The organism is Simplicispira sp. GW247-4R2A, from assembly GCF_059424465.1.
On record NZ_JBWKZM010000002.1, the window covers coordinates 55,713 to 113,052 of the forward strand.

The 57,340-nt window shown below is 61.4% G+C and carries 50 protein-coding genes (1 of these 50 running past the window's edge); 34 read left to right on the top strand and 16 right to left on the bottom strand.

Translation table 11 applies throughout. From position 1 onward, the window contains the following. Positions 1-29: 29 nt before the first annotated feature. The gene (locus AC07ZH_RS01790) at positions 30-1,466 is read right to left on the bottom strand and encodes a hypothetical protein (RefSeq protein WP_495198300.1); all 1,437 of its coding nucleotides are present in this window, start codon (positions 1,464-1,466) and stop codon (positions 30-32) included. 557 nt (positions 1,467-2,023) lie between these two features. Next, positions 2,024-2,845, bottom strand: coding sequence for a posphoenolpyruvate synthetase regulatory kinase/phosphorylase PpsR (gene ppsR, locus AC07ZH_RS01795; RefSeq protein WP_495198301.1), 822 nt, complete (start codon positions 2,843-2,845; stop codon positions 2,024-2,026). A gap of 183 nt (positions 2,846-3,028) precedes the next feature. On the opposite strand from ppsR, the gene ppsA reads away from it, so the two are divergent. The 3 genes from ppsA to AC07ZH_RS01810 are packed head-to-tail and all read left to right on the top strand — an operon-like array spanning position 3,029 to position 7,854. Then, the gene (ppsA, locus tag AC07ZH_RS01800) at positions 3,029-5,434 is read left to right on the top strand and encodes a phosphoenolpyruvate synthase (protein ID WP_495198302.1); all 2,406 of its coding nucleotides are present in this window, start codon (positions 3,029-3,031) and stop codon (positions 5,432-5,434) included. Positions 5,435-5,438: 4 nt separating this feature from the next. Beyond that, entirely contained in the window at positions 5,439-5,762 is a 324-nt protein-coding gene (locus AC07ZH_RS01805; RefSeq protein ID WP_119107989.1) for a DUF4212 domain-containing protein, read from the top strand. Next, positions 5,740-7,854, top strand: coding sequence for a VC_2705 family sodium/solute symporter (locus tag AC07ZH_RS01810; RefSeq protein ID WP_495198478.1), 2,115 nt, complete (start codon positions 5,740-5,742; stop codon positions 7,852-7,854). Before AC07ZH_RS01805 ends, AC07ZH_RS01810 begins: the two co-directional genes overlap by 23 nt. Positions 7,855-7,965: 111 nt before the next feature. On the opposite strand, the gene AC07ZH_RS01815 is transcribed toward AC07ZH_RS01810, so the two are convergent. Further along, positions 7,966-8,325, bottom strand: a complete 360-nt coding sequence (locus AC07ZH_RS01815; protein WP_119107987.1) for an FKBP-type peptidyl-prolyl cis-trans isomerase — start codon at positions 8,323-8,325, stop codon at positions 7,966-7,968. Between the two features lie 111 nt (positions 8,326-8,436). Further along, on the bottom strand, positions 8,437-8,742 hold the full coding sequence (locus tag AC07ZH_RS01820; protein WP_119107986.1) for a winged helix-turn-helix transcriptional regulator: 306 nt from the start codon (positions 8,740-8,742) through the stop codon (positions 8,437-8,439). A gap of 233 nt (positions 8,743-8,975) precedes the next feature. Between AC07ZH_RS01820 and AC07ZH_RS01825 the strand changes: the two genes are divergently transcribed. Beyond that, on the top strand, positions 8,976-10,247 hold the full coding sequence (locus tag AC07ZH_RS01825) for a CaiB/BaiF CoA transferase family protein (protein ID WP_495198303.1): 1,272 nt from the start codon (positions 8,976-8,978) through the stop codon (positions 10,245-10,247). A 161-nt stretch (positions 10,248-10,408) separates the two neighbouring features. On the opposite strand, the gene rpoD is transcribed toward AC07ZH_RS01825, so the two are convergent. Beyond that, positions 10,409-12,760 (bottom strand): RNA polymerase sigma factor RpoD, encoded by a 2,352-nt coding sequence (rpoD, locus tag AC07ZH_RS01830; protein WP_495198304.1) that lies wholly within the window; start codon positions 12,758-12,760, stop codon positions 10,409-10,411. A 246-nt stretch (positions 12,761-13,006) separates the two neighbouring features. Then, positions 13,007-14,869: a DNA primase gene (dnaG, locus tag AC07ZH_RS01835; protein WP_495198305.1), complete on the bottom strand. Its 1,863-nt coding sequence runs from the start codon at positions 14,867-14,869 to the stop codon at positions 13,007-13,009. 137 nt (positions 14,870-15,006) lie between these two features. Between dnaG and AC07ZH_RS01840 the strand changes: the two genes are divergently transcribed. From AC07ZH_RS01840 to AC07ZH_RS01850, 3 genes are all read left to right on the top strand, one after another. Next, positions 15,007-15,999, top strand: coding sequence for an ABC transporter substrate-binding protein (locus AC07ZH_RS01840; RefSeq protein ID WP_495198306.1), 993 nt, complete (start codon positions 15,007-15,009; stop codon positions 15,997-15,999). Positions 16,000-16,001: 2 nt separating this feature from the next. Then, positions 16,002-17,687, top strand: a complete 1,686-nt coding sequence (locus tag AC07ZH_RS01845; RefSeq protein ID WP_495198307.1) for a diguanylate cyclase domain-containing protein — start codon at positions 16,002-16,004, stop codon at positions 17,685-17,687. Positions 17,688-17,766: 79 nt separating this feature from the next. Then, positions 17,767-19,413 (top strand): acyl-CoA synthetase, encoded by a 1,647-nt coding sequence (locus AC07ZH_RS01850; RefSeq protein ID WP_495198308.1) that lies wholly within the window; start codon positions 17,767-17,769, stop codon positions 19,411-19,413. A 116-nt stretch (positions 19,414-19,529) separates the two neighbouring features. Here AC07ZH_RS01850 and AC07ZH_RS01855 read toward each other — a convergent pair whose 3' ends face one another. The 3 genes from AC07ZH_RS01855 to AC07ZH_RS01865 form a co-directional block, all read right to left on the bottom strand. Next, positions 19,530-21,101 carry an alkaline phosphatase D family protein gene (locus tag AC07ZH_RS01855; RefSeq protein WP_495198309.1) on the bottom strand — a complete coding sequence of 524 codons (1,572 nt, stop codon included), beginning with the start codon at positions 21,099-21,101 and terminating at the stop codon, positions 19,530-19,532. Then, positions 21,098-22,624 carry a GGDEF domain-containing protein gene (locus AC07ZH_RS01860; protein ID WP_495198310.1) on the bottom strand — a complete coding sequence of 509 codons (1,527 nt, stop codon included), beginning with the start codon at positions 22,622-22,624 and terminating at the stop codon, positions 21,098-21,100. Before AC07ZH_RS01860 ends, AC07ZH_RS01855 begins: the two co-directional genes overlap by 4 nt. Positions 22,625-22,698: 74 nt before the next feature. Then, the gene (locus AC07ZH_RS01865; RefSeq protein ID WP_495198311.1) at positions 22,699-23,673 is read right to left on the bottom strand and encodes an NADPH:quinone oxidoreductase family protein; all 975 of its coding nucleotides are present in this window, start codon (positions 23,671-23,673) and stop codon (positions 22,699-22,701) included. Positions 23,674-23,808: 135 nt separating this feature from the next. On the opposite strand from AC07ZH_RS01865, the gene surE reads away from it, so the two are divergent. From surE to AC07ZH_RS01975, 22 genes are all read left to right on the top strand, one after another. Beyond that, entirely contained in the window at positions 23,809-24,600 is a 792-nt protein-coding gene (gene surE, locus AC07ZH_RS01870) for a 5'/3'-nucleotidase SurE (RefSeq protein ID WP_495198312.1), read from the top strand. Beyond that, positions 24,597-25,385 carry a protein-L-isoaspartate(D-aspartate) O-methyltransferase gene (locus AC07ZH_RS01875; RefSeq protein WP_495198313.1) on the top strand — a complete coding sequence of 263 codons (789 nt, stop codon included), beginning with the start codon at positions 24,597-24,599 and terminating at the stop codon, positions 25,383-25,385. The genes surE and AC07ZH_RS01875 overlap by 4 nt, the downstream gene beginning before the upstream one ends. 12 nt (positions 25,386-25,397) lie before the next feature. Next, complete coding sequence (locus AC07ZH_RS01880; protein ID WP_495198314.1) at positions 25,398-26,273, top strand: peptidoglycan DD-metalloendopeptidase family protein; 876 nt, start codon at positions 25,398-25,400, stop codon at positions 26,271-26,273. Between the two features lie 4 nt (positions 26,274-26,277). Next, positions 26,278-27,288: an RluA family pseudouridine synthase gene (locus tag AC07ZH_RS01885; RefSeq protein WP_495198315.1), complete on the top strand. Its 1,011-nt coding sequence runs from the start codon at positions 26,278-26,280 to the stop codon at positions 27,286-27,288. Between the two features lie 189 nt (positions 27,289-27,477). Then, on the top strand, positions 27,478-28,092 hold the full coding sequence (scpB, locus tag AC07ZH_RS01890) for an SMC-Scp complex subunit ScpB (protein ID WP_495198479.1): 615 nt from the start codon (positions 27,478-27,480) through the stop codon (positions 28,090-28,092). A gap of 27 nt (positions 28,093-28,119) precedes the next feature. Next, on the top strand, positions 28,120-29,400 hold the full coding sequence (locus AC07ZH_RS01895; protein ID WP_495198316.1) for a pseudouridine synthase: 1,281 nt from the start codon (positions 28,120-28,122) through the stop codon (positions 29,398-29,400). A gap of 115 nt (positions 29,401-29,515) precedes the next feature. Beyond that, positions 29,516-29,941, top strand: a complete 426-nt coding sequence (ndk, locus tag AC07ZH_RS01900; protein ID WP_495198317.1) for a nucleoside-diphosphate kinase — start codon at positions 29,516-29,518, stop codon at positions 29,939-29,941. Positions 29,942-29,999: 58 nt separating this feature from the next. Beyond that, entirely contained in the window at positions 30,000-31,157 is a 1,158-nt protein-coding gene (gene rlmN, locus AC07ZH_RS01905) for a dual-specificity RNA methyltransferase RlmN (RefSeq protein ID WP_495198318.1), read from the top strand. Then, a complete protein-coding gene (pilW, locus tag AC07ZH_RS01910) occupies positions 31,150-31,983 on the top strand; it encodes a type IV pilus biogenesis/stability protein PilW (RefSeq protein WP_495198319.1) in 834 nt (277 codons plus the stop codon). Before rlmN ends, pilW begins: the two co-directional genes overlap by 8 nt. After that, entirely contained in the window at positions 31,976-32,887 is a 912-nt protein-coding gene (locus tag AC07ZH_RS01915) for a helix-turn-helix domain-containing protein (protein ID WP_495198320.1), read from the top strand. Before pilW ends, AC07ZH_RS01915 begins: the two co-directional genes overlap by 8 nt. Before the next feature lie 8 nt (positions 32,888-32,895). Beyond that, on the top strand, positions 32,896-34,161 hold the full coding sequence (ispG, locus tag AC07ZH_RS01920) for a flavodoxin-dependent (E)-4-hydroxy-3-methylbut-2-enyl-diphosphate synthase (protein WP_495198480.1): 1,266 nt from the start codon (positions 32,896-32,898) through the stop codon (positions 34,159-34,161). A 42-nt stretch (positions 34,162-34,203) separates the two neighbouring features. Beyond that, on the top strand, positions 34,204-35,520 hold the full coding sequence (gene hisS, locus AC07ZH_RS01925; protein WP_495198321.1) for a histidine--tRNA ligase: 1,317 nt from the start codon (positions 34,204-34,206) through the stop codon (positions 35,518-35,520). A 9-nt stretch (positions 35,521-35,529) separates the two neighbouring features. Then, positions 35,530-36,210 carry a YfgM family protein gene (locus AC07ZH_RS01930; RefSeq protein ID WP_495198322.1) on the top strand — a complete coding sequence of 227 codons (681 nt, stop codon included), beginning with the start codon at positions 35,530-35,532 and terminating at the stop codon, positions 36,208-36,210. After that, entirely contained in the window at positions 36,207-37,361 is a 1,155-nt protein-coding gene (bamB, locus tag AC07ZH_RS01935) for an outer membrane protein assembly factor BamB (RefSeq protein ID WP_495198323.1), read from the top strand. The genes AC07ZH_RS01930 and bamB overlap by 4 nt, the downstream gene beginning before the upstream one ends. A gap of 15 nt (positions 37,362-37,376) precedes the next feature. Continuing rightward, the gene (gene der, locus AC07ZH_RS01940; protein WP_495198324.1) at positions 37,377-38,717 is read left to right on the top strand and encodes a ribosome biogenesis GTPase Der; all 1,341 of its coding nucleotides are present in this window, start codon (positions 37,377-37,379) and stop codon (positions 38,715-38,717) included. Between the two features lie 179 nt (positions 38,718-38,896). Next, complete coding sequence (hfq, locus tag AC07ZH_RS01945; RefSeq protein WP_119107965.1) at positions 38,897-39,160, top strand: RNA chaperone Hfq; 264 nt, start codon at positions 38,897-38,899, stop codon at positions 39,158-39,160. A gap of 52 nt (positions 39,161-39,212) precedes the next feature. Beyond that, positions 39,213-40,370: a GTPase HflX gene (hflX, locus tag AC07ZH_RS01950; protein ID WP_495198325.1), complete on the top strand. Its 1,158-nt coding sequence runs from the start codon at positions 39,213-39,215 to the stop codon at positions 40,368-40,370. 66 nt (positions 40,371-40,436) lie between these two features. Next, positions 40,437-41,777: an FtsH protease activity modulator HflK gene (hflK, locus tag AC07ZH_RS01955; RefSeq protein WP_119107963.1), complete on the top strand. Its 1,341-nt coding sequence runs from the start codon at positions 40,437-40,439 to the stop codon at positions 41,775-41,777. A 9-nt stretch (positions 41,778-41,786) separates the two neighbouring features. After that, positions 41,787-42,701, top strand: a complete 915-nt coding sequence (hflC, locus tag AC07ZH_RS01960; RefSeq protein WP_495198326.1) for a protease modulator HflC — start codon at positions 41,787-41,789, stop codon at positions 42,699-42,701. Positions 42,702-42,830: 129 nt separating this feature from the next. Next, positions 42,831-43,979 (top strand): ATP phosphoribosyltransferase regulatory subunit, encoded by a 1,149-nt coding sequence (locus AC07ZH_RS01965; RefSeq protein ID WP_495198327.1) that lies wholly within the window; start codon positions 42,831-42,833, stop codon positions 43,977-43,979. Positions 43,980-44,010: 31 nt separating this feature from the next. Next, positions 44,011-45,342 carry an adenylosuccinate synthase gene (locus AC07ZH_RS01970; RefSeq protein ID WP_495198328.1) on the top strand — a complete coding sequence of 444 codons (1,332 nt, stop codon included), beginning with the start codon at positions 44,011-44,013 and terminating at the stop codon, positions 45,340-45,342. A 58-nt stretch (positions 45,343-45,400) separates the two neighbouring features. Beyond that, positions 45,401-45,925, top strand: a complete 525-nt coding sequence (locus tag AC07ZH_RS01975) for a phosphoribosyltransferase (RefSeq protein ID WP_495198329.1) — start codon at positions 45,401-45,403, stop codon at positions 45,923-45,925. A gap of 16 nt (positions 45,926-45,941) precedes the next feature. Here the strand turns inward: AC07ZH_RS01975 and AC07ZH_RS01980 are convergent, their stop codons facing one another. Continuing rightward, positions 45,942-46,574: a YitT family protein gene (locus tag AC07ZH_RS01980; protein ID WP_495198481.1), complete on the bottom strand. Its 633-nt coding sequence runs from the start codon at positions 46,572-46,574 to the stop codon at positions 45,942-45,944. A gap of 144 nt (positions 46,575-46,718) precedes the next feature. Between AC07ZH_RS01980 and AC07ZH_RS01985 the strand changes: the two genes are divergently transcribed. The 3 genes from AC07ZH_RS01985 to AC07ZH_RS01995 are packed head-to-tail and all read left to right on the top strand — an operon-like array spanning position 46,719 to position 49,208. After that, the gene (locus AC07ZH_RS01985) at positions 46,719-47,516 is read left to right on the top strand and encodes an MlaE family ABC transporter permease (protein WP_495198330.1); all 798 of its coding nucleotides are present in this window, start codon (positions 46,719-46,721) and stop codon (positions 47,514-47,516) included. A gap of 13 nt (positions 47,517-47,529) precedes the next feature. After that, complete coding sequence (locus AC07ZH_RS01990; protein WP_495198331.1) at positions 47,530-48,522, top strand: MlaD family protein; 993 nt, start codon at positions 47,530-47,532, stop codon at positions 48,520-48,522. Continuing rightward, a complete protein-coding gene (locus AC07ZH_RS01995; RefSeq protein ID WP_495198332.1) occupies positions 48,519-49,208 on the top strand; it encodes a hypothetical protein in 690 nt (229 codons plus the stop codon). The genes AC07ZH_RS01990 and AC07ZH_RS01995 overlap by 4 nt, the downstream gene beginning before the upstream one ends. Positions 49,209-49,224: 16 nt before the next feature. Here AC07ZH_RS01995 and AC07ZH_RS02000 read toward each other — a convergent pair whose 3' ends face one another. Beyond that, positions 49,225-49,413 (bottom strand): hypothetical protein, encoded by a 189-nt coding sequence (locus tag AC07ZH_RS02000; protein ID WP_495198333.1) that lies wholly within the window; start codon positions 49,411-49,413, stop codon positions 49,225-49,227. A 155-nt stretch (positions 49,414-49,568) separates the two neighbouring features. Here AC07ZH_RS02000 and AC07ZH_RS02005 point away from each other — a divergent pair, with 155 nt between their 5' ends. Together AC07ZH_RS02005 and AC07ZH_RS02010 are read left to right on the top strand one after the other, a co-directional pair. Next, on the top strand, positions 49,569-50,993 hold the full coding sequence (locus AC07ZH_RS02005; protein WP_495198334.1) for a DUF2868 domain-containing protein: 1,425 nt from the start codon (positions 49,569-49,571) through the stop codon (positions 50,991-50,993). Continuing rightward, positions 50,990-52,387 carry a GTPase/DUF3482 domain-containing protein gene (locus tag AC07ZH_RS02010; protein ID WP_495198335.1) on the top strand — a complete coding sequence of 466 codons (1,398 nt, stop codon included), beginning with the start codon at positions 50,990-50,992 and terminating at the stop codon, positions 52,385-52,387. Before AC07ZH_RS02005 ends, AC07ZH_RS02010 begins: the two co-directional genes overlap by 4 nt. 13 nt (positions 52,388-52,400) lie before the next feature. Here AC07ZH_RS02010 and hemH read toward each other — a convergent pair whose 3' ends face one another. The 5 genes from hemH to AC07ZH_RS02035 all read right to left on the bottom strand — a co-directional run. Next, positions 52,401-53,492 (bottom strand): ferrochelatase, encoded by a 1,092-nt coding sequence (hemH, locus tag AC07ZH_RS02015; RefSeq protein WP_495198336.1) that lies wholly within the window; start codon positions 53,490-53,492, stop codon positions 52,401-52,403. Between the two features lie 38 nt (positions 53,493-53,530). Then, complete coding sequence (locus AC07ZH_RS02020; RefSeq protein ID WP_495198337.1) at positions 53,531-54,115, bottom strand: Lcl C-terminal domain-containing protein; 585 nt, start codon at positions 54,113-54,115, stop codon at positions 53,531-53,533. A 39-nt stretch (positions 54,116-54,154) separates the two neighbouring features. After that, positions 54,155-54,514 carry a TraR/DksA family transcriptional regulator gene (locus AC07ZH_RS02025; protein ID WP_495198338.1) on the bottom strand — a complete coding sequence of 120 codons (360 nt, stop codon included), beginning with the start codon at positions 54,512-54,514 and terminating at the stop codon, positions 54,155-54,157. Positions 54,515-54,716: 202 nt separating this feature from the next. Then, complete coding sequence (locus AC07ZH_RS02030; protein WP_495198339.1) at positions 54,717-56,975, bottom strand: TonB-dependent receptor; 2,259 nt, start codon at positions 56,973-56,975, stop codon at positions 54,717-54,719. Between the two features lie 92 nt (positions 56,976-57,067). Then, on the bottom strand, positions 57,068-57,340 hold the 3' portion of the coding sequence (locus AC07ZH_RS02035; RefSeq protein WP_495198340.1) for a DUF2946 family protein. The gene runs 123 nt beyond the window's last position; only the last 273 of its 396 coding nucleotides appear in the window; its start codon lies off the right edge, out of view; it ends in the stop codon at positions 57,068-57,070.

The window sequence follows — 57,340 nt, forward strand, 5'->3', positions numbered from 1 at the left end:
GCGGAAAATTGATCGTAGTGAACCGATTGTTAGGCGTGATTTCGTTGCGAATCCCCATTGGCCACACGCACTAGCCGCTGCATGAGAAGCAGGCGCGCCATCCACCGAAGGCTATCCAAAAACTTGTCATGACCTCCAGCTTCTGCGATCTCGTTAACTCCGAACTGAGCCCAACTCCGCACGGCGGCTCGTGAAAGGCGGTGAAATTCCGAAAATGCACCGTAATGAGCGACTGCACTCCTGAAGGCGAACCACACGTTGACATCCTTCCATGTTTGCTCTGTTGAGCCAAGTCCGGCCTCCCTAAGAAGTCGGAATACTGTGTGGACAGAACCTTTGCTGAGCCGAGGACTTCCGTTCTCTTCCTCCATCACAGTTCCCTCATAGGTTGTAAGAGGCTCGTTTGGATCGAACACCTCCTGATCAGCCAATAGTTCGAGTAACTGCCACAGGCGAATGTACTGATACCTCGGATCACGCTCGCGACGCGCCTCTTTGTACAACTCAGCTAGGAAAGCGCCCATCGGGTCTATCGATATACCCGCAACATATGTCTTTAAAGATTCCGCCGATTCGCCTGCTAGTTGACCAGTTAGGAGATTGCCAACATATGCGGGAGGGATAGTGAACTTGGTGGCTCGGCGTGAGTTGTGATCGAAGAGAACAACATCGAAAATCGAACCTCCGGCATCTCTAGAAAGTGCAAGCGCGAGTAAGACGGAATTCGTTTTCGCGACGCAATAATCTCTTGCACCATCTAGCGAGTTCGATTGAATTGCTGGGAAATGCACAACGCAAACAGGGCTCGCGCTTCGCGATTCCGATTCAAGCTGTCCTCCGTACTGAAAAATGATACCGGTGGATGTCCTTTGCCGAAGAAAAGTGTTTACAAATTGGTGTGAATCATGGGCGCCAATCCCGTCATTTGTTGGCACTAGCTCCAATCGTTCTAATCGAATTCGCGTTCCAACGAGGACATCTTTTATAAAGACAAATGCTGTATATAGCGAGCCAGGTAGAGATAGATCAGTCTGTACATTGAACGGCTCAAGAAAATGCCATTCAATCTCTTTTTCAAGTTTTTCTACCTGCTCCCGAATAACATCCAGAGGCCTTACATCCTCAGCCGATTCGACGACCTCAAAGAACGTGCGCGCGTAGTCCTTTATTGCCAATAGATCGAGATGAGGTTTCTGATTTTCTTCACCGCCGTTGTGGAGCCTTACTAATCGGACCTCATAAATACCAACTGCTAAGTGCCGCGTATCAATATCGACCGCCAACTCCTTCTCTGCTGTTCTCTTCGGTGTAGTACCAAAGCCTAGCTTAGAGGAGGGATTGAGGACGCCGCAGTCGTATACCTCAACTTGTAGCTGCGCGTATTCAGATCCTCGTTCATGCTGCAGCCTCAACTCAATTGATTGACCCTTGATAGCTGACGAAGTTGAGAGTTCGATAATCGGCATTCGTAATGCACTTAACTTTGATGTGGTTCGTGTTTTACTAGATACCCACGGTAGGCACGAGATAGTATGGCGCGACAAATCTGAAAATTGCGTCTGCATTCATGGTCATACGTGGGCGCACCGGGGCATGAGCAGGGAAAACCAATCTGACGAAGTGCGTGCATGTGTTGCAGCGTCGCGGCAACACAAATGTTCGCTGAACCCGGTTCGCGAAGGCGTTCAATATTTGCACTATAGCTCGCAGATCAAGAAGCCGTGTCGGTATTAGGCTCATGGGGGCGATGGGCTGCAGTGGGTCGAATCCAGCCCCAAGACCCGATTGACGGACAGGTCTCGCTCACCGCCAGATTTCTGGATGACACCGCTTCAGGATGCCGCATTGGAATCTCCAAATTACTCCTCTATTAATAGCTTCCCGTGCAGAATGGATAAGCGCCAGAGGCTATTTTTATCTAAAACTTTCCAGGGAATTACCTGGGGCCGCTGCACACCCGCAGCGCGCGCCTCGCGTCCGTTGCCCCTCGACATCGTCTGCGCCCCTCCCGCGCGCTGCCGCTTCAATACACCAGCCGCTCCGGCTGCAGCTCCTGCAAGATAGTGGTGGCAATCTCCTCAATCGACTTGGTGGTGGTCGAGAGCCAGCGGATGCCCGAGCGGCGCATCATGGATTCGGCCTCGTGCACTTCCATGCGGCAGTTTTCCAGGCTGGCATAGCGTGAGTCAGGGCGGCGCTCGCTGCGGATTTCCGACAGGCGCTCGGGGCTGATGGTCAGGCCAAAGATTTTCTTGCGGTAAGGCATCAGCGCGGGCGGCAGTTGGTGGCGCTCGAAATCTTCGGGAATCAGCGGGTAGTTGGCGGCTTTGAGGCCGTGCTGCATGGCCAGGTAGAGCGTGGTGGGGGTTTTGCCGCTGCGGCTCACGCCCACCAGGATGACGTCGGCGCCGGCCAGGTCGCGGTGGCTCTGGCCGTCGTCGTGCGCCAGGCTGAAGTTGATGGCCTCGATGCGGTCGGTGTATTCCTTGCTGCGGCTGATGTCCGAGAAGCGCCCGACACGGTGGTGCGACTTCAGGGCCAGCTCCTGCTCCAGCGGATGCACAAAGGTGCCAAACATATCCAGCAGCATGCCTTTGCAGCCTTCTTGCAGCACTTTCAACACCTCCATGTTGACCAGCGTGGTGAAGACGATGGGCTTGCTGCCCTCCAGCTCTGCCGTGTGGTTGATTTGCCGCACCACCTGGTGCGCTTTGTCCACGGTGTCGGTAAAGGGGGCGCGCAGGCGCCGGGGCGTCAGCTCGAATTGCGCGAGGATGGCGTTGCCAAAGGTTTCGGCGGTGATGCCGGTTCCGTCGGAGACGAAGTAGACGGTGCGTGTGTGCATGGGAAGCCAGACAGGAGGGTGACAGGAGGGCGGACCTACAATGTCGCCGATTATCCGAATTCATCCCATGCCTTCCTGCCGCCCACAAGCACAAATACAGCGCACGCAGCATCGCATGGTCGCCCGTCCGACCGCGCAGGTCGACGCGTGCACTGAGCCGCTTTTAACTTCTGGAGCCCTCCCATGTCTGCACGCTTTGACGCGACCGCCTTGGTCGTACCGTTTGAAAACCTGAGGATGAGCGACGTCGAGGTCGTTGGCGGCAAGAACGCCAGCCTCGGCGAGATGATTTCGCAATTGCCGCACGGGGTGCGCGTGCCCACCGGCTTTGCTACGACGGCGCACGCCTTCCGCCAGTTTCTGGCGCACGATGGCCTGTCCGACAAGATCAGCAAGCGCCTGGCGGCGCTGGACACCGAAGACGTGCGCGCCCTGGCGGTTGCGGGCGCCGAGATTCGCGCCATGGTGGAGGCCCAGCCTTTCCCGGCCGATCTGCAAAAGGCCATTACCGACGCGTTTGCCACGCTCTCCGCTGGCAACGCCGGTGCCACCTTTGCGGTGCGCTCGTCGGCGACGGCGGAAGACCTGCCCGACGCCTCTTTTGCTGGCCAGCAAGAGACTTTCTTGAATGTGCATGGCATTGACGAGGTGCTACACAAGATGAAAGAGGTGTTTGCCAGCCTCTACAACGACCGGGCGATTTCCTACCGCGTGCACAAGGGTTTTGCGCACGACGTGGTGGCGCTGTCGGCCGGGGTGCAGCGCATGGTGCGCTCGGACCTGGGCGCGGCAGGGGTCATGTTCACCATCGACACCGAATCGGGCTTCGACCAGGTGGTGTTCATCACCAGCAGCTACGGTCTGGGCGAAACGGTGGTGCAGGGGGCTGTCAACCCCGATGAGTTCTATGTGCACAAGCCCATGCTGCGCGCCGGCAACAAGGCCGTGATTCGCCGCAACCTGGGCTCCAAGCTGGTTCAGATGGTGTTCACCACAGCGGAAGAAAAGGCCGAAGGCGCGCTCAAGGGCAAGCTCATCAAGACCGTCGACGTGCCTGCAGAACAACGCAACCGCTATTCGCTGACCGACGCCGACGTCGAGCAGCTCGCGCAGTACGCCTTGGTGATCGAGCAGCACTACGGCCGCCCCATGGACATCGAGTGGGGCAAGGATGGCCAGGACGGCCTGCTCTACATCCTGCAGGCCCGGCCTGAGACGGTGAAGAGCCAGGCGGGCAATCAGGCCGAGATGCGCTACAAGCTCAAGGGCAGGGGGGCCGTGCTGGCCGAAGGCCGTGCCATTGGGCAAAAGATCGGCACCGGCCCGGTGCGCCTGGTGCACAGCATCAGCGAGATGGACAAGGTACAGCCCGGCGACATACTGGTCACCGACATGACCGACCCGAACTGGGAGCCGGTGATGAAGCGTGCCTCGGCCATCGTCACCAACCGTGGTGGGCGTACCTGCCACGCCGCCATCATTGCGCGCGAGCTGGGCATTCCGGCCGTGGTGGGCTGCGGGGATGCCACCGAGCGGCTCAAGGACGGCACCCTGGTGACCGTGAGTTGCGCCGAGGGCGATACCGGCCACATCTACGACGGCCTGCTGGAAACCGAAGTCACCGAGGTGCAGCGCGGCGAGATGCCCGAGATTGCCACCAAGATCATGATGAACGTGGGCAACCCGCAGCTTGCCTTTGACTTCTGCCAACTGCCCAACCAGGGTGTGGGCCTGGCGCGGCTCGAATTCATCATCAACAACAACATCGGCGTGCACCCCAAGGCCATCCTCGACTACCCGAACATCGATTCCGACCTGAAGAAGGCTGTCGAATCCGTGGCGCGCGGCCATGCCAGCCCGAGGGCTTTCTATGTCGACAAGGTGGCCGAGGGCGTGGCCACCATTGCCGCTGCTTTCTGGCCCAAGCCGGTCATCGTGCGGCTGTCCGACTTCAAGAGCAACGAGTACCGCAAGCTGATCGGCGGCAGCCGTTACGAGCCCGAGGAAGAAAACCCGATGCTGGGTTTCCGCGGTGCCGCGCGCTATGTGAGCGACGAGTTTGGCGAAGCCTTCGCCATGGAATGCGAGGCGATCAAGCGCGTGCGCAACGACATGGGCCTGACCAACGTGCAGGTGATGGTGCCCTTTGTGCGCACGCTGGGCCAGGCCGAGCGCGTCACGCAGTTGCTGGCGCAGCACGGACTGCAGCGTGGCAAGGATGGGCTCAAGCTCATCATGATGTGTGAGATACCCAGCAACGCCTTGCTTGCCGAGCAGTTCCTCGCCTTCTTCGATGGCTTCTCGATTGGCTCCAACGACCTGACGCAGCTCACCCTGGGTCTGGACCGCGATTCGGGCCTGGAACTGCTGGCCAAGGATTTCGACGAGCGCGACAAGGCCGTCGAGGCGCTGATCCACATGGCCATCAAGGCCTGCCGGGCGCAGGGCAAGTACATCGGTATTTGTGGCCAGGGGCCCAGCGACCATCCAGATTTCGCGCAGTGGCTGGCCGATGAAGGTATTTCGTCGATCTCGCTGAACCCAGACAGCGTGGTCGCCACCTGGCAGCAACTGGCCGCAGCGCACTGAGGCCATGCTGCCGCCACGCGGGGCACCCGACCCAGGAGAAGAGGGCGCCCCGCATGCCTTTCCGCCCGATCTTCACGATGTGCGGCACCTTCGGCTGAAGGCGGCGCTCCTCGTTGTGTGGGCGCTTACCTCGTTTGGCGTCTGTTTTTTTGCGCGCGACCTGCTGTTTTCCGTGGGCGACTGGCCGGTCGGTTTCTGGATGGCGTCGCAAGGGGCGGTGTTCGTGTTCATTGCCATCGTCGTGGTCTATGCCTGGGCCATGAGCCGGTTTGAACGCGAAGATGCGCGCGCGGCCCAGGCGCTGGATGGGGAGCGAGAGCTTGGCTGAGCCACTGACCCCGCAGGCGGCCGACGAGCGCGGCTATGCGCGGCGCTTGCACCGAATTCTTGCGCTCTACGTGGCCGGCGTGCTCGCTTTTCTCGCCCTGATGACCTGGGCGGAGCAGCATGGCCTCTCGCGCTACTGGATCGGACCGATTTTTTTGTTTCTCTCGGTCATGGTGTATGCCGCAATTGGGGTGTACAGCCGCACCACCGATCCTCTTGAGTACTACGTGGCGGGGCGGCGCATTCCGCCCATGTACAACGGCATGGCGGCCGCGGCCGACTGGATGAGCGCTGCGTCGTTCATCAGTCTTTCAGGCGCGCTGTATTTGCAAGGCTACTCGGGCACGCCAGGCCAGGCGGGAGGCTTGGCCTACCTGCTGGGCTGGACAGGGGGGTTTTGCCTGGTGGCCATCCTGGTGGCACCCCATTTGCGCGCCATGGGCCTGTACACGGTGCCCGATTTCTTCCATGTACGCTTTGGTGGGCGCTGGCCGCGCGTGATTGCGGCATTGTCGGCCGTGGTGTGTTCGTCCACCTATGTGGTGGCGCAGATCTATGGTATCGGCCTGATTGCCTCGCGCCTGACCGGCGTTCAGTTCGAAATCGGCATCATGCTCGGCCTGGGAGGCGTGCTGCTGTGCTCGTTCCTGGGCGGCATGCGCGCCATCACCTGGACGCAAGTGGCGCAGTACGTGATGCTGCTGCTGGCATTCCTGATCCCGGTGTCCTGGCTGGCGTACAAGCAGCTTGGCAATCCGATCGCGCTGGTGGTGTACGGCAAGCAGATTGGCAAGATTGCCGATCTGGAGGCCGAGCTGCTCGCTTCGCCCCTGGAGCAGCAAGTGGTGCAAGCGTATCTGCACCGCGCCCAGGAATACGAAGCGCGCCTGGGCAATGTGGACAAGGCGTTGGAGGATGAACGCACAGACCTGCAGGAGCGGATACACCGCCTGCGTGCGCAAAATGCCGATGTCGGCCTCATCGTTGCGGCCAGCCGGGAACTGGCCGCCCTGCCGCGCGATGCTGCGGCGGCCCGTCTGCTGTGGGAGCGGCAGATGCGGGAAAACTATGCCCGCGCACTGCCGCTGGGCGGTCTGCCGCCACATGCCCAGCCCTATGCCGGAGACCCGAACGGTTCGCCGCAAATGCAGGCGGCCTTCACCAATTCGCGGCGCAATTTTCTGGCGCTGATGTTCTGCTTGATGGTCGGAACGGCCGGCCTGCCGCATCTGCTCACGCGCTACTACACCTCGCCCACGGTGGCCGGAGCACGCAGCTCTGTCGCCTGGACGCTGTTTTTTGTGTCACTCCTGTACCTCAGCGCGCCCGCACTGGCCGTGCTGGTGAAATTCGAGGTCATGAACAATTTGGTGGGCAGCCATTTCGATGCGCTGCCCAACTGGATGGCGCAATGGACGCGGGTAGACGCTTCGCTGCTGTCGGTCGAGGACATGAACGGCGACGGTATTGTCCAGTTTGGTGAGATTCGGCTGGGTGCCGATCTGATCATGTTGGCAACGCCCGAGCTCGGGGGCCTGCCGTATGTGGTGTCGGGCCTGGTGGCCGCAGGCGGTCTCGCGGCGGCGCTCTCCACGGCGGACGGTTTGCTGCTGACCATCAGCAATGCTTTGGTGCGCGACCTGTACTTCCGCGAGCGGCCGAACAAGTCCTCGCCCGAGCAGCGCGTGATTCTCAGCAAGTTCGCGTTGCTGGCCGTGGCGCTGACGGCGGCCTTCATCGCTGCGCTCAAGCCGGCAGACATTCTGCCGCTGGTCTCGGCCTCGTTTTCCCTGGCAGCCTCGGCCTTTGTGCCCGTGATGGTGCTGGGTATTTTTTGGCGCGGCACCACACGCCAGGGTGCCGTTGCAGGCATGCTCAGCGGCTTGGGCATTGCCGCGTACTACCTGCTGTCCCACGTGCCGGTCCTTCAGGTGAACTTGCCCGCCTGGTTGCTGGCCGATGGTCTATGGTGGGGCATTCAGCCGGTATCGGCTGGCGTATTCGGGGTGCCGGCCGGGTTGATAGCGGCCATCGTCGTGAGCTGGATGACCCGGCCGGCGCCGTTGCGCCCGCAGCCCAAAACAGAAATGTGAACTGTTGATTCGGTTTCTCAATCAATCGAGTACGCGAAGGCGAAGCGCAGACAGTACAGGCGTACTGGCGAAGCGAAGCCGACAAAGTAATCGTTTGATTGAGAAATGGAATCAGTGGCCGACCTTGAGCAGCTCAACGTCGAACTTGAGCGTGGCGTTGGGCGGAATCACGCCACCGGCGCCGCGTGCGCCATAGCCCAGGCTGGCCGGAATAATGAGTGTGCGCTGGCCGCCCACCTTCATGCCCTGCACGCCTTCGTCCCAGCCCTTGATGACCATGCCGCCGCCCAGATTGAAGGCGAAGGGGGCGTTGCGGTCACGGCTGGAATCAAACTTTGCGCCCTGGACGCCATCGTTGTAGAGCCAACCCGTGTAGTGGACCGATACCGGCGTTCCGCTCGTAGCTTCGGCGCCTTCGCCCAGGGTGGTGTCTTCGTACTGCAAGCCGGAGCTGGTGGTGGTGAGTGCCATAAAATTTCTCGAAAATACTTCTAAAATAATAGCTTACAACGCTTATGTATCAAGCGTTAACCGCTATTTTCATCTAATATCTTGTAAAGCCAGGCGTCACGCCATGGCGCGTCACTTCTTGTTGCGCCCAGCCACCCAGCGGTTGGCAAAGGCCTGCACGTCGGAGAGGCGCTTGAGCAAGTCGGCGCCCGACGGCGTGACAATATAGCCGTCGCTGCCGTGGTCCAGAAAACCCGCTTCGCGCATTTCCTTGATGCGGGTGTTCAGGGTATTGGGCGTGATGCCGCCTACGCTGTCCTGCAGCAGGCGGAAGGTTTGCGGGTGGCCGTCGCGCAGTGCCCAGAGTACGCGCAGGGCGTAACGGCATTCAAGCCGTTCGAACAACTGGTTGATGGCAACGTTTTCCTTTGAGCTCATGCGGCTTTCTCCTCGCGGTGGTTAGGGCCTTGGTTCGGTGCCGGGTCAGCGCCTGCCGGGCGGATAGGCCAATATAGCGCTGAACCGAATTTGCTACAAGTTTAATAGCTCCAAAACCAGACCCTTCATGCGAGGATGGCAAGAAACGCGTTTTGCGCCGATTTGTTGCAAGTGCACCACGAAATGCTCTGGCATCATGCTGCGCGCCCCACCTCGCCTTCCCAATCTGACCGATGCCCGCCAAAACCACCCCAGAATCCATCGTTTCGCCTGCTGCCGAAGGCCCGAAGCTGCCGCTGGCGGGCCTGCGGGTCGTCGAGTTTTCCCACATGGTCATGGGCCCGACATGCGGCCTGGTGCTGGCGGATCTGGGGGCCGAGGTGATCAAGGTGGAGCCGGTGGATGGCGACAGAACCCGCCATTTGCTAGGCGCCGGCGCTGGTTTTTTCCCGCTGTTCAACCGCAACAAGAAGAGCGTGGCACTCGATTTGCGCCACCCGCGCGGGCTGGAAGCGGCCCTGCGGTTGGCAGGCTCGGCCGACGTGGTGGTACAAAACTTCAAACCCGGCTCGCTGGCCAAGCTCGGGCTGGACTACGCCACGCTGCGCCAGACCAACCCCGGCCTGATTTACGTGAACCACACCGGCTTCTTGCCCGGGCCGTATGAGCACCGCAGTGCACTCGATGAAGTGGTGCAGATGATGGGCGGCCTGGCCTACATGACGGGCCGCTCGGGCGATCCGCTGCGGGCCGGTGCGAGCGTCAACGACATCATGGGCGGCATGTTTGGCGCCATTGGGGCGCTTGCGGCGCTGATGCAGCGCAACCAGACGGGGCAGGGCCAGGAAATTGATTCGGCGCTGTTCGAGAACAACGTGTTCCTGGTCGCGCAGCACATGATGCAATTTGCCGTCACCGGCCAGCCCGCCGCGCCCATGCCGGAGCGCATTCACTCCTGGGGCGTGTACGACATCTTCACCTCTGGCGATGGTGAACAGGTGTTTCTTGCGGCCGTGAGCGATCCGCAATGGGTGCGGCTGTGCACCGTCTTCGGGTTCGATGATTTGCTGCAGGACGAAGGCCTGCGCAGCAACAACGACCGCGTGCGAGCCCGGGAGCGGATGATTCCGCTGTTGCGCGAACGCTTCGGACAACTGGACGCGGCAGTGCTCGCTGCTCGCTTCGAGGCAGAAGGTTTGCCGTTTGCCCGCATCGAAAAACCGGAGAACCTGCTGCACGATCCGCACCTCCTGGCCTCTGGTGGCCTGCAGAGCATGAAGCTGCCCGATGGCGAGCGCGCAGGCGAAGATGCCCTGGTCGCGCTGCTGCCGCTGCGCATGGGTGGCGAGCGTCTGGGGGTGCGGGCCGATGCGCCGCGCTTTGCCGCAGATACTGTGCAAGTGCTGGGAGGTTTGGGGTACGCCATGGCAGAGATTAAGGCGCTGGAGGGGGAGGGCGCGGTCGCTACAGCCGGGGAAAGTGCAAGAAAAGACGAAGCCACCTGAGCGCTTAGCCTCCAGGTGGCCGGATTGTGTCCGGGTGCCGGCAATCTCCCGCCTGGCTTGTCTGTTGCCGTCCCGAGATGTTTCCGACCCCCATGCAGCGCGCCCAGCAAAAAGCCCCGGCCTGCTGATGCGGGCCGGGGCTTTGCGAGAGGAGAAACGACTCAGAGCGAATCGATGAAGCTGCGCAGTTTGTCGCTGCGGCTGGGATGCTTCAATTTGCGCAGCGCCTTGGCTTCGATCTGGCGGATGCGTTCGCGCGTGACATCGAACTGTTTGCCCACTTCTTCCAGCGTGTGGTCGCTGGTCATTTCGATGCCAAAGCGCATGCGCAGCACCTTGGCTTCGCGCGGGGTCAGGCCATCGAGAATGTCCTTGACCACGTCGCGCAGGCCTGCCTGCATGGCCGCTTCGAGCGGAGCCGTGTTGGCGCCGTCTTCAATGAAATCGCCCAGATGGCTGTCGTCGTCGTCGCCGATGGGTGTTTCCATGGAGATCGGCTCCTTGGCGATCTTCATGATCTTGCGGATCTTGTCTTCCGGGATCTCCATCTTCTCGGCCAGCACGGACGCATCGGGCTCGAAGCCGAACTCCTGCAGGTGCTGGCGCGAGATGCGGTTCATCTTGTTGATGGTCTCGATCATGTGCACCGGAATGCGGATGGTGCGTGCCTGGTCGGCAATCGAGCGCGTGATGGCCTGGCGAATCCACCAGGTGGCGTAGGTCGAAAACTTGTACCCGCGGCGGTATTCGAACTTGTCCACCGCCTTCATCAGGCCGATGTTGCCTTCCTGGATCAAATCGAGGAACTGCAGGCCGCGGTTGGTGTATTTCTTGGCAATCGAAATGACCAGGCGCAGGTTGGCCTCGATCATTTCCTTCTTGGCGTCGCGCGAACTGGCTTCACCTTCGTTCATGCGGCGGTTGATAAGTTTGAGCTCAGAGAGCGGTACCACCACACGTGACTGCAGGTCCATCAGCTTTTGCTGCAAATCCTGCACGGGCGGGATGTTGCGTGCCATCACCGCGCTCCAGGGCTTACCCGCCTGCGCCTGCTTCTCGACCCAGTCCAGGTTGAGCAGGTGGGTCGGAAATTCCTTGATGAAGGCTTCCTGCGGCATGCCGCACTTGTCCACGATGATGCGGCGCAGTTCGCGTTCTTTCTTGCGCACGTCGTCTACCTGGCTGCGCACCATGTCGCACAGCTTTTCAATGGTCTTGGCGGTGAAGCGGATGGTCATCAGCTCGGCCGACAGGGCGTGCTGTGCCTTGACGTACGCAGGTGTGCCGTAGCCATCGCGGTCGTAGATCTTGTGCACCTTCTCGAACAGCTCGCGCATTTTGTCGAAGCGGCGCAGCGCCTCGTTCTTGAGTTCTTCGAGCTTCTTGGTCAAAGCCTTGCTGCCGCCCTTGCCGTCGTCGTCGTCGTCCTCGTCGAATTCGTCGAAGTCTTCCTCGGCCACATAGTCGTCGGCCTCGTTGGGGTTGGAGAAACCATCCACAATGGTCGAGATGACAACCTTGCCTTCGCGGATGTCCTCGCCCATGTTGAGGATTTCGGCAATCGTCGCCGGCGAGGCACTGATGGCCTCCATCATGGCCATCAGGCCACCTTCGATGCGCTTGGCGATTTCGATTTCGCCTTCGCGCGTGAGCAGCTCCACCGTGCCCATTTCGCGCATGTACATGCGCACCGGGTCGGTGGTGCGGCCAAATTCGCTGTCCACGGTGGAGAGCGCTGCTTCGGCGGCTTCTTCGGCTTCTTCCTCGGTCGCTGCCGTCTGGGCCGTGTTGGTGACCAGCAATTGCTCGGCGTCGGGTGTCTGCTCGTAGACGGCCACGCCCAGGTCATTGAGCATGGAGATCACGACGTCCAGCGTTTCCTGATCGACCAGCTTGTCGGGCAGGTGGTCGTTGATTTCACCGTGCGTGAGGTAGCCGCGTGTCTTGCCCAGCTTGATCAGGGTCTTGAGGCGCGAGCGGCGCTTGGCCAGGTCTTCTTCGGAGAGTACGGTTTCGTCCAGGCCGAATTCTTTCATCAAGGCGCGTTCTTTGGCCTTGCTGATCTTCATCCGAAGGGGTTTGACCTTTTCAACGGGGGTCTCAGCTGTGGTTGCCTCGCTCGTTTCCTCGACCTCGCCTTCCAGATCCGATTCAATGTCCGACAGGTCGGCATCGTCGCTGTCGGCGTCGGCCTTGCCCTTCTTGCTGCGAGCAGCTGCCTTGGGTGCCTTGTCGGCTTTGGCGGAGCTTGCGCCCTTGGTCGCGCGGGCCGCAGGCTTCTTGGTCACTTCCGGCTCTTCGGTCTCAGGGCCGCCGGCCTTTGCGCGGGCAGTGGTTTTCTTTTTTTCGGGAGCAGAGGTCTTGGCGGCAGTCATGGGCACGGAAGGAGCTTTCTTGGCGGTCGGCGTCTCGGCTGCCTTGGCGGCAGCCTTGGTAGCGGGTTTCTTGGCAGAAACGGGCGAGGTCTTGGCGGGAGTGGACTTGGGCAACTTCGCTGGCTTTTGAGCGGGCATGGACAACCTCGGGTCAAGAAGAAACAAAGACAACACAAGCGCCTGAGATCCCGGCGCGGGTGGCAGGGAAAAGCTGGGCTTTACCCTTGGAGCCGTGGGGCTCCGAGGCAAGATGTCTGGGCGATCATTTGGTGTGCAGTCCTTGCGGTAAGGGGGCGGTCGTGCGCGTTTGTCACGGTTGCCCGGCCCGGAGGTGTTGCTGTCGCTCTTGCCAGTGAACCTTACATTATACCGATATTGCGTTTTTCAAGACGATGATGGAGCCAGGCGCTCCAGTGCAAGACGTCTGGCCTGCAGTGCGCGGTAGCGTTGCAGGGCTTGTGGGTCGCTGGCCGCATCGGCGATGGCGGCACTTTCCTGCAGCTTGATCTGGTCTACCAGCATGCGGTTGAGCAGGCCGCGCAGTTCCTGCTGCAGTTCATGGGTGTCTCCCTCGGTCTGCGCATGGGCTCCGGTCATTACGCGCGCGGCGAGGGACTCGCAGGCATGGCCGCGCAAGGATTCGCGCAGCACTGCCCAGGGCAAGGCGCCGTGCTCGTGAAACTGCATTTCGATCCAGGCAAACAGGGGGCCGTGGGGCGCGGCCTGGGCACACAGCAAGGCATTGTCTTCATGCGAGAGCGAGTCGATGAAATCCATATGCGAGAGCAGCAGGCGCGCCGCATGGTCGCTGCGGCTGGCCGGCGCCCCGCGCCCGCGCCTTGTGCTGAGGGAGGGGGCGAAGGCCATGTCAGGGGCCTCACGCCCTTTGCTGCGCGAAGCGCCAGCGCCCGCGCGCTGCGCCGCTGGTGCAGGGGGCCGTGTGCGAGCGGCAGCCTGCTGCCATACCTCCTGCAAATCCAGCGGATCAAGCTGGGCGAGGCTTGCCAGTTCGCCCAGCAGCTGGCGTTTGAGAGCACCGTCCGGCAAGGGCTCCCAGAGGGCGCGCGCATTGCTGGCCATGTGGGCTCGGCCTTCCGATGTGCCGAGATCGCACTGATCGCTGGCGGCTTCGATCAAAAAGCGGCTCAGGGGCAGGGCGTCGGCAATGTGGCGCGAAAACGCACTGGCACCATGCGCACGCACAAAACTATCGGGGTCGTGTTCACTCGGCAGGAACAGAAACTTGATGCTGCGGGTGTCGCTTGCGTGCGCGATGGCTGCGTCGAGGGCTTTGCGCGCTGCGCGGCGGCCGGCGGCATCGCCGTCGAAGCTGAACACCACGCCGTCGGTAAAGCGCAGCAGTTTGGCAATGTGCTCGGCGGTGCTGGCCGTGCCCAGCGTTGCCACCGCATTTTCAAAACCCAGCTGGGCCAGCGCCACCACGTCCATGTAGCCTTCGGTGACGAGCGCAAAACCGGCTTCGCGAATGGCGGTACGTGCTTCAAACAGGCCGTAGAGCTCGTTGCCTTTGTGAAATATCGGGGTTTCGGGCGAATTGAGGTATTTTGGTTTGTCGTCGCCCAGCACCCGGCCGCCGAAGCCGATGCATTCGCCCTTGACGCTGCGAATCGGGAACATCACGCGGTCGCGAAACCGGTCGTAACGTTTGCCATCTTCTTCGCCCACGATCACCAGGCCGCTTTCGGCAAGCAAGGGCTCGTCGTACTGTGGAAAAACGCTGGCCAGGTGCCGCCAGCCTTCCGGCGCATAGCCCAGGCCGTAGCGCTGAGCCACTTCTCCTGAAACGCCCCGACCCTTGAGGTACTCAATTGCTTTGGACGACTGGCGCAATTGCTTGCGGTAGTCCTGGGCCGCTTTTTCCAGCACTTCGCTCAGTGTGGCCTGGTGTTGGCGCGCCACTGCTGCGCGCTCTTTGTCTGCCGCAGTGGCATGGTCATCCGGCACCGAGAGGCCGACCTGGCGCGCAAGGTCTTCCACAGCGTCCACAAAACCCATGCCCGCATGTTCCATCAGAAAACCGATGGCGTTGCCGCTTTTGCCGCAGCCAAAGCAGTGAAAGAACTGCTTCGATGGGCTTACGCTGAAGGAAGGCGACTTTTCCCCGTGAAACGGGCAAAGACCCATGAAATTGGCGCCCGCTTTGCGCAGCGGAACGTAGCGGCCCACCACCTCAACGACGTCGATACGCGAGAGGAGTTCCTGGATAAAAGTTTGGGGGATGCTCACGGCGCCATTGTCCCGCGTAAACTGTTTGTTACGTTTTAGGGAAAGGGCAATGCGTGGTGGCAATGGGTGGTCGAATGGCTCTATGGAGCCTGCTTGCCAAGTTCCGATGGGTATTGATCTGTTGGCTGGCAACATACGTGTTTGCAGTGTCGGCGCAGGCCGCACCGCTGCTGCGTGTGCTGGCCTGGCCGGGGTATGCAGACGCGGATGTGGTGGCGCAATTCGAAAAGCGCCATGGCGTACGCGTCGAAGTGACTATCGTCAGCTCGGACGAAGCCCTGCGCAGCCAGATGGCGAGCGCCCGGCCGGCGTTTGACGTGGTGGCCGCCAATACGGTGGAGATCGCGCGTCTGGTGGCCGCGAAGAAGCTGGAGCCGCTCAATCTGCAGGCAATTCCCAATCTTGCCCACCAATTGCCGAGGTTTCATCCGCTCGCGTTGATTGCTGGAATCTCGGACGCCGAGCGCGTCTATGCCGTTCCCTATACCTGGTCAGAAATGGGCTTGATCTATGACCGCACGCAATGGGCGGCTCCGCCCGATTCGTGGGCAGCGCTGTGGGACCCGAAATGGCGCGGCCGGGTACTGGAGTTTGACAGTGCAAATCATGGCTTCTCTCTTGCTGCGCTGCACCGTGGACTGCCACCGTTTCATATCCCTCCCGAAAACATGCGTGGCCTGGCGCTCGATCTGGTGGAGCTGCGCCGCAATCTGCTGGCGTTCTACAACTTGCCTGAAGAAGCCGTGCGATTGTTTCGGGACCACAAGGCCGCACTGCTGTTTGCCAATTACGGGCAGCAGCAATTGAAGCTCCTGCGCGATGCGGGAATTGATGTTGGCTACGTGATTCCCCGTGAGGGAGCACTTGCCTGGCTCGATTGCTGGGCAGTGCCTGCAGGGGCACGTGAACCATTACTGGCCCACCAATGGATCAACTACATGCTGGAGGCGTCGGTCAGCCAGACGTTGACGCTGCGCCAGGGTTTGGCCAACACCTTGGAGCCAGCGCCAGGCCTTGAGGCAGGCGCAGCCAGCCCAAAAATTCTGTGGCTGGAACCGCTGGAAGATGAATCCCTGCGCTCACGGCTATGGCGACGCATCGTTTCGGGCGAGCGGCCGGAGCGCTTCTGACCATGCGCACTGGCATTGCCTTTCGCCTGGGCATATTGCTTGCCAGCTTCAGCGTGCTTGCGGCGTCGTTGGCTGCCTACTACACCTTTGATGCCGGACGCAGCCTGCTGCAGGCACGTGCAGAGAGTGCATTGCTTGGCACCACACGCTTGCTGGTGCGTTACCTCCAGACGGGACTCGGGTCGGTTACGCGTGATGCTCAGATGCTGACAACGGCGGCGTCTTCACTGGCGCGCGGCGCAGAACCGCTCGACGCGCGGCAGCGCGCCGCGGTGGCCGATGTGCTCAAGGCTACCTTGGGGGCCAGGCCGGCCTATCGCCAGATCCGGCTCATCGGCGTTGCCGACCATGGGCTTGAACTGGTGCGGGTGCGCCGCCAGGGCGAATCCGTCGTGCAGGTCAAGCAGGCCGAACTCCATGAGCAGGCCTACCGACCTTTCTTTTTCGAGGCCTTGAATTTACCGGCCGACACCAGCTACGTAACGGAGCTAAGTCTGGCGATGTCATTCGACGAGGCAGTCACCTCGTCCGAAGCAGTTTTTCATGTGTCGATGCCCGTCACCAGCGCTGGGCACTTGTTCGGCGTACTGGTGGTGGATGTGAGCGCGCCCGCATTTCTTGCCATTTTCCGTGCCAATCTGCCCAAAGGGTTGGATTTTTATCTCAGCAACCAATGGGGTGATTTTCTTGACCACCCCGATGCCGCACAGGTGTTCGGCGCCGAGCACCAGGGCGAGCGCATCCTGATCCAGGAGCGCTTTGCCTCGGTGCGAGCGCTGTTGGAGGGCAAGCAGAACGAGCAGGTATTCAGTCAGAACGACGGTGGGACCGTGCGCCAGGCCTATGCCTTCGCCCGCTTGCCATACGGCGAACAGGAAGACGGGCGCTTCATGATCGTCGGCCTCTCACAGCCGCTGAACGTGGTGCAGGACGAGGTTCTGAATTTTGGGCGGCGCATCTTGTGGGTGCTGGCAGTGCTCAGTGCGGCAGCCGCGCTGCTGGCGGCGCTGATCTCGCGCGTGGTCACTGGCCCGATCAAGGTCATGGTGCGCGCAACGCAGGCTTTTGCGGCAGGCCGCAGTCACGGCGCGCTGCCGGTGCATCGGCATGACGAACTGGGTGAACTTGCGCGCAGCCTGAGTCAGATGGAGCAGCAGATTGGACAGCAACTCGATGAACTGAGCGCGCGCCACCACGACATGGCGCATCTGGCGTATCACGATACTCTGACGGGCCTACCCAATCGCCGCATGTTCGAGCAGCGACTTGCCCAGGCGCTCGCCATGGCGAAACGCACCGGACACCTGTGTGCGTTGCTGTTTGTGGATCTGGATGACTTCAAGGCGATCAACGACGCTTTGGGGCACGCTGCCGGCGACACAGTGCTCAAGGCCGTGGCGTGGACGACAACGCAGACTGTTCGCGAGAGCGATACGGTGGCACGGCTTGCAGGAGATGAATTTACCGTGCTCTGCGAGAACCTCGACGCACCAGAGCAGGCTGCCCAGATTGCAGCGAAACTGGAACAGGCCCTGGCGCAGCCGCTTGACTTCAATGGGCAGGTGCAGCCCATACGCGCGAGTGTGGGTTTTGCGCTCTTTCCGCGCGATGCGGCGGATGCCGGCGGCCTGATGGCGGCCGCCGATGCCGCCATGTACCGCGCCAAGCAGCGCAACCGAGGCGCGTGACAGCACGGCGCAAGCCGGGTATGCTGTGATTGAGCCTTATGCGCTTGGCACTTTTTCACCAACTTTCACCGGGGGTTCCATGACATCCGTATTCGACCAGCATTTGCCGCGCACCCCTGCCAATTTCGCTCCGCTCTCGCCACTCGGCTTTCTGGAACGAAGTGCCGAGGTCTACCCAGACCGGCTTGCCATCGTGCACGGTAGCCTGCGCCAGACTTGGGCACAGACCTACGCGCGCTGCCGCCAGTTTGCCAGCAGCCTGCAAAGGCTGGGTATTGGCAAGAACGACACGGTGGCGGTGCTGCTGCCCAATACGCCGCCGATGGTGGAAGCGCATTTCGGTGTGCCCATGGCCGGGGCCGTGCTCAACGCGCTCAACACGCGGCTCGATCCGGAGACCATCGCCTTCATGCTGGACCACGGCGAAGCCAAGGCGGTAATCGTGGATCCGGAATTCACGGGCGTACTCGCCAAGGCGCTGGCGCTGCGCAGCTCAAAGCAGCCGCTCATCCTGATCGAGGTGCAGGACGCGCTGTACGGACCGGCTGCGCACCCGCTGGGCGGAACCGACTACGAGAGTTTCCTTGCCGCAGGCGACCCACATTTCGCCTGGGAACTGCCGGGCGACGAATGGGACGCCATTGCGCTGAACTACACCAGCGGCACCACGGGCAACCCCAAGGGCGTCGTCTACCACCACCGCGGCGCGGCGGCCAATGCCATCAGCAACGTGCTGGAGTGGGACATGCCCAAGCATGCGGTCTACCTGTGGACGCTGCCCATGTTCCATTGCAACGGCTGGTGCTTTCCGTGGACGGTGGCGGCGCGTGCCGGCGTGAATGTCTGCCTGCGCCGCGTGGATGCGCAGGCCATTTTTGATGCCATGCGCGAGCACGGCGTCACGCACTATTGCGGCGCCCCCATCGTGCACGGCCTGCTGGTCAACGCTTCCGCCGCCATGAAGGCGGGCGTACCTGCGGGCATCAAGGCCATGGTGGCGGGGGCGGCGCCGCCGGCCTCGATGATCGAAGGCATGGAAAAGATGGGCTTTGACCTGACGCACGTCTATGGCCTGACGGAGGTGTACGGCCCCGCGACGGTATGCGCCAAGCATGCAGCTTGGGACGGGCTCGACATCGGCGAGCGCGCCCGCCTCAACGCCCGCCAGGGCGTGCGCTACCACCTCGAGCGTGATGTGCGCGTGCTCAACCCCGAAACCATGCAGCCCGTGCCGCAGGACGGCGAAACCATGGGCGAGATCATGTTCAAGGGCAACATCGCCATGAAGGGGTATCTCAAGAACCCCGAGGCCACCGAAGAAGCCTTTGCCGGCGGCTGGTTCCACAGCGGTGACCTGGCGGTGCAGTACCCCGACGGCTACATCAAGATCAAGGACCGCAGCAAGGACATCATCATCTCGGGCGGCGAGAACATCTCGTCCATCGAGGTGGAAGACGTGCTCTACCGCCACCCCGACGTGCTCGCTGCCGCCGTGGTGGCCCGGCCAGACCCGAAATGGGGCGAGACGCCGTGCGCCTTCGTGGAGCTCAAGGCCGGTGCCCAGACCACGCAGGAGGACATCGTCGCGCACTGCAAGCAACATCTGGCCGGGTTCAAGGTGCCACGGGCGGTGGTGTTTGGCGAACTGCCCAAAACGAGCACCGGAAAAATCCAGAAGTTCGAGCTGCGCAAGCAAGCTGGGTCGGCGGTGGCCATTGACGTGTGACGTCTCGACCTGTTGGTTCGTGCAGAGCAGAGAGACAATAATACAAGTGTTTTTGGCCTTTAGCGCTTATGTAGTAAGCGTTAGTAGCTATCATTTCAATAGTTCATTGGCGTGATCTATGCCTCTCGAATGGGCCCGGGATGGCCTGGTTCGACCACAAAACGCGCCAGTGTGTGGACGGCGCTGTCCATCCGCATCGGGTCCTGCACCACCTGCAGGTGGGTGGTCCAGAGCGTGGGCGTGATGTCGGCCAGGCCGTAACCGCGCTCACCGCAGCGCGCCAGCAAGACATGCGGGTTGCGCCGCACGATGGCATCGAGCTTGGCCTGTGTGGTGCCGGAGCGCGAAGAGATCGAGGTGCCGCAAAACTCGCTCGCTACCGCCGGCCCATCCAACGCTTGCGCCTTCTTGGGCACCTGGCAGACATAGTTCTGGTGAATGTCTCCCCCCAGCACCACCGTGCGTGTCGGCGTGTGCCGCGCAATGCTGGCCGTCAGGCGCTCGCGTGCTGCGGGGTAGCCGTCCCAGGTGTCGGTGGACTGCATGCCAGAAGGGTAGTGGCGCGGCGAGAACAGGGTCTGCTGAGCGAGCACGCTCCAGCGCGCGCCGTGCTCAGCATCCTGCGCCAAGCCCGCATCCAGCCAGCGCTCCTGTGTGCGGCCCAGAAAACTGCGCGTGGCCTGTTCAAGCTCTGCGCATTGCCCTGCCCGCACAGCGCCAGCGCCGGATGTGTCGGCACGGCGGCAGGCCTGTCGGTCGCGGTATTGGCGCCCATCGAGGACATGCAATTGGGCGAGTTGGCCCCAGGCAAGGCGTCTGTAGAGCTGCAGCGCGGCAAAGCCCGGCACCGCGAGCCGGGCGGCGCCCAGCGGCATGTGTTCATAAAACGCTTGAAAGCCCGCGTTGCGCAAATCTGCAAAGCCAGCGCGGTCCCAACGGCCGGTGGTTCCCGCCCAGTCGTTTTGTACCTCGTGGTCGTCCCAGGTGGCGACCCATGGGCACGCAGCGTGCGCAGCCTGCAATTGCGGGTCGCTCTTGTGCAGTGCGTACCGGTCGCGAAAATCGGCCAGGGTGCTGGCGTGGCGCAGGCCATGGACACGGGCCAGACCTATGGGGTCTGCTGGCGTGGCGTATTCGTAGATGTAGTCGCCCAGGAAAAGCACAAGGTCCGGGGCCTCGTGGGCCACATGCGCCCAGGCCGCGTAGTAGCCGTGCTCCCAGCGCTGGCACGAGGCAAATACCAGCCGCAAGCGCGCTGGCAGGTCTTGCAGGGCCGGTGCGGTGCGCGCCTGCCCTGCACGGCTGGTGGCCGCGCCGTGGTGAAACCGGTAATGGAACCAGCGCCCAGAAGGCAGGCCCTTGATTTCCACATGCACGCTGTGCGCAAGCTCGGGCATGGCCATGGCGGAACCGCGCTGCACGATACGGCGAAAGGCGGCGTCTTCGGCCAACTCCCAACGTACGGGAAGGGCGGTGTCTGCCAGCGGCGCGCCGTCGCCAAGCAGCCGCGTCCAGAGAATGAATCCGTCAGGGCTCGGGTCGCCGCTGGCCACGCCGAGGCCAAACGGGTCGTGGTGCAGGGCGCGTGCGCCCCAGGCCGAGCGGGGCAGGGTTCCTGCCACTGCCGCCTGTGTCGCCAGCGCGAGAAAGTCTCGCCGGTCAAGGGGCGCATGCACCACGGTGGTCAAGCGGCAACGACGCGGTTCTTGCCCTGGCGCTTGGCCAGGTACATGGCCTGGTCGGCCCGTTTGATCGCCCCGTCGCTGTCTTCGCTGGCCGCCAGTTCGGCCACCCCTGCGCTGAAGGTGATGAGGAGCTTTTCGTTGTCCTTGAGGAAGAAATTCTTGGTCAGCTCGCGCTGCAGGCGCTGCATGGCCTCAATCCCGGACGCCAGCGCCGTGTCAGGCAGCACAAGGACGAATTCCTCGCCACCGTAGCGCGCCAGCATGTCTTGCGGTCGCATGACCGAGCGCACCACATCGGCCAGGTGCACCAGTGCTGCATCGCCCGTCGCGTGGCCAAGGCGGTCGTTGATCTGCTTGAAATTGTCCACATCGAGCAGCGCTATGCACAGCGGCGTCTCCGCGCGGCGGCCACGCGAGATTTCACGCTCGAGCACTTCGTCCAGCCCCTTGCGGTTGAGCGAGCCGGTAAGGGGGTCGTGGCGTGCCTGCAGGCTCACCTGGTCGAGTGTTTGCTGCAGGCGCACCAATTCGTCGTGCTTGTCCTGGGCGCGCTGGCGCAATTCGTGCAGCTCGTCGTGCGCCACCTGGCTGTCGAGCGCGATGGAGCGGGTGGCGCCGATGACCTGTTTGAGGACTGGCGCGATGTCTTGGAGCGTGTTGGCACGGGCAATTTGCTCTGCGCAACCCTCCATGGTTTCGTGGTAGGTGCTGCTGGCTTTGGTCATCGTGCCCAGGCGCTCGATGAAGGCGCCCAGCATCTCCTTCATCTGCTCCTGCGCTTCCACCATGCGGCCCTTGGCCTCGGTCTGCTTGAAGATGACGTCCTTGAGGCGGCGCTGGACGTCATCCAGGCGGCGCAGGGTCAGCGGCTGCGCGGTGGCCTGCACCAGGGCCTCGGTCTGACCTGCCAGCCAGCGATCGTCCACGCTCAATGCCGCCATGTTCTCGAACACCATGTGCAGCAGTTCGAGCAGCAAATTGCGCACCGCAGCCTGGTCTTCGGTGGCAAAGGAGAGCCGAAAGCTGAAGTTGGCCAGCATCAACTGCAGAGTGCTGGTGGGAGGAGAGGGGGAACGCAGGAACTGCACCAGCTGATCGCCGAGCAGGTGGACCCGCGCGTCGTCGGTGCTCAGCCCGGCGAGCGTGTTGTCCACCATCCGGGCAATCTGCTCTGCGAGATCGTCGGGCAGTGCCATCGCTTGCTGGGCCGCCTGCGAAGTTTCCGCGACCGAGGTGTCACCCAGGCCGAGTTTGGCATACCCGACCATGACAGCCTGAAGCGCCGTCCAGTCGTGGGCGCCGACTGCTTTTTCAAACTGGTCCAGCAAACGTCGCTGTACGGGGGTTTGGCCCGGAACCACGCGCAAAATCTGGCGCAGCGGCCCTTCAGGGAAAGGTGCCGGGCTGCGCACGCCCGCGATTTCGTCGTAAATGTTGCGAAAATTATCTGGCGTAGGCGCCATGCGCCGGACAGCGAGTTGCTTCAGCGTTTCGCGCGCAAGGTCCGAAGGATTCCGCTCAGCCATGAACCATCACCTGAAAAAAACACGCAAGTGTGACACGCCCGCAGGCGCAGCGTGGTTTCTGGGGCAGTAAAGAGTCAGTTCACCAGTACCAGCTTCCCCTGAACCGCGCGCGAACCCATCCGTGCGAAGGCCGCCGGCAGCTCTGCCATCGGCATGGTGCGATCGATCACGGGCTTGATGCGGCCCTGCGCGTACCACTGCGCCAACTCCCCCATCATCGCCGCATTGGCTTTGGGCTCGCGTTTGGCAAATTCGCCCCAGAACACGCCCACCAGCGACGCGCCCTTGAGCAAGGGGAGGTTGAGGGGCAGGGAGGGAATCGGACCCGAGGCAAAGCCCACCACAAGGTAACGGCCGCGCCACGCAATCGAGCGAAACGCGGGTTCGGCGAAGTTGCCGCCCACCGGGTCGTAAATCACGTCCGGCCCTTTGCCGTCGGTCGCCTTTTTGATGGCGTCCCGCAAGTCCTCGGTACTGTAGTTGATGGTGGCGTCGGCCCCGAGTGACCGGCACAAGGCGCATTTTTCGTCGGTAGAGGCTGCTGCGATCACCCGCGCGCCCATGGCCTTGGCGATCTGGATGGCGGCGGTTCCCACGCCGCCCGCTGCCCCGAGTACCAGCACCGTCTCGCCCGCCTTGAGTGCCGCGCGGTCCACCAGTGCGTGCCAGGAGGTGGCATAGATCATGATGAACGCAGCAGCGTCCACGTAGGGAAAACCGTCGGGCAGGGGCATGCACAGAGCAGCGGGCGCCAGCGTGTGGGTTCCGAAGCCACCGGTACCCGACAGGCAGGCAACATTTTGTCCTGGTTTGAGGTGGGTGACGTCGGGCCCCACGGCCTGCACCACGCCCGCGTACTCCGAGCCAGGCACAAACGGCAAGGCGGGCTTCATCTGGTACTTGTTCTGCACGATCAGCAGGTCAGGGAAGTTCAGGCTCGCCGCCTTGATCTCGATAAGCACCTGGCTGGGGCCGGGCACCGGTGTAGGCAATTGCGTCCATTGGAGGGCTTCGACGCCGGTGGGTTCGGTGCATAGCCAAGCGTGCATGGAATGTCTCCTGATTCGACAAATCGCGATGATAGGGTGGGCATGGAGGGTATGAATGTCCCGGTAGCGACGGCGTTTGGATTGGGGCTTTGGTCGCGGTGCGCAGCCTACAATCCACAGCCGATGCCCAGCACCATGAAGATACTGATTTCCAACGACGACGGCTTTCAGGCGCCCGGCATCGTGGCGCTGCATGCGGCGCTGGCACGCATAGCGCAAGTCGAGGTGGTGGCGCCCGAGCACAACAACAGCGCCAAGTCGAACGCTTTGACCTTGCACGCGCCTCTGTATGTGCAGACCGCTTCGAACGGTTTTCGCTACGTCAATGGCACGCCCGCCGATTGCGTGCATATCGCGCTGACAGGTTTGCTTGACTACCGGCCTGATCTCATCGTTTCGGGGATCAACAACGGCGCCAACATGGGTGACGACACGATTTATTCGGGCACGGTGGGCGCGGCCATGGAAGGCTACTTGTTCGGTATCCCGGCGATTGCGTTTTCACAGGTCGACAAAGGTTGGGGCGAAATTGGGGCAGCGGCTGCCAAGGCAACGGAGATCGTGCAGCAGCTGACGGCCGGCAGCCTGTCGGGTCAGCCACCCTGGCTGCTCAATGTGAATATGCCCAATTTGCCGCTCGATGCCATGCGTTCGCTCAAAATTTGTCGGCTGGGGCGTCGCCATTCCGCTGAACGCGTGATTGTGCAAGAGAGCCCTCGTGGTGACACGATGTACTGGATCGGCAGTGCCGGCGCAGCCAAGGACGATACCGAAGGGACCGACTTCCATGCCACTGCGCACGGTCATGTGGCGCTGACACCTCTGAAGGTTGACCTGACCGATCATGACAATCTTCGGTATTGGGCCCAGAGTGCCGCGCAGTGGGATACCAGCGCGCGTGGTGCAGGTGCTTCGGAAGCGGCATGAACCAGCGCCGACCGGGATTCCCTGCACGCATCGCGGCGTCTCCAAAAGGCGCTTCAGTGCCAGCGCGCAGTTCGACTTCGGCTCCGCGCCGCGTTGCTTCATGGGCGTCAACGGTCGCCCCCGCGGGCGTCGGCCTTGATTCGTCCGCCGTACGCGAGCGCATGATTGAGCGCCTTGCGGCAGGGGGCGTGGTCAACCTTGAAGTGCTTCAGGCCATGCGCACGGTGGAACGACACCGCTTTGTTGATTCTGCATTGGCCAATCAGGCCTATGAGGACACCAGTTTGCCGATTGGCCTTGGACAAACGATCTCCAAGCCCAGCGTAGTCGCCAGAATGGTGGCGCTTTTGCTCGGGGCGCCTGGTGCGCGCGCTGATGGCTTGGGCCGCATACTTGAAATCGGCACGGGCTGCGGCTATCAGGCCGCGGTGCTCAGCAGGCTTGCACGCGAGGTCTACAGCATTGAGCGTCTTCGCGGATTGCATGAGCGTGCCCGTGCCAACTTGCGGCCGTTGCGCCTTGCCAATGTGCATCTGCTCTTGGGAGATGGAACCTTGGGTTTCCCCACTGGCGCTCCCTATGCCGGCATTCTGGTGGCTGCTGGTGGAGCGGCTTTGCCGCCTGCCTGGTGCGAGCAGCTGGCGGTGGGTGGGCGATTGGTGGCACCGATTGCCGACGCTTCCGGAACCCAGTCTCTGCTGGTCATTGATCGCTCAGCGCAAGGCTTTTCGCAAACCTTGCTCGAGCCTGTGCATTTCGTGCCCCTAAAATCGGGTCTTGGTTGAAGGAAAATACATATGCTGGTTTCGCGTGTTCGTGTTCTAGGGGTTTCCCTGTTGATTGCCGGTTTGACGCTCGCAGGATGCAGTACTCGAATGACGCGTGCTCCGGTGGAAGACAGGGGTACCGCAGTCGCATCTGCTCCCGTGGCCGCAGCAGTGGTTTCGCCCACGACCACCGCCCAGCAAGACAACGTGGCGCGTCCCGGCACCTATACGGTCAAACCGGGGGATACTCTTATTCGAATTGGCCTCGATACGGGCCAAAGCTGGAAAGATATTGCGCGCTGGAATCAGATAGAAAACACCAATCTGATCGAAGTAGGTCAGGTGCTTCGGGTAACGCCCCCAGGTGTCGCAAATGCTGCGCAAGCCAATCCGGGGGTGGTCACGCGCCCTGTCGCTCCACCTTCAGTCGCCCCGGTGGCCGCAGGAGCGCCCGCGCAGTCGCCTTCGACATCGGCAGCGCCTGCTGTAGCTACCGCTCCTGCAGCGCCCGCGGTGGCGGGTGCAACTGCCGCTGAGGACGGTACCAGCTTCATCTGGCCTTCGAGCGGTAGCTTGATTGCGGGTTTTGACGAAGCACACAACAAAGGCTTGGATATTGGGGGTAAGAGTGGCGACGCCATTGTGGCTGCGGCCGACGGGCGCGTGGTGTACGCGGGAGCGGGCTTGCGAGGCTATGGAAACCTCATCATCCTCAAGCACAGCAATACTTTTCTTACGGCCTATGCCCACAATCGAACGCTGCTGGTCAAGGAAGACCAGACAGTGCGCCGGGGCCAGAAAATTGCCGAAATGGGCAGCACAGATTCTGACCGGGTGAAACTCCATTTCGAAATCCGCCGCCAAGGAAAACCTGTCGATCCCGCGCGCTACCTGCCGGCCCGTTGATCGAATGGCCCCTTCGGCGCACAAGCGCGCTTTCGTGTCGAGTGTTTTGCAAGAAGACCTTGATGAAGCAGACGACACGCCGGCTTCAATTGAGGTTCGCAGGTTGGCAATAGTCAGTGCACACCACGGCGAGCGCCTTGACCGGGCTTTGGCGCAGCAGGTGCCCGAGTTTTCGCGCTCGTATTTGCAGCAATTGGTGGCTGCTGGCGCCGTGTGCGTCAACAGCCAAATTTGGCGCAAACCTTCACTGCGTGTGAAAGTGGGTGATTGCGTTGAGCTGGAAATGCGGCCCACGCAGGAAAGCCAAGCGTTTCGCGCAGAAAACATCGCGCTTGACGTGGTCTACGAAGATCCGCATCTGATGGTGGTCAACAAGCCGGCAGGCCTGGTGGTGCATCCCGCCCCCGGAAATTGGAGCGGAACACTATTGAATGCCTTGTTGGGGCGTGACGCCAGTGCCGCGCAAGTGCCGCGTGCCGGTATCGTGCATCGCCTTGACAAGGACACCAGTGGGTTGATGGTGGTAGCGCGCACGCGCGCTGCTATGGATGTGTTGGTGCGCATGATTGGCATGCGCCAGGTGCATCGGAACTACCTTGCGATTGCACAGGGGCGCTGGCAAGGGCCGGCGGAGCGTGAGGTGAGCGCCGCCATTGGCCGTGATCCGCGCAACCGCCTGCGTATGGCGGTGGTCGATCTGACGCGGCAGGCAGGCAAGACGGCGCGCACCGATGTGCATTTGGTGGAGCAAGGTCAGGCGCATTGTCTGGTGCGCTGCACCCTGCATACAGGTCGGACACACCAGATACGGGTGCACATGGCGCATATCGGCTTGCCGCTTGTGGGCGACGTCCTCTATGGCGGTACACCAGGCCTTGGTCTTTCACGCCAAGCACTGCATGCTTTTCATTTGAGGTTTGACCATCCAGTGGAAGGACGTCCGCTTTCTTTTGACGCCTGCCTCCCCCCAGATATGCAGAGTGCCTTGCGTGCAGCGGGTCTTCAAGGGATGTGACACGTCGGCTCCTGGGTGCATTGCACTACAATTGAGTACCTCAAGCCTGCGTACCCGCGGTTTTTTGTTCGAGGCCAGGGTTTGACGCAGTGCACACTGCGCGTGCGCACCACGCCCACCCCCCCCAAATTTCCCTATTTGTTTTTTGCCCTGCCGCTGCGCAGCCATTTCCCGGAGACGCCGACGACCATGATGACGGTGGACGCCCAACGGGTTCTCGAAACCGCCCTGATTTGCGCACAGCAGCCCCTTAGCGTGCGTGAACTGCGTATTTTGTTCGACGATGCGGTCGGAGCGGACACCATCAAGCAATTGCTTGAGGACCTGCAACTTGAATGGGCGCAGCGTGGCCTGGAGCTGGTGCAAATCGCTTCTGGGTGGCGCTTCCAGTCGCGGCCTGCGATGCGCGAATTTCTTGATCGGCTCCATCCAGAAAAGCCGCCCCGTTATTCCCGGGCAGCATTGGAAATACTGGCCATCATTGCCTACCGTCAGCCTGTGACGCGTGGCGACATCGAAGAGGTGCGCGGGGTCACGGTCAACAGTCTGATCCTCAAGCAGCTTGAGGATCGGGGATGGATTGAAGCGATTGGCCATCGCGAAACGGTGGGGCGGCCGGCATTGCTTGCCACCACACGGCAGTTTTTGGACGATCTCGGCTTACAGTCGCTCAGCCAATTGCCTGAGCTTGATCTTCCGCATGCGCTCAGTGCCATGGATGCTTCCGCGCAGTCGCACGTGGGAGCGTCTGTGGAGCAACCCGAATTTTCTGAGTTTAGGCAAGAAGATGTTCTCAGTCAGTAAGCAGCACGTTATCTACGTCGTACCTATATGAACCATCCCGAGCCCCCCAAGGGCGCACTTCCGGCAGACTCTTTTGTCGCTCCTTCCTCTCCCGATGCTTCGGCGCTAGGGAATTACGAGCCCGGACAGGAGCAGAGCGTGCAAAAAAGGGCGGGTGCAAACGCTGTAGCGCGTGGCGTTCAACGTGGTCGGCATGCGCAACAGTCTGATCCCGAGGGCTATGTCTTTGCCGATGTGGTGTCCGGGCAGTTTGATGCCGACACGACCGAATCGGTAGATACCGCTTTCAAGCGTGTCTTGCCACCCCAAATGGAAACGCCCAAGCTGCACAAGGTTTTGGCGCAAGCGGGTTTGGGCTCGCGCCTGGAAATGGAGCAGCTTATTCTAGAGGGGCGAATCTCGGTCAACAACGAGCCTGCCCACATTGGCCAGCGCATTCAATATGGCGATCAGGTCAAGGTGAACGGCAAGCCGATACGCTACCGCATTGATCCTCCTCCTGCACGCGTCATCGCGTACCACAAGCCCGTTGGCGAGGTCGTAACGCACGATGATCCACAAAATCGTCCAACCGTCTTTCGCAAACTGCCGCGCCTGCAACATGGGAAGTGGCAATCCGTAGGAAGGCTGGACCTCAATACAGAAGGTTTGCTGCTGTTCACCAGTTCGGGTGAACTTGCCAACCAGCTCATGCATCCCCGCTTTGGCCTGGAGCGTGAGTATGCTGTGCGCGTTCTAGGGGCGTTGAGCGCGGAAGAAAAAGAGCGCTTGCTCGCCGGGGTTCAGCTCGACGACGGTTTGGCTGCATTTGGCACTATTGAAGAAGGTGGCGGTGAGGGATCCAACTGCTGGTACCGCGTCACCATCTCGGAAGGTCGCAATCGCGAAGTTCGGCGCATGCTGGAGAGCGTGGGACACGCGGTCAGCCGCTTGATCCGCATTCGCTACGGTGCCATGGTGCTACCCAAAGGCCTGCGCCGGGGCGCTTTTGTTGAACTCGGAGAAGGAGACATTCGCGCGTTGATGCAGGCAGCAGGGGCCGTTGCGCACAGACAGCCGGCCGGATCTGCGCAGCGTTTCGGCAGTTCAAGCGGCCGCGACACACGCAGCCGATCTCGCGACGGCGCTGCGGCGCTGCCAAATTCTGGACACAAGGCAGCCAATGCCAAGAGCGCAGCCACGGGAGTGCAGCCCGATCCGTTGAAGACTTCCGTTGGCTACATTGGCTCGGATAGCCTGAAACGTCAGCGCCAAGAGCAGCGCCGCGACACCCGTTCCGCTTCAGGTGCTCGTCGGCGTGGGCGTTAAGGCAGAGCCAGGCGTATTTGGCCCCGCTTGCGGCGTCTGCCGCAGCGCCAGCTAGAATCAAGAGTTTTGTCGCACTGGCAAAAGACTGTTTTTTTCTACTACAGGAATTTCAAGAATGTCTGTTGAACGCACCCTCTCCATCATCAAGCCCGACGCAGTTGCCAAGAACGTCATTGGCCAGATCTACGCACGTTTTGAGGCCGCTGGTCTGCGCATTGTGGCTGCCCGTATGGCGCATCTCTCGCGCCGTGAAGCCGAGCAGTTCTATGCCGTGCACAAGGAGCGTCCTTTCTTCAAGGATCTGGTGGATTTCATGGTTTCTGGCCCCGTCATGATTCAAGTGCTGGAAGGCGAAAATGCGATTTTGAAAAATCGTGAATTGATGGGTGCAACGGATCCCAAGAAGGCCGATGCGGGCACGATTCGGGCTGATTTTGCCGACAGCATCGATGCCAACGCCGTCCATGGCTCCGATGCGCTAGAGACTGCTCAGGTGGAGATTGGCTTCTTCTTTCCCGGCATGGCCGTGTATTCCCGTTGAGAGGTTGAAAAGCCCCGGATTTGCAGCATTTGTTTGTTGAAAATTGGGGCACATAGGCATGAAAAAGAATCTTCTCGAATACGACTTGGCAGGGCTGGCAGATTTTTGTCAAGACCTTGGGGAGAAGCGCTTTCGCGCCACTCAGTTGTTTCGCTGGATTCATCAGCAGGGAGAAACCGATTTCGGCAAGATGACCGATATTGCCAAGGTTTTTCGCGAAAAACTTGTGCTGCATGCCTATGTTGAGGCCCCTCCCATTGCCAGTGAACATCGCTCGACCGATGGTACGGTGAAATGGCTTTTCAACGTGGGAGGCGGTAACGCAATTGAGGCGGTATTTATTCCGGAAGACGGGCGGGGTACCTTGTGTGTCTCCTCGCAAGCCGGCTGCGCCGTGGGCTGCAGGTTTTGCTCCACCGGTCACCAGGGTTTCAGCCGAAATCTGACAGCAGGTGAAATCATCGGGCAACTCTGGTTTGCCGAACACACCCTGCGCCGTACGCTGGGTTGCGCTGATCGGGTCATCTCCAACGTGGTGATGATGGGCATGGGCGAGCCCTTGCAAAATTACGGAGCATTGGTGCCCGCTTTGCGCACAATGCTTGATGACCATGCCTACGGGCTTTCGCGTCGCCGGGTCACCGTATCCACCTCAGGGGTCGTGCCGTTCATGGATAGGCTTTCGGTCGATTGTCCTGTTGCGCTTGCGGTTTCCTTGCATGCTCCCAGCGATATGTTGCGTGACAGCTTGGTGCCGCTGAACCGCAAATACCCGCTGCAAGAATTGATGAGCGCCTGTGTACGTTATCTCGAGCACGCTCCGCGAGATTTCATTACTTTTGAATACTGCATGCTCCATGGAGTTAACGATAGCCCTGAGCACGCACGGCAATTAATTGCACTGGTGCGCGATGCTGGACCTGCCGGGCAGTGGTGCAAATTCAATTTGATTCCGTTCAACCCGTTTCCCGCATCAGGACTGGTTCGTTCAGGGCAAAGTGTGATCGCTGAGTTTGCCCAGATGCTCAATGATGCAGGCATTGTGACCACCGTCAGGAAAACGAGGGGGGACGACATCGACGCGGCGTGCGGACAGCTTGCAGGGGAAGTCAAGGATCGCACGCGTGTCATACAGCGTATGGCAGTGCGTCGCACTGCACCCATTCATTTTGCGGAGAAGGCGACATCCGCTTTTAAGGAGGCCGACATTGACTGAGTCTTCTGTGCGTTGGGGATTTTGGGTCGAAACCCTTTTTGCGCTGTGCTTGCTCTTGGGCGCTGGAGTGGGGCTCACCGGATGCGCCGGGCTCGGAAAAACAACTGCTGGAGCGCAGGAAGGGCAGTATCTGACATCGTCAGATGAGCCCGAGGTGCGACGGCGCGCACGCATTCGCCTGGAGCTGGCCGTCAGCTATCTGGGTCTTGGACAGACCAAGGTGGCCTTGGATGAAGTGAAACAGTCGCTTGCAATTGATCCCAGCTATCCCGACGCGTACAACGTGCGGGGGCTTGTCTTTATGCAGCTCAATGATCTCGTGCAGGCCGATGATAGTTTTCAGCGCGCGCTGGCATTGCGCCCCGGTGATCCAGATATTCTGCACAACCGTGCCTGGCTTTTGTGCCAGCTAAAGAAATATACTGAAGCAGACCAGATTTTTACGACTGTATTGGAAAATCCAAAATACAGCGATAGAAGCAAAACTCTCATGACACAGGGGCTGTGCCAGGCACGCGCGGGTAATCCTGAACTTGCTGAAAAAACGCTCCTCGTTGCATATGAACTTGATACGGGAAACCCAGTCATTGGCTACAACATTGGCGCATTGAAATTCCAGCGAGGAGATTATAAGAGCGCGCAATTTTATATTCGACGGATTAACAATAGTAATCTTGCCAATGCAGAATCGCTTTGGCTGGGTATCAAAATTGAAAGAGCCCTCGGTGATTCGGTAGCCATGCGCCAACTTGGCGATCAACTGCGTCGCCGTTTTCCTGATTCACGCCAGCTCGCTGACTTCCAACGGAGCGCTTTTGATGAGTAAGGGCGAGTGGGACGAGTCGGCGGAGAGTGTTGGTGGTGACACTTCAGCTTCTTCCGCAGGGCAATTGCTGCGCCAGGCCAGGCTGTCAGCGGGTATTCATATCGAGTCAATTGCGTTTTCTCTCAAAGTTCCGGTCAGCAAGATTGAGGCGCTTGAGCGAGATGATTTAGAGGTTTTGCCAGATGCTGTTTTTGCCCGTGCGTTGGCGAGCAGTGTTTGCCGGACATTGAAAATGGACCCTGCTCCTGTGCTTGCGTTGCTGCCACAGACCGCCGTACAGTTCTTGCCTGCCAATCATGCTGGCGTCAATGCGGTTTTTCGAGATGGCTCGGAGCGCTCGGGGTCGAGGAGCGCATTGGCGCGGGTTTCCCGGCCACTTGGGTTGTTGGTCATCGTCCTCTTGTTAGGGGCAGGAGTTCTTGCATGGATGCCGAGTTCATGGCTCCGACTGGACTTTACAAATGCCCCCAACCCACAGCCAGTTGCAGTGGTCAACACATTGCCGCCACCCGTGGGCACTGATGTAGCCAGCAAGCCGCAAGAAGCCGCAGCGGCTACCCCGAAAGCCACCGCATCGGTGGCGCCCGTGGAGCCAGCGACTTCAGCAATGAAACCGATTTCCACCACACTCGCATCCGAGTCTGACCATCTGGTCGCCGCGAACACGCCACGGCTGATGATGACGGCACGTGGCGAAACCTGGGTTCAGGTGAAAGACGCGCAGGGCGGAATTCTTCTTGAGCGCATATTGCGCGCCGGAGAAACCGCCTCTGTTAATCAGCCGGGCCGATTGAGCGTGGTCGTAGGGCGTGCTGACGCGACAGAGGTAAGTGTGACGGGGGAGAAGTTCGATATTGCGTCCTTGGCACGGGAAAATGTGGCAAGGTTTGAGATCAAACCGTGATTCAGCAGATGCCCGACAAGCAACCCATTTCATTTTCTGATCCAGTGAGAAAACTTACTCGCCAGGTACGTATTGATTGCAATGGTCAGGTGGTGACGGTAGGCGGGAATGCACCGGTGCGTATCCAGTCGATGACCAATACCGATACTGTCAATGCAGTGGAAACAGCAATTCAGGTCAAGGAGTTGGCCTTGGCAGGGTCTGAGCTTGTGCGTATTACGGTCAATACGCCCGAAGCTGCTTTAGCCGTTCCTTATATTCGGGAGCAGCTCGATCGCATGGGTGTTCATGTACCATTAATAGGAGATTTTCATTTTAATGGGCACACCTTACTGACAGACTATCCTGCATGTGCCAAAGCGTTATCAAAATACCGTATTAACCCGGGAAACGTGGGGAAAGGCGAAAAACGGGATCGTCAGTTCGGTATGATGATTGAGGCTGCGGCACGGTGGGACAAGGCGGTGCGGATCGGTGTGAATTGGGGGAGTTTGGACCAAGAGTTGCTTGCTGATTTGATGGATGAAAACAGCCGGCGCCCGACTCCGTGGAATGTGCGGCAGGTGATGTATGAGGCGTTAATTTCCTCTGCCGTCGAATCCGCCCAGCGAGCTGAGCAAATGGGTCTTGCAGGCGAGCAAATTATTCTCTCCTGCAAGGTCAGCGGAGTGCAGGATCTGGTCGCTGTTTACCGGGAATTGTCTAACCGATGCAACTATGCTTTGCATCTTGGTTTGACGGAGGCAGGCATGGGTACCAAAGGGACAGTGGCTTCTGCCTCGGCGCTTTCTATTTTGCTTCAAGAAGGGATTGGAGACACAATTCGGGTGTCACTTACTCCGCAACCTGGTGAGAGCCGCAATCAGGAGGTGGTGGTGGCTTCAGAAATTCTTCAGGCACTCGAATTGCGACGCTTTGTCCCCAGCGTAACAGCTTGTCCAGGCTGCGGTCGGACCACAAGCACCACTTTTCAGGAGCTTGCAAAAGACATTGACGATTTTTTGCGTGCACGCATGCCGGAGTGGAAGAAGTCGTTTCCTGGGGTGGAGTCGCTCAAAGTGGCGGTCATGGGCTGTATTGTCAACGGGCCCGGGGAAAGCAAGCACGCCGATATTGGAATCAGCTTACCGGGCACAGGTGAAGCTCCAGCAGCACCTGTGTATATAGATGGCGAAAAACGGATGACTTTGCGCGGAGACGATATCGTTTCGCAGTTTCGTGTGCTTGTTGAAACATATATTGAAGAACGCTTTGGAAGAGCAAGCAACCTCTAGAATTTACGAGCTCTTTCGTATTGTGAAAAATTTGATATAAAAATGCTACAGCCAAGAAAAGAAAAAATAACTTCGGTAAAAGGGATGAATGACATTCTTCCTCCGACTTCGGCGGGCTGGGAATGGCTTGAGGAAAAAGTACGTGATCTGATGGCGCGCTATGCATACCGAAATATCCGAACGCCTATCGTGGAGCATACAGCGCTTTTTGTCCGAGGGCTCGGTGAAGTAACGGATATCGTAGAGAAGGAAATGTATTCGTTCGAAGATCGTTTAAATGGCGAATACTTGACATTGCGACCAGAAAATACGGCTGGCGTGGTGCGTGCGGTTGTTGAAAACTCCCTGCTGCACGATGGCGGTAAACGGTTGTATTACATGGGGCCTATGTTTAGACATGAGCGACCGCAGCGCGGGCGATACCGCCAATTTCATCAGATTGGAGCGGAAGCACTTGGATTTTCTGGTGCTGAAATCGATGCCGAACTTATCTTGCTGGCAAATGCTCTTTGGAAAGAGCTTGGGCTAAAAAATATTCGTTTGGAGCTCAATACGCTAGGGCAGCCTCCCGAACGTGCAGCTCACCGTGCAGCACTTATTGCCTATTTTGAAGAATATGCGACCGCTTTAGATGAAGACGCAAAAAGGCGCCTGCACAGCAATCCTCTGCGAATCTTGGATAGCAAAAATCCTTTGATGCAATCCATCATTGACGGTGCGCCGCGCCTGCGCGATTATGTGGACGATGAATCGCTAAGGCATTTCGACTTGGTGACAAAAATTCTGGATGCCAATGGCGTAGATTGGTCTTTCAATCCTCGCTTGGTACGGGGGTTAGATTATTACAATCGCACTGTTTTTGAGTTTGTTACGAGCGAACTGGGCTCCCAAGGGACCATATGTGGTGGCGGCAGGTACGACTATCTCATTGAAGAGATCGGTGGCAAACCCGCGCCTGCAGTCGGCTGGGCCATGGGGGTGGAGCGGGTCTTCGAACTTCTTAATGAACAGCAAGTGCTCGGCTTGGGTCGGCGCGAGCCACATGCATATGCCGTGGTACCCGATGCGCATATGATTCCCGCCGCATCGGTGGTGCTTGAGCAGTTGCGAGGGAGCGGCGTTCGGGTGCAGATGCACAGCCCCTCCGGCGCTTCAGAAGGCATGGGCAGCATGAAATCTCAGTTGCGCCGGGCAGATGCAAGCGGCGCATACAGTGCAATTATTTTTGGCGCCGACGAGTTTGCACGTGGCACGTGCCTTGTTAAATCGCTACGCGACGGCGAAGGCGCGCAACGGGAAGAGCGCTTGGCGGACGCTACCCTATGGGCGGAACACCTGCTTCCTCCTGCAACATCTTGACTACACCCCATGGCAAATCATCTAGATCTCGAAGAACAAGAACAACTGGACCAGCTCAAGCATTTCTGGGCATCTTGGGGCACCCTTATTTCGGGTGTACTTACCGCAATTCTTCTGGCCTTGGCAGGATGGAATGGGTACCAGTTTTGGCAAACAAGACAGGCGAGCCAAGCCAGTGCATTGGCCGATGCCATAGAAGCCGCCGCAGCGCAAAAAGATGTGAAGCGCCTGGAACAGGCTTTTGGCGACATGCGCAGCCAACACGGCAGTACGACCCAAGCTTCTCAGGCGGCGCTCTTGGTGGCAAAAATAGAGGAAGAGTCGGGCAAGCTGGATGCGGCAAAGGAGGCGCTGGTTTGGCTGGCTTCGAATGGCAGCGATGAGGGGTACAAATCTGTTGCACGCTTGCGGCTTGCCAGTGTATTGATCGCGCAAGGAGCCAACGAAGAGGCGCTTACCCAGCTCAAGACGGGCATCGCACCAGAATTCGCGGCGGTGGCGGCCGATCGAAAAGGGGATGCTCTCAAGCTGTTGGGCAAGCGGGACGAAGCGGTTGCGCAATACACACTCGCTTACCAAACACTTGAGCCTGCCACCGACTATCGGCGCTTAGTGGAAGTGAAACTCAATGCTTTAGGTGTGCGACCCGATTTGCCTGCGGTTGCAGATACAAAGGATGCGGTGAAATGACTGCCTTGCTCCCTGGTTTTGGCCGCAGTGTCAGGTTTTCTGCTGCGTTCATGTGCGTTTCGTTGCTCTCTGCTTGTTCGTTGTGGAAAGGTGGCGCTGAGCATCCTAAGCCTGCGGACCTTGGCCCAAATGTTCCTGTTCTTGGCGTGCGGCAGGCTTGGGTCGCGCGTATTGGAAGCACGGCAGGGCTGACTCTGCAGGTGCATGCCGATGGCGGTGCGGTCACCCTTGCCTCTTCAGATGGAACCGTCGCGAGTCTCAATACGCAAACAGGAGCTGACATTTGGCGCACCAAGGTGGCTGATGGAATCGCAGCAGGCGTAGGCAGTGACGGGCACTCAAGTGCGATCGTCTCGCGCGAGAACGACCTGGTTGTGCTGCAGTCTGGGAAAGAGGTTTGGCGCCATCGGCTTGCTTCACAGGTTTTTACTGCACCCCTGGTGGCGGGGGAGCGCGTGTTCGTGATGGCAGCCGATCGGTCCATCGCTGCCTTTGACGCGGCGAATGGCGCTCCGCTTTGGACTCTGCCGGGTACCGGAGCGCCATTGGTGCTGCGGCAGGCCGGCGTTTTGCTTGCAGTCGGGGATACATTGGTAGCCGGTATTTCCGGAAGGCTGGTGGGCATTAATCCTGATACCGGCAGTGTGCGTTGGGATGCTCCGTTAGCGAACGCCCGCGGCACCAACGATGTGGAGCGCCTGGTGGAGTTGGTGGGCCCGGCAAGCAGGGTGAAGGCCAATTTGTGCGCCCGCGCATTTCAAGCAAGCGTGGCTTGCGCGGACCTAGCCGGTGGGCGTGTTGAATGGGTGCAGAAATCCAATGGAGGGGATGGAATTTCTGGTGATGCGACCACTGTTGTGGGCGCTGAAAGCAACGGAAATCTGGTGGCTTGGAGCCGCCAAGATGGCAGGCGCATTTGGGCGAGCGAGCGCCTGCGCTATCGGCGGCTTTCCGCTCCCTTGCTGCTTGGCAGATCGGTCGTCGTCGGTGACGATTCTGGAACCGTGCATTTTTTGTCGCGTGATGATGCAAGTCCTTTGAACCGCATGGCGACCGATGGCTCGCCTATTGAGATCGCTCCTGTCGTATCGAATGACACCCTTGTCGTTGTAACGCGTGCGGGTGGCGTGTTCGGCTTTAGGCCCAACTGAGGCTGTTTGCGCACCATGAACCCAGTTATCGCGCTTGTCGGTAGGCCCAATGTTGGGAAATCGACCCTTTTCAATCGGTTGACCAAGTCGCGTGACGCTATCGTCGCCGATTTTGCTGGCCTTACGCGTGATCGGCACTACGGTCACGGCAAGCAAGGTTCGCGTGAATTTATCGTGATCGATACCGGGGGGTTTGAGCCCGAGGCGTCAGCCGGCATCTACAGCGAAATGGCGAAGCAAACTCGCCAGGCAGTGGCTGAGGCCGATGTGGTCATATTTGTGGTGGATGCGCGCGCGGGCGTATCGGCTCAGGACCATGATATTGCCAATTACCTGCGCCGCTTGGGCAAGCACTGCGTGCTGGTGGCCAACAAGGCAGAGGGGATGCTCGAAGGCATTCAGCTGTCCGAGTTCTATGAGTTGGGCCTGGGTCAGGTACATGCTGTTTCGGCCGCACACGGCCAGGGTGTCCGTAGTTTGGTTGATTTGGCTCTTGGGATGCTTCCCGAGCCGGAAGAATCGCCCCTGTCCGCGGACAATAAATCGGTGATTCGTCTCGCGGTGGCCGGACGCCCCAATGCAGGAAAGTCGACGCTTATTAATACCTGGCTGGGCGAAGAGCGCCTCGTCGCTTTTGACCTGCCTGGCACTACCCGGGATGCGATTGCTGTGCCTTTTGAGCGCAATGGCCAGCGTTTTGAGCTGATTGATACTGCGGGTTTGCGGAAAAAAGGCAAGGTGTTCGAAGCGATCGAGAAATTTTCGGTGGTCAAGACCTTGCAGGCCATTGATTCGGCGAACGTTGTGCTGCTCCTCCTCGATGCGACGCAGGGTGTGACTGATCAGGATGCTCACATTGCGGGCTATATCCTGGAGCGCGGCCGTGCCGTCGTCCTCGCGGTCAACAAGTGGGACGCGGTGGACGACTACCAGCGCCAGTTGCTTGAGCGCTCTATTGAAAGTCGGCTGGCTTTCCTCAAATTTGCCTCCCTGCATTTCATTTCTGCGAAAAAGCGGCAGGGTCTGGGGCCACTGTGGGCTGCATTGACGCAAGCGCACAAGTCGGCCACTTGCAAGATGAGTACGCCGGTTCTCACGCGCTTGTTGCTTGAGGCGGTACAGTTCCAAAGCCCCAAGCGAGCAGGTATGTTTCGCCCCAAGCTGCGCTATGCGCACCAAGGGGGCATGAACCCTCCTGTGATTGTGGTGCATGGCAACTCGCTGGAGCATGTCACGGATGCCTACAAGCGGTTCCTGGAAGCGCGTTTTCGCAAGGAGTTCGATCTCGTAGGCACGCCGCTTCGAATAGAGATGAAAACGTCTCACAACCCCTACGTTGACAAGGGGGAAGCGTGAACCGTGGGGGCAAGCCTTGGCGTGATTTCTTGTGATGTGGCGCTGCTGTGGGCTCCGAGCAGCGTTGCAGCAACCAAGCCCCATCGGCTCGCATGACGACCGCCAAGTCATCTGGCAACAGGGCGCTAGTGTGGTAAGGTAGATCGTCTACAACAACAAACTTGAACACGGAGAATATCGTGAGCAACAAAGGTCAGCTTCTTCAGGACCCCTTCCTCAACGCCTTGCGGCGCGAGCATGTCCCGGTGTCCATTTACCTTGTCAACGGAATCAAGCTTCAGGGCCAGATTGAGTCGTTTGACCAGTATGTGGTGCTGCTTCGCAATACTGTGACGCAAATGGTCTACAAGCATGCGATTTCGACGATCGTCCCCGGCAGACCCGTGAGCTTTACTACTGCGGAATCGGTAGAGAGCGAGAACGAGCCAGGCGACGTGCGATGATTTTTCTTGGTGCCTTTGCGCGACCGCTGGCGCATGTGGCAAGCGCGCGCCGTTGAGTTCTCCCGCAATTTCGTCTTCGTCTGCCACCCCGGTGCTCTTGGTCGGGGTAGACCTCGGTTTGCCCGATTTCGATGCTGATCTCGCGGAGCTGGGTCTTTTGGCGCAGACGGCTGGCTTCGACCCTGTTGCGCGTATCACGTGCAAGCGCAGTGCTCCCGATGCCGCATTGTTTATTGGCTCCGGCAAGGCAGAAGAGTTGCGTCTTCTGGCCCAGATGCATGGAGCGCAAGAGGTGCTTTTCGATCAGTCCCTCAGTCCAGCGCAGCAGCGCAATCTTGAGCGTGTCTTGGAACTGCCGGTCAATGACCGCACATTGCTTATTCTCGGAATTTTTGCGCAACGCGCACGAAGCCACGAGGGGAAGCTGCAAGTTGAGTTGGCTCGGCTCAAGTATTTGAGCACCCGGCTTGTGCGGCGCTGGTCGCATCTGGAGCGACAGACGGGCGGTGCCGGCGTGCGGGGTGGCCCAGGGGAAAAGCAGATAGAACTCGATCGCCGGATGATAGGCGAGGCGATCAAGCGCACCAAGGAGCGGCTGGTCAAGGTCAAGCGCCACCGCACCACCCAGCGGCGCCACCGCTCGCGGGCCGATGTTTTCAATATTTCGCTTGTCGGCTACACCAATGCGGGCAAGTCCACCTTGTTCAATACCCTGGTCAAAGCGCGTGCCTACGCGGCAGACCAGTTGTTCGCCACGCTGGATACCACCACAAGGCAACTTTATCTGGCCGATATCGGAACTACGGTGTCCTTGTCTGACACCGTGGGTTTTATCCGCGACCTGCCGCATGGCCTGATCGAGGCATTTGAAGCGACGCTGCAGGAGGCGGTCCAAGCCGATCTGTTGCTGCACGTAGTGGATGCCTCGCACGCCGGTTTTCCCGAGCAAATTGCGCAGGTGCAAAAAGTATTGCTTGAAATCGGCGCCCAGGACATTCCGCAACTGCTGGTGTTCAACAAACTCGATGAAATTCCCCCAGCGCAGCAACCTGGTGATCTGGTGGACAGCTACGATCTTGGCGGGCGTGTAGTGCCTCGCGTATTTGTCAGTGCATTGAAATCGGTTGGTATTGCACCGTTGCGAGCGAAAATCAGCGAGATCGTATTGGCGGCCACAGCTTCTTCCAGTACCGTTCCAGAAGACAATTGATTTTTCCGTTTTCAGTCCCAGTTTTCATACCTATCACCAAATTCACAGAAACCGAGAATTTTGCGCATGAATTCGTCTTCTTCGCCGCGGCGCGCGGCGCCCTGGTATTTGCGTCTTCTTGGCGTTTTCAACCTCAATGACCCCCGATGGGGCAGAGGGGACGAAGGAGCAAAGGGTGAGCCTGCTTCCGAGCAGCGCCCTGACCCGCGCGCGCGCGATCCGAAGGCGGGTGGCCAGCCGCCCGATCTGGACGAGCTCTGGCGCGATTTCAACAGGCGGCTTGGCGGTCTGTTTGGCGGCAAAGGGGGCGGCAACAAGGGCCCTGGCGGCGGAAGCTTTCAACCCGACATGAAAAACGCTGGTGTCGGGATTGGTCTGATTGCCGGCATTGTGGTGCTGATCTGGTTGGGAACGGGCTTCTTTATCGTGCAGGAAGGCCAGCAGGCGGTTATCACGCAATTTGGAAAGTACAAGTCCACTGTCGGCGCGGGTTTCAATTGGCGGCTGCCTTACCCGATTCAGCGCCATGAGTTGGTTTTTGTCACCCAAATTCGTTCGGTAGACGTTGGTCGTGACAGCATCATCAAATCCACTGGTCTGCGTGAATCCGCTATGCTGACGGAAGACGAGAACATCGTTGAAATCAAATTTGCCGTGCAGTACCGCCTGAGTGACGCACGAGCTTGGTTGTTCGAGAGCCGCAATCCGGGCGAAGCGGTGGTGCAGGCTGCAGAGACGGCCGTGCGCGAAGTGGTGGGCAAGATGCGCATGGATTCGGCGCTTGCCGACGAACGCGACCAGATCGCTCCGCGTGTACGCACGCTGATGCAGACCATGCTCGACCGCTACAAAGTGGGGGTGGAAGTCCTGGCCATCAATTTGCAGCAAGGAGGCGTACGCCCACCTGAGCAGGTCCAGGCAGCGTTTGATGATGTGCTCAAGGCGGGCCAGGAGCGCGAGCGCGCCAAGAACGAAGCACAGGCCTATGCCAACGACGTGATTCCGCGGGCCGTGGGCACTGCTTCCCGTCTCAAGGAAGAAGCCGACGCGTACAAGGCGCGTGTCGTGGCCCAGGCACAGGGTGACGCGCAACGGTTCCAGGCAGTGCTGGCGGAATACGAAAAGGCGCCCCAGGTCACCCGTGACCGCATGTACATTGATGCCATGCAGCAGGTGTACAGCAATGTTACCAAGGTGTTGGTGGATTCGCGTAGCGGCTCCAATCTGCTGTATTTGCCGCTGGACAAAATTTTGGCGGGCACGGGTGCCAGCGCTGCCGCGGTGGTGCCAGAGGCACCAGCAGCCAACACGACAAGCACCACGCCGCTGTCAGCGGGCGCTTCCAACATCCCCAGTGATTCCCGCGTACGCGATGTGAATCGTTCGCGTGAGCGCGAATCGCGCTAGGAGAGTAGAGTGAATAGGGTCGGTTTTATTGCAACTTCCATCCTCGTGGCGCTGGCCTTGCTCAGCTCTATGATTTTTGTTGTCGATCAACGCCAATTCGGCGTGCTGTACGCCTTGGGGCAGATCAAGGAAGTGATTACGGAACCGGGGCTCAATTTCAAGCTTCCGCCACCGTTCCAGAACGTCTCGTACATCGACAAGCGTCTGCTGACGCTTGACAGTACCGACTCAGATCCCATGCTCACGGCAGAAAAGCAGCGCGTGGTGCTCGATTGGTATGTGCGCTGGCGCATTAGCGAACCTTCGCAATACATTCGCAACGTTGGCTTGGATGAAAACGCGGGCGCTATGCAACTTACCCGGGTGGTGCGCAACTCCCTTCAGGAGGAAGTGAACAAACGCACCGTCAAGGAGCTGCTTTCGCTCAAGCGAGAAGACTTGATGGCGGACGTTAAGCGCGAAGTCCTGGAGGCGGTGGGCGGTGCCAAGCCGTGGGGCGTCGACGTGGTGGATGTGCGCATCACGCGGATTGACTATGTCGAGGCGATCACCGAGTCCGTGTACCGCCGTATGGAGGCCGAGCGCAAGCGCGTTGCCAATGAGCTGCGTTCGACAGGGGCGGCCGAGGGCGAGAAGATCCGCGCCGATGCAGACCGCCAGCGCGAAATCACCATTGCCAATGCGTACCGCGATGCGCAGAAGGTCAAGGGCGAAGGCGATTCAGCGGCTGCCAAAATCTATGCGGATGCCTTTGGCCGTGACCCGCAATTTGCCAAGTTCTACCGCAGCCTGGATGCCTACAAGGCCACCATGAACAAGAAAAGCGATGTAGTGGTGATAGACCCGGCGTCCTCGGACTTCTTCCGCATGCTGCGCTCTCCAACGCCAGATGCTCCAGGCACGGTAGGCGGCGCGCGCAAGTAAACGACTGCACTGCGGGCACGGCGCTCGTGCCCGTGGCGCGGGGCCATTGCACTGCGCCGTGCCGCTGGTGGCCTGTCGGTTGCGGTGCAGCCGGTAGAATCAACCCTTTCTCTGCTTTCCCTTCTTTACATGTCTGCTTGGGTCCTTCCGGATCACATTGCCGATGTGCTGCCTTCCGAGGCCCGGCACATCGAAGAACTGCGGCGCAGCCTGCTCGACACCGCGCGAGGATATGGCTATGAGCTCATCATGCCACCCTTGCTGGAGCATCTCGACTCCCTGCTGACGGGGACTGGCGAAGCGCTTGATCTGCAGACCTTCAAGCTGGTGGACCAGATGTCGGGTCGCATGCTGGGGTTGCGCGCCGACACTACCCAGCAGGCGGCGCGTATCGATGCCCAACTGCTTAACCGCCGCGGCGTCACACGTTTGTGCTACTGCGGCCCGGTGTTGCGTACTTGGCCTGATCGCCCGCATGTTTCGCGTGAGCCACTGCAGTTCGGCGCCGAAACCTATGGCCATGCAGGCCGCGAAGCCGATCTGGAAACGCTGGAGCTGGCGCTGGCTTGTCTTGAGGTAGCGCAGGTGCGCACCGCCTGCGTGGACATGGCCGACATTCGCATTGTTCGCAGTTTGCTCGAACCCGTGCAGCTCGATGAGAGCGGCCAGAGGGCTGTCTATGCCGCCTTGGCGGCGAAAGATGCGAGCGAACTCGCGTCCTTGTCCCGGGACTTCCCGGCGGCCTCCCGCGAGGGCTTGCGCGCGCTGCCGCAGCTCTATGGTGATGGTGCTGTGCTCGACGAGGCGCGCCGTGTGCTGCCTGCCACTGCGGCGATTGGCGTGGCGCTCGATGATCTGAAATGGCTTGCCAACCGTGTGGCCGGTGCACGGCTGAGTTTTGACCTTGCGGACTTGCGCGGCTATGCCTATTACAGTGGCGCGCATTTTGCTGTCTATGCCCATGGTGCGAGCGATGCTGTCGCCAAGGGCGGGCGCTACGACGCCGTGGGCGCCGCGTTCGGTCGCAGGCGCCCTGCGGTGGGTTTTGGCCTGGACCTCAAACAGCTTGTTGGCATTGTTCCTGCGCGCGGCCTGCGCGGCGCGATTCGCGCGCCCTGGGCCGATGCGGCAGACGTGCGCGCAGCTATTGCGGCATTGCGCCAAGCAGGTGAAACCGTGGTGTGCGTGTTGCCCGGCCAAGAAAGTGAAGTGGACGAGTTTCTTTGTGACAGGGAGCTGGTGAGCGTTGGTGGCGAATGGGTGGCGCTTGCGCTCTGACGTCTTGTGTGATTTTTGAACCGGATCTGAGATGAACAGTACCAAAGGGCGGAACGTCGTTGTCGTGGGAACCCAGTGGGGTGACGAAGGTAAGGGCAAACTGGTGGATTGGCTGACCGAGAGCGCGCAGGGCGTGGTCCGCTTCCAGGGTGGGCACAACGCAGGCCATACGCTGGTCATCAATGGCGTCAAGACGGCGCTGAACCTGATTCCCAGCGGCATCATGCGCCCCGGCATCAAGTGCTATATCGGCAACGGCGTGGTGTTGTCGACGGAGCAGTTGTTCAAAGAAATTGCCCGCCTCGAAGCCATGGGTGTCGAGGTGCGTTCGCGCTTGCGCGTCAGCGAGGCCTGTCCGCTGATTTTGCCGTTCCACGCAGCACTGGATGCTGCGCGGGAAACTGTCCGTGAGAGCGCCGGCAGCGAGAAAATTGGCACCACCGGCAAGGGTATCGGTCCGGCCTATGAAGACAAGATCGCCAGGCGCGCCCTGCGGGTGCAGGACCTCAAGCACCCCGAGCGTTTTGCCGCCAAGCTGCGTGTCTTGCTGGAGTTGCACAACCACATCCTGACCACCTTCCTGAACGCCCCGGCTGTTGATTTCGATGCTGTCTATAACCAGGCCATGGAAGATGCCGAGCAGCTCAAGCCGATGATGGCCGACGTGTCGCGCGAGCTCAATGATGCCCATCAGGCGGGCGCGAACCTGCTGTTTGAAGGTGCCCAAGGCACCTTGCTTGACATCGATCACGGCACCTACCCGTACGTGACGTCGAGCAACTGCGTTGCGGGCAATGCCGCAGCCGGCTCAGGAGTGGGGCCTGGCATGCTGCACTACATCCTTGGCATTACCAAGGCCTATTGCACACGTGTTGGAGGAGGGCCGTTCCCGACCGAACTCGAGTGGGAAAAGCCAGGCACACCGGGCTACCACATGTCCACGGTGGGGGCTGAAAAAGGCGTGGTGACCGGCCGCAGCCGCCGCTGCGGATGGTTTGATGGCGCGCTGCTCAAGCGCAGTGCGCAGGTCAATGGCCTGACCGGCCTGTGCATCACCAAGCTGGACGTGCTGGACGGCCTATCTGAACTCAAGCTGTGCACCGGCTACGAACTCGATGGCGCGCATGTGGACATCCTGCCCATGGGCGCTGACGATATTTCGCGGTGCACGCCGGTGTACGAAGTGATGGAGGGCTGGACGCAGTCGACCGTGGGCGTAACGCGCTATGAAGACCTGCCACCCGCCGCGCGTCTGTACCTGCAGCGCATAGAGCAGGTGACGGGCGTGCCGGTGGCGATGATTTCCACCAGTCCGGACCGGGACCATACCATCATGATGCAGCACCCGTTTCTTCCAAGCTGAAACGTCGATTTTCGCAACACCGGCTTCATTTAGCTGCTATTTTATCAGGAGCAAACCCATGTTGACCGAAGACGGCAAGCACCTCTACGTCAGTTACGACGAGTACCACAACCTCATCGAAAAACTGGCGCTGCGCGTGCACCAGTCCGGCTGGCAGTTCGACACCATCCTGTGCCTCGCGCGCGGGGGGCTGCGCCCGGGCGACATTCTGAGCCGGATTTTCGACAAACCCCTGGCCATCATGTCCACCAGTTCCTACCGCGCCGAGGCAGGCACGGTGCAGGGGCATCTGGATATTGCGCGCTTCATCACCACCCCCAAGGGAGAAATTGCGGGCCGGGTGCTGCTGGTGGACGATTTGGCGGACACTGGTCACACGCTGCATGCCGTGATCGACATGCTCAAGACCAATTACAGCCCGATCACCGAGCTGCGCAGCGCCGTGATCTGGACCAAGGGCGTATCGACCTTCAAGGCCGATTATTCGGTGGAATTCCTGCCCACCAACCCCTGGATTCACCAGCCGTTCGAGACCTACGACAGCCTGAATCCAGAAAAACTATTGGAAAAGTGGCGCGTCTGAACCAAGGCCGAAGCCGCTACACCACCATGTAGCGGCCAGGCCGGTGGTTCATGGCCAGCACCAGGTTCAGTGCCACCGCGCCCACCACCGACAGCGCCACGCGCGTCGGCTCCACACTCCACAGGGCCAGCAACACGATGGTGCAGTCGAGTCCCATCTGGATTTTCCCGGCGCGCCAGCCATGGCGATCCTGCAGGTACAGCGCCAGAATGCCGACCCCGCCCAGGCTGCAGCGGTGGCGAAACAGCACCAGAAAACCCGTGCCGGTGATGAGGCCCCCCGCAAGCGCCGCATACAGCGGCTGCAGGTAGGAAAACTTCAGAAATTGTGGTTGCAGCTCGGTCAGCAGCGAGAGCAGCGCTACGGCGGCAAAGGTCTTGGCGGTAAACCGCTTGCCGAACTTGCGCAGCGCCAGCCAGTAGAACGGCAGGTTCAGCACGAAGAACACCTTGCCGAAGCCCCAGCCGGCAGCGTAGTGCAGCAAAAACGCAAGCCCTGCGGTGCCGCCGGTCAGCAGTCCGGCGCTGGTGAAGAAGGCGATACCGACAGAAATCAGGAGCACCCCCGTGGCAATGGCGATGGCATCCTCCAAGAGGCTGTGTGGGACCACTTCAGGGGACGCTGGAGGAGGCGAGGGAGTGCCGGTCATGGAGGGCGCTACTGCCATGGAAAACCCAGGGAGCAGGATGAGGGTGAACGATTTGCTACATTATCTGTAGCTGCTGGCGCAATATGAATAAGCGCTAGAGCCGAATTTTACGTATTTTTCTCCGGACACCGCTATCATGCGGGCATGTGGTTGCCCCAACCTGTTCATGCCCTGCCCGAGCGCCTTGCGCAGCTGATCTGGGGCTGGGCGCTGGCTTGGTGGCGCATTGTCTACCTGGGTGCGGTGGTGCTGGTCCTGGTACTTTCTCCGTCCAGCTATGGCCGGGCGGGCCGGCACCTGTTGGCGCGGCGCATGTACCTGGACACCCTGCCCATTCTGCTGGGGTTCACCGCGCTCGCTGCGCTGCTGAGCCTGATCATCACCCGGATTGTGGTCGTCACCGCGCTGAGCTACGGGCTCTCGCGCTATGCCCTGGAGATGGTGATTCGCGTGCTGGTGCTCGAACTCATTCCGCTCACCGCGGCCATGTTCGTTGCCATGCGCTGCGCCATCCCAAGCGGCGCGCAGCTTGCGCAACTGCGCCGCAGTGGGCGACTGGTGGCGCTTGAGCGCACCGGTGCCGACCCGGTGCGCATGGAGCTTCTGCCGCGCGTGGTCGCTGCCGGTTTTGCCAGCGTGACGCTGGCGGCGCTCTCCTGTGTGGTGGCGCTTGCCATGGCCTATTTCAGCGTCTTTGGCTTGGGTACGGCTGGACTGGTCAGTTTCACCCGCATGTTCGGCCATGTGTTTTCACCGGAAGTGACCCTGGTGTTTGTGCTCAAGACGGTGTTTTTCAGCCTGGCGATTGCCGTGATCCCTATGACCGCCGGTATGTACGACCTGGGCGCCAGCGAACGCCGTTCCGAGCTCGGAGGGCTGGCGCGCATGTTTGCCGTGCTGCTGTTGATCGAGCTGGTGTCGCTGGTCGGCAACTACTATTGATTTTTCGTATTGCATGACCTCTGAGAACCCACCCCCGCCACTAGATGCCGCATTGCACCAGGACGAGCTGATTCGCCCGGTGGCGCATTTGCGCCTGAAGGCCTTTGCCTTGCTGGTCTTCACGCTGCTGCTGGTGGTGGGGTCGGCGCTGTACCTGCTCTATGCGCGCGGCGCATTTGAGCCCACGCAGCGCCTGGTACTGAAGGCCGACGACTCTGAAGGCGTGGTGGTCGGGATGGACATGACCTTCTCGGGCTTCCCTATCGGCCGCGTGCGCCGTATTGAGCTGGCCTCTGACGGCAGCGCGCGCATTCTCATCGACGTCCCCCAAAAGGATGCCCACTGGCTGCGCCAGTCCAGTGTCTTCACCCTGGTGCGTGGCATCGTGGGTGGCACCGGCATTCGCGCCTACACCGGCATCATGAACGACCCGCCGCTGCAGGATGGCGCTGAGCGCCCTGTCCTGCGTGGCGACGCGACGGCGGAAATTCCGCAACTGATGGCGTCGGCCCGCGAGTTGCTCAGCAACCTGACCGCCATGACCGACCCCGATGCAGCGTTGGGCGCGAGCCTCGGGAATGTGCGCACTCTGACCGAGCGCCTGCAAGGCCCAGGCGGGGCACTGAGCGTGCTGATGGGGGGCGACGCCGACGCCAAGAAAATTGTGCAAACGCTGGACCGCACCAACGCTTTGCTCGCCCGCATCGACCGCATGGCGGCCCACGCCGATGAGCAGGTTTTTGGCAAAGAGGGCGTGATGCCCGAGGCGCGCGCCACGGTGGTCGAATTGCGCAAGCTCCTGGCCGATGCACGCACCAGCCTGACCAAGGTGGACGCGGTGCTGGTGGAGGCCCAGGCCGTGGGCGCGAACGTGCGTGAGGGCACGACCGACCTGGGGGCGCTGCGCGCCGACGTCGAGGCGAGCCTGCGCAAGGTCGACAGCCTGGTCAATGACATCAACCGGCGCTGGCCCTTTGCGCGCGAGAAAGAGATGGTGCTGCCATGAAGTGCGTGCCGTTGGCCAGACCGTGGATTCGCGCTGCCGCTGCTGGCCTGCTGTCGGCGCTCGCCGCGTGCAGCTCGAAGCCGCCTACGCCGGATTGGCAACTGAATGCCCATGGCGCCGCCGAACGCGGCGTGCAGGCGTACCTCGAAGGCAATCAACGCGTTGAGCGCGCTGAGTTCGCGCGTGCCCGCAGTGAGGTATCGCGTACGGGCGATGCGGCCCAATTGGCGCGCCTGGAGCTGTTGCGCTGTGCGGCGCAGGTTGCGAGCCTGGTGACAGGGCCTTGCACTGCGTTTCAGGCTTTGGCAGTCGATGCCACGCCCGATGAGCAAGCGTACGCGCGCTACCTTTCGGGCCAGGCAGGCCCGGCGGATGTGGCGCGGCTGCCCAAGGCGCAGCGCGCGGCGGCGGCTGCGGCGCCCCAGCAGGTCGCTGCCGCTATTGCGGCGCAGCAAGAGCCCCTGGCGCGCATGGTGGCTGCAGGTGCGGCCTTCGTGCGCGGGGCCGCATCGCCACAAGTGGTGCAACTGGCGGTGGAGACGGCATCTCACCAAGGTTGGCGTCGGCCTTTGCTGGCCTGGCTGGGAGTGCAGATAGGGCTTGCCGAGCGTGCCGGTCAGGTGGACGAGGTCGTACGCCTTCGCCGCCGTGCGGCCATCGTAGCCCAGGAGCCCCGCGTTGATTAGGCGTGGATGGACAGGCTTATTTGGTGCCGGCGTCTGGCATCGCCCAGCCCAACCCGTCGGGCAGGTTGGACATGGCGTCTGCCGACTGGGCGGTGATGTCGGGCAGCAGTTGCGTCAGAGAGGCGACCAGGGCGAGGGCCACCGCCACCACGAATGCTACGAGCGAATGCTTGGGAGCGAAGCGTTGTGGGCTGAGGCGTTTCATGGTCGTGCTCCGTGGGGAATGGGGCCCGGTGGGGGGGTGCGGTTGCGCGCCGGAGCCTTCATTTCACACCGGATGCGGCGCAGTGCCTGTCAGACGAAGGCGCGACATCGCCTGGCCGCTGCCCTGCCAGGAAGCGGCGCCCGCATATTTTCGGCATGACACGGGTCGCGCACTCGCCATTTGCCACGGCTTGGCTGGCCGAGGCGCTGCAACTGATCGAGCAGGATGGCCCGCTTGACGATTCCCAGGAGCTGGCCCGTGCGCAGCGCTGCCATGCCGCGCCGCGGGAACAACTGCATGAGCGCACCTGGCTGCTGGGCGAGCGCCTTGGGCTGGTGGCGCAACTGACGTGCTGGCACGAGGCCGCCTGGCTGCTGATCGTGTTGGCGGCAGCGGCCGTGCTCGCCTTGGCCAACGGCCTGCTTTTTGCCGTACTGACCGATGGGCGCAGCATCAATGCGGCGAGTGCCTTGGTCTCCACGCTGGGCCTGCACCTGCTGACGCTGCTGTTCTGGCTGGGTTCTGTGTGGCTGGTGCGTGCCGCCAGCAGTTCGGCCGGCGCTTCGCTGTCATTGGGGCGCCTGTTGACCGGGCTCGCGCTGCGCTTGCCCTTCTGGCGTGGGCCACAGGCAGCGCCACTGGTGCGCGCCGGCGTGCGCCTGCTGGCGCGTGAGCGTCTTGCTCCCTGGGCCTTCGGCCTGGTGAGCCATGCGGTCTGGGCGCTGGGCTTTGTCTTCCTGCTGGGCGGTCTGCTGTTCGCTTTCGCCTTTCGCGAGTACCGATTGACCTGGGAAACCACCATCCTGGGCCCGGATTGGTTTGCGGCGTTTGCCCGCGTGACCGGGGCCTTGCCCGCCTGGCTGGGCGTTCCCATTCCAACGCTGGCGAATAGCGCCCAGACCGCCGGTGCGTGGCCCGCCCGGGAGGCTGCCTGGTGGTTGCTCTCCTGCGTGGCGCTGTACGGCCTGTTGCCACGCACCCTGTGCGCGTTGTGGTGCTGGTTGGTGGTCAGGCGGGCGGCGCGGCGGATGGGCCTGCCGCTCGCCGATCCCTACTACCAGCAGTTGCTCGCGCGCTTGCAGGCGCTGGAGCCGGCCGAGGTGACCGACGCGGAGGAACCCGGCACCGAGCACATGGTGGCACCGATGCGCAACAGAACCGGGTATGGCACCGCCAAGGCCGTCGTGGGGTTTGAGTTGCCTGCAAGCGTGCCCTGGCCACCGCAAGCCTTGGTGGAAGGTGCGTCATTCGTGGCCCGCATTGCAGGCAGCATGGCAGAGCAAGCCGAGGTGCATGCGCGCCTGGCCCAGTTGCGGCCCAAGATTCTGGTCGTGGTGTGCGACGCCGAGGCATCTCCCGACCGCGGCGTGGCGCGCTTTCTGCGTGAAGCTGCTGTGTCGGCACACCACTGCGCCCTGGCGCTGAGCCTACGCAGCGCAAGCGAAGCGGGCGAAAGTGCGGGTGCGGGTGCGACGGGCCTGCAGCGCTGGCATGCCTGGATGGATGCCAGCGGGCTGGGTGCCTGGAGTGTTTTTGACGGCCTCGCCGACGCTTCGCGCTGGGTGGAGGCGCATCCATGAGCCAGCCGATAGAAATCGCGGTGGTCGGCCACACGAATGTCGGCAAGACCTCGCTGCTGCGCACGCTGACGCGCAAACAGAGTTTTGGCGAAGTGTCGGACCGCCCTGGTACGACGCGCCATGTGGAGCGCATCGATCTGCACGTCGACGGGCGCGCTGCGGTGCGCTTCTTCGATACCCCCGGCCTGGAAGACGCTGTGGCGCTGCAGCACTACATGGCGGGTTTGCCCGGCGATTTTGCCAATCCGGTGGAGCGCGTGCGCGCTTTCCTTGCCGGCCCCGAGGCGCACGCTGCCTACGAGCAGGAAGCCAAGGTGCTGCGCAAGATGCTGGAGGTGGACGCTGCGGTGTACGTCATCGATTGCCGCCAGGACGTGTTGCCCAAATACCGCAGCGAGATCGAGCTGCTCTGCGCCTGCGCGCGGCCGGTGATGCCGGTGCTCAACTTCATTGCCGCTTCGGGAGCTCGGGCCGATGGCTGGCGCGACGTGCTGGCGGGCTTCAACCTGCACGTATGGATGCAGTTCGACGCCGTGGCGCCCTTTGTGGGTGCGGAGCGACAGCTGTTTCAGGATTTGTGCGTGCTCTTGCGGCCGCGCCAGGCTGAACTGCAGGCCGTGGTCGCCGAGCTCGATCGCCAGGCACAGGCGCGGCGCGTGGCCTCGGCCATGCTGGTGGCACGCCTGTTGGTACACGCGGCGGCGCAGCGCCAGGCGGTGGCCCGTGCGGAGCTGGAAACGCCCACCGGCCGGGAGCAGGCGGTGGCGCAGTTTCGCAAATCCCTCGCCGGGCACACCCAGCAGGTGGTCCAGGCCATCCTGGGCGTGTACGGTTTTAGGCCGGATGAGGCCGACCTGGCCCTGTCTCCCTGGACCAGCGGGCGCTGGCAAGCCGATCTTTTCCACCCCCAAACCCTGCAGGACGCCGGACGCAAACTGGGAACGGGGGCTGCGGTGGGTGCGGCCGTCGGGCTCGCCGCCGATGTCACGCTGGCCGGCATGTCACTCGGTGCGGCAACGGCTCTGGGCGCTGCGGTCGGCGGGATCGCCAGCCAGGGCTGGAGCCAGGTGCCGCGCAAGCTCAGGCACAAGCTGCAGGGTGTCGAGGAACTCACGCTGGAAGACGCCGTGCTGCTGGGCTTGGCGGACAGCCTGCTGCGCCTGGTGCGCGCTCTGGAGCGCCGCGGCCACGCAGCGACTGCGCGGCTGGCCATTGCGGCACAGAGTGGGGATCAGACCGAACTGCAAGCCGTGGTGCAGGCGCTGGCGCCGGCACGGGGCTTTCCTGAAGTGGCCAAGGCATCCGCGCTGGCCGTCAGCCCGGATGCACGGCGCGAGGCGCTCGGCCAGCGCATCGCCAGCCTGTTGCTTCAGGCACTTGTCGCCGAGGGTTGAACCCGCCCCGTGGTCAGTCGCGCGCGCCGCAGGCCAGGGCGCGCTCGCGCGAGGCGTCGCGCAGACCTGGGCTGGCCGGTTGCAGCGGCCAGCCGGCGAGGTGCTGCTGCGCAATGTCGGAGAGCGCCGTGATCCATGCCGGGCTGTCGTTCAGGCATGCGATGTAATGGAATTGCTCGCCGCCCGCGTGCAGGAAGGCTTCGCGCGCCTCCTGGTTGATTTCTTCCAGCGTTTCCAGGCAGTCACTGGTGAAACCGGGGCACACCACATCGACGCGGCGCACACCGCTTTTCGCCAACTCGATGAGCGTCGGCTCGGTGTAGGGCTGCAGCCATTTGGCCTTGCCAAAGCGCGACTGGAAGGTGACGCGCAGCTGCGTCTCTGCAAGACCCAGCCGTTCGCCCAACAGGCGCGCCGTCTTGCGCGCCTCGCAGTGGTAGGGGTCGCCCAGGTGCAGCGTGCGTTCGGGCACGCCGTGAAAGCTCATGACCAGTTGCTCGCCCTGGCCATGCTCACGCCAATGGGTCTCGATTTTTTTGGCCAGCGCGTCGATGTAGCCGGGATGGTCGTGGTAATGGTTGACAAAGCGCAGTTCGGGCACGCTGCGCGTACGCGCGGCCCAGGCGTAGACCGCGTCGAACACGCTGGCGGTGGTGGTCGCCGAATACTGTGGGTACAGCGGCAGTACGAGGATGCGTGTGGCACCCTCGGCCTTGAGCGCGTCGAGCTGGCTGGCGATGGATGGGTTGCCGTAGCGCATGGCGTGGCGCACCAGCACCGGAATGCCGGCTTCGCCCAGCCAGCCGCGTAGCAGCTTGGCCTGTTTCTCTGTCCATACGGCCAGGGGCGAGCCCCCGTCGGTCCAGATGCTGCGGTACTTGGCGGCCGATTTGGCGGGCCGGGTGCGCAGGATGATGCCGTGCAGGATCAGCCACCACAGCGGCTTGGGGATTTCCACCACGCGGTGGTCGGCGAGGAATTCACCCAGGTAACGCCGCAGCGCTGCGGGCGTGGGCGCGTCGGGCGTTCCCAGGTTGCACAGCAGCACAGCGGTGCGTGTCGGGGTGCCGTGGCGATAGGCAGGTTCGGCGGAAAAAAAGGGCATGCGCGATTGTCGGGCAAGCGGGGCGCAGAGCCGGCCGGTCAGTCCGCGCCGTGCACCAGCCGCACCGGCAACTTGCTGGCGCGCGAGATGTCGCCAAAGGCTTCGCCAGTGTCCATGTCTACCGCCCAGCCTTCAAGCGCTGCCAGGCGAGTGCCGCCCTTGGTCAGGCCGTTTTCGATGTTGCCGTAGTTGTAGGGGTTCACCGAGAGCTGGCGCACATTGGCCGTGCCGGACCAGTACATGCCGCCTGGGGCAGCGGGGAACAGCTGGGCATCCACGCCTGGCGGTGTCGCCTGCTTGTTCACCAGCCGGCGCAGCTCCAGACTGCGCGGCAGGCGCCAGGCATGCCCGTCTGCCGTGCTGCGGGCCTTGGCACGGGCCGTGGCCTCGGCACGGGTGAGCAGCAAGGCACGGCCGGTGCAGGTGCTGCCGCTCCATTGCATGCCTTCGACGCAGCGCGCCCACACGGTGCGGGCGCGTGGGTCGAGCACGCCGCTGCCATCGGCTGTGGGGGTGAGGGCCGTGGCGCTTGCCGGTGGCGCGCTGGGTGGGCCGGCGGCCAAGGTGGGCGCTACCGCGAAGGAGCCCAGCAGCAACGCAGCAACGCAGTTCAAGGTCTTCATGGCAACACCTCCTATGCCAAAGAGCCAGCCGCCAAAGGTTCAGCGGCCCGTGTGCTGGTGTTCCCAGCGCGACTTGCAGGCGACGCAGTGCTGCGTCTGCGGTTCGATTTTCAGGCGCTCGAAGGGTATGGCGCAGCCGCATTCCCCGCACTCGCCGTAAGTGCCTTCGTCCATGCGCTTGAGCGCCTGGTCGATGCGCACCAGATCGGTGGCGTCGATGTCGGTGAGCGTCTGGTCCACTTCGCGCGCTACGTTGCGCTGCAGCACGGCGCCTTCGTCCTGGCTGGGTGGCGTCAGGTTCTCACGGTTCTGTTCCATTTGCACCAGCAGCTCGGCGCGGCGCGCCAGCAGCAAGGCACGCAGTTCGTTCATTTGGGCGGTGGTCAGTTCTTGGCTCATGGGGTTCTCCTGAAAGCGTGGACGCCCGGTGGCGTGCAACGCTTCCAGAATAGCCGGTATGTCCCGACTGTGGACACGCCAGTATCAAGCTCTGTGCATCGGCACCGCCGGCAGAGTAAAAAATTTAACGCCAAAATAGCCTCTAGCGCAATCACCATAAGCGCAGAGAGCTATTATTTTTATAGTTCCGTATGGGGTGGTTTTAGAACTGCATCGTCAGGCCCAGCTTGAACGAGCGCCCCATGCCCGGCACGCTGACGCCCCAAGGCACTGCCGTGCCGCCCATGGTGGCGCCCTGGCCGACGTAGGCGCCGGCTTGCGGGTGCACGTAGAAGCGGTTCGCCACATTGTCGATGCCCATATCCAGTCGCCACTGCTGCCATTGGTAGCTAGCGCGCAGGTTCAAGAGACCGTAACCGGCGGTGGGCAGCTCATTGCGTACGGCCGAGATGCCCGTCTTGGCCGAGACCAGCAGCACTTCGGCGGTGCTGCTCCAGGCGCCGCTTTGCTGCGTCAGCGCCAGGCGTGCATGGAGTGGCATGGTGTTGTAGAGGCCGTCGCCGGTGTCCTGGTTGTGCCCGCGCACCTGGCTGATGGCGCCATCGAGGCGCAGATCGCCGAGCGTGTTGCTGCGGCCCAGGTCGAGGAAGCCGGAGAGGTCCATGCCCCAGAGCCGCGCATCGGCGTTGGCAAAGCGCAGGTAGACGAATTTCTGCTGGGCCGCAAGGTTGGCGGCGTTGCAGACGCTCATCATGCCGCTGCCTCCGCTGCAGCGCTCGGCATCGATGTAGTTGTTTACCTGGCTGACCCAGGGCGTCAGGCGCACGCCCCAGCGTTTGCCGCTGGCGTCGTGCCAGTCGGCGGTGGCGCTGAGCGTGTGGGCAGTTTCAGGCGCCAGGTTGAGGTTGCCGACGTAGCCGTTGCCGTCCCCGGCCAGGTTGACCATGCGCATCGCCATGCCACCCGTGGACCAGGCGAAGCGCTCGTACAGATTGGGCGAGCGGGTCTTGCGCGAGAAGCCGAATTCGTAGCTGCTGCTCTCGTTGGGTGTGTAGCGCGCCAGGGCGCTGAAATCGAGGTTCTGGTCGCTGCGGCTGCGGTCTGTGGCATTGAACGCGGCCGCGTCGGCGCCGTAGCTCGCGTTGTAGCCCTGGACCTCGCCACTGTTGCTGCGCACATGGCTGCTGCGCAGGCCGATTTGGCTCACCCAGGCGGGGCTCCAGCGCGCTTCCCATTCGCCGTAGACGTCCAAACGATCGCGCTGGCCATCGGCGATGTTGCGGAAGATGTCGGGCGCCATCCCGCCGCCCGAGGGCATCCACCAGTCGTCGAGCCGGTAGCGCAAGGCCTCAGCGCCCACGCGCAGGGTGTCCTGCGCCGACAGGGCAATGTCACCCGAGAGCTTGGCGCCGCTGGTGCTGCCGCGCGTGTCCATGGGCATGCCGGTGGCGACGCCGTACCGATACTGCTTGTCTGGGCCGAAGTCCATGGAATGCCGGGTCTGCTCGTGCCAGGCACGCGCCTGCAGCTCTCCCCAGGCAAAGCTGCGCTGGTAGTGCAGGTTCACGTGGGTACTGTCGTTGCGCGTCATGTCCATGCGCTGGTTGGGGAAGTTCTGGTAGGGCACGTCCTGCATACCGACTTCGAGGCCCAACAGGCTGGCGTCGCCGCGAAAGGCCAGCGAGAGTGACTGGTTGCGTGCCTTGTAGCTGCTCGACCCGACCTCGTCGCCGGCCAGGATGCGGCCCGGCTTGTCGGCACCGGCCGGGCCGGCGGCCTTGAAGGCGCGTGCGGCGTAGTAGTTGTCGGCCTGCGCGGTTGAACCGTCGTAGCGCAGGCTCAGTTGCTCGGTGGCGTAGGTGGCGCTGGCATGGCCGCCAAAGCCGTTGCCGTTGCTGCGCGCCCAGGTGCCGATTTCACCGCTCATGAGGTGGCCCTGGCCGGGCGCGGCAAAGACTGGGGGCGCCGTCTCCACCTGGATGCTGGCGCCAATGCTGTCGCCGCCCACGCTGACCGGCGCCGTGCCGGTGAACACCCGCACGGCAGACACCCGCGAAGGATCGACATACGACAGCGGCGGGTTCATGTGGTTGCCGCAAGAGGACACCAGATCCATGCCGTCGAGCTGGATGCGCAGGCGGTCGTCCGTCATGCCATGCACGCTGGGAAGGCTGGAGATGCCACCGGCACTTTGCAGGCTCAGGCCCGGAATGTTCTGCAGCAGGCTGGCGGTATCGGCGCTGGTGGCGCGCTGGGCAGCCAGTGCCTCTGGCGTGGGTTGGTCCGGCAGCACTGCGGGGGCTTGCTGGTGGGGGGCGTGCACCGTTACGGCAGGCAAGGAGGCTTCTTGCGCCAGACAGGCGAAGGGCAGGGCAGCCAGCAGGGCGCACAGCGGTTGGAGGGGGAATGCGGCAGTGGGCCAGGCGCGTGAGCGCAGTGAAAGCAAGGCAAGGGGGTGCATGCGAATCCATTCGAAAAATAAGGAAAGGCGGGCGTGTGCGCCCAAGTGCCCCCAGCGCGGCTGCGTGGGAACACGTCCGAAAAACCGAAAACTCAGCTCAGCGCCGCAGGAGGTGCTTGCGCGGGTGGCCGCACGCCGCGCTCGAATGCAGGCAGACGCGCAGCGCGCAGCCAGGCAGGTGCAGAACTTGCCGGCGCAGCGAACAAGGCAACGACCGCGGGCGCCGATACGGGCGCCATCCCCGTACCCGCCACCGCACAGACCGGGCAGTCCACGCCGCCCATGCCCATGGGGTGGCCGGTGTCGTCTGGCGCCGGGGCATCGGGGCTGTGCGTGCTGCAAACCTCCCCCCATTGCAGCCAGTT

Excerpts from the sequence above, each read along its gene's own strand:
- AC07ZH_RS01895 (WP_495198316.1), top strand. The coding sequence starts at position 28,120 with ATGAACCATCCCGAGCCCCCCAAGGGCGCACTTCCGGCAGACTCTTTT.
- AC07ZH_RS01885 (WP_495198315.1), top strand. The coding sequence starts at position 26,278 with ATGGCCCCTTCGGCGCACAAGCGCGCTTTCGTGTCGAGTGTTTTGCAA.
- AC07ZH_RS01850 (WP_495198308.1), top strand. The coding sequence starts at position 17,767 with ATGACATCCGTATTCGACCAGCATTTGCCGCGCACCCCTGCCAATTTC.
- AC07ZH_RS01990 (WP_495198331.1), top strand. The coding sequence starts at position 47,530 with ATGACCTCTGAGAACCCACCCCCGCCACTAGATGCCGCATTGCACCAG.
- ndk (WP_495198317.1), top strand. The coding sequence starts at position 29,516 with ATGTCTGTTGAACGCACCCTCTCCATCATCAAGCCCGACGCAGTTGCC.
- hemH (WP_495198336.1), bottom strand. The coding sequence starts at position 53,492 with ATGCCCTTTTTTTCCGCCGAACCTGCCTATCGCCACGGCACCCCGACA.
- AC07ZH_RS01985 (WP_495198330.1), top strand. The coding sequence starts at position 46,719 with ATGTGGTTGCCCCAACCTGTTCATGCCCTGCCCGAGCGCCTTGCGCAG.
- AC07ZH_RS02025 (WP_495198338.1), bottom strand. The coding sequence starts at position 54,514 with ATGAGCCAAGAACTGACCACCGCCCAAATGAACGAACTGCGTGCCTTG.
- AC07ZH_RS01915 (WP_495198320.1), top strand. The coding sequence starts at position 31,976 with ATGAGTAAGGGCGAGTGGGACGAGTCGGCGGAGAGTGTTGGTGGTGAC.
- ppsR (WP_495198301.1), bottom strand. The coding sequence starts at position 2,845 with ATGCACACACGCACCGTCTACTTCGTCTCCGACGGAACCGGCATCACC.
- AC07ZH_RS02010 (WP_495198335.1), top strand. The coding sequence starts at position 50,990 with ATGAGCCAGCCGATAGAAATCGCGGTGGTCGGCCACACGAATGTCGGC.
- AC07ZH_RS01845 (WP_495198307.1), top strand. The coding sequence starts at position 16,002 with ATGCGCACTGGCATTGCCTTTCGCCTGGGCATATTGCTTGCCAGCTTC.
- rpoD (WP_495198304.1), bottom strand. The coding sequence starts at position 12,760 with ATGCCCGCTCAAAAGCCAGCGAAGTTGCCCAAGTCCACTCCCGCCAAG.
- hflK (WP_119107963.1), top strand. The coding sequence starts at position 40,437 with ATGAATTCGTCTTCTTCGCCGCGGCGCGCGGCGCCCTGGTATTTGCGT.
- AC07ZH_RS01970 (WP_495198328.1), top strand. The coding sequence starts at position 44,011 with ATGAACAGTACCAAAGGGCGGAACGTCGTTGTCGTGGGAACCCAGTGG.
- AC07ZH_RS01815 (WP_119107987.1), bottom strand. The coding sequence starts at position 8,325 with ATGGCACTCACCACCACCAGCTCCGGCTTGCAGTACGAAGACACCACC.
- AC07ZH_RS01975 (WP_495198329.1), top strand. The coding sequence starts at position 45,401 with ATGTTGACCGAAGACGGCAAGCACCTCTACGTCAGTTACGACGAGTAC.
- rlmN (WP_495198318.1), top strand. The coding sequence starts at position 30,000 with ATGAAAAAGAATCTTCTCGAATACGACTTGGCAGGGCTGGCAGATTTT.
- AC07ZH_RS01860 (WP_495198310.1), bottom strand. The coding sequence starts at position 22,624 with ATGGCTGAGCGGAATCCTTCGGACCTTGCGCGCGAAACGCTGAAGCAA.
- hisS (WP_495198321.1), top strand. The coding sequence starts at position 34,204 with ATGCTACAGCCAAGAAAAGAAAAAATAACTTCGGTAAAAGGGATGAAT.
- der (WP_495198324.1), top strand. The coding sequence starts at position 37,377 with ATGAACCCAGTTATCGCGCTTGTCGGTAGGCCCAATGTTGGGAAATCG.
- bamB (WP_495198323.1), top strand. The coding sequence starts at position 36,207 with ATGACTGCCTTGCTCCCTGGTTTTGGCCGCAGTGTCAGGTTTTCTGCT.
- AC07ZH_RS01980 (WP_495198481.1), bottom strand. The coding sequence starts at position 46,574 with ATGACCGGCACTCCCTCGCCTCCTCCAGCGTCCCCTGAAGTGGTCCCA.
- ppsA (WP_495198302.1), top strand. The coding sequence starts at position 3,029 with ATGTCTGCACGCTTTGACGCGACCGCCTTGGTCGTACCGTTTGAAAAC.
- ispG (WP_495198480.1), top strand. The coding sequence starts at position 32,896 with ATGCCCGACAAGCAACCCATTTCATTTTCTGATCCAGTGAGAAAACTT.
- AC07ZH_RS01805 (WP_119107989.1), top strand. The coding sequence starts at position 5,439 with ATGCTGCCGCCACGCGGGGCACCCGACCCAGGAGAAGAGGGCGCCCCG.
- AC07ZH_RS02020 (WP_495198337.1), bottom strand. The coding sequence starts at position 54,115 with ATGAAGACCTTGAACTGCGTTGCTGCGTTGCTGCTGGGCTCCTTCGCG.
- AC07ZH_RS02030 (WP_495198339.1), bottom strand. The coding sequence starts at position 56,975 with ATGCACCCCCTTGCCTTGCTTTCACTGCGCTCACGCGCCTGGCCCACT.
- AC07ZH_RS01810 (WP_495198478.1), top strand. The coding sequence starts at position 5,740 with ATGGGGAGCGAGAGCTTGGCTGAGCCACTGACCCCGCAGGCGGCCGAC.
- surE (WP_495198312.1), top strand. The coding sequence starts at position 23,809 with ATGAAGATACTGATTTCCAACGACGACGGCTTTCAGGCGCCCGGCATC.
- scpB (WP_495198479.1), top strand. The coding sequence starts at position 27,478 with ATGATGACGGTGGACGCCCAACGGGTTCTCGAAACCGCCCTGATTTGC.
- AC07ZH_RS01930 (WP_495198322.1), top strand. The coding sequence starts at position 35,530 with ATGGCAAATCATCTAGATCTCGAAGAACAAGAACAACTGGACCAGCTC.
- AC07ZH_RS01880 (WP_495198314.1), top strand. The coding sequence starts at position 25,398 with ATGCTGGTTTCGCGTGTTCGTGTTCTAGGGGTTTCCCTGTTGATTGCC.
- AC07ZH_RS01865 (WP_495198311.1), bottom strand. The coding sequence starts at position 23,673 with ATGCACGCTTGGCTATGCACCGAACCCACCGGCGTCGAAGCCCTCCAA.
- AC07ZH_RS02000 (WP_495198333.1), bottom strand. The coding sequence starts at position 49,413 with ATGAAACGCCTCAGCCCACAACGCTTCGCTCCCAAGCATTCGCTCGTA.
- AC07ZH_RS01995 (WP_495198332.1), top strand. The coding sequence starts at position 48,519 with ATGAAGTGCGTGCCGTTGGCCAGACCGTGGATTCGCGCTGCCGCTGCT.
- AC07ZH_RS02005 (WP_495198334.1), top strand. The coding sequence starts at position 49,569 with ATGACACGGGTCGCGCACTCGCCATTTGCCACGGCTTGGCTGGCCGAG.
- AC07ZH_RS01875 (WP_495198313.1), top strand. The coding sequence starts at position 24,597 with ATGAACCAGCGCCGACCGGGATTCCCTGCACGCATCGCGGCGTCTCCA.
- AC07ZH_RS01790 (WP_495198300.1), bottom strand. The coding sequence starts at position 1,466 with ATGCCGATTATCGAACTCTCAACTTCGTCAGCTATCAAGGGTCAATCA.
- AC07ZH_RS01825 (WP_495198303.1), top strand. The coding sequence starts at position 8,976 with ATGCCCGCCAAAACCACCCCAGAATCCATCGTTTCGCCTGCTGCCGAA.
- AC07ZH_RS01820 (WP_119107986.1), bottom strand. The coding sequence starts at position 8,742 with ATGAGCTCAAAGGAAAACGTTGCCATCAACCAGTTGTTCGAACGGCTT.
- AC07ZH_RS01965 (WP_495198327.1), top strand. The coding sequence starts at position 42,831 with ATGTCTGCTTGGGTCCTTCCGGATCACATTGCCGATGTGCTGCCTTCC.